Below are 48,309 nucleotides of genomic sequence, written 5' to 3'. Positions count from 1 at the left end.
CTACCGAAACAAACCCACCGCACCAGCCGCCCCGGCCCACGCCGGCATCAACTACAAAACCAACCAGCTGTCACAAACAGCTTGATTCATTCCGAACTTCCGGCGAACTCGCAGCTTTCCGGCGATTTCGGCAGGCTCAGCGCTCGAAGATGCCCGTGAGCGTCCCGCGGCCCAGGACGTGCGGCGCCAGCTTCTGCTCCAGCTTGGCCGGACTGAACCCGGCGTCCAGCCCGAGGTGCTCCACGTCCAGGGCGTAGACCGTGACGACGTAGCGGTGCGGACCGTGGCCGGGCGGCGGCGCGGCGCCCAGGTAGCCGTGGAAGCCGCCGTCGTTCTTCAGCTGTAGCGCACCGGCCGGAAGCAGCCGCCCGCCCTCGTCTCCGGCTCCGGCGGGAAGCGAGCTCACCCCGGCGGGGACGTCCAGCACGGCCCAGTGCCAGAAGCCGCCGCGGCCCGGGGCATCGGGATCGAACATCGTAACGGCGTAGCCCTTGGTGCCGTCCGGAGCGCCGCTCCAGCTCAGTTGCGGCGATTCGTCCTTGCCGCCGGCACGCATTTTGCCGCTGCGCTGGGCGGGCGGCAGGGTTTGGCCGTCGTGGAAGGACTCACTGCTGACGCGCAGGGATGGGGAGTGGGTGGACATCTGCTGCCTTTCAGTTGCTGGTGGAGTCGGCATTCCTGAGGTCGTCGTCGGCGAGAAGCGTTGCGTCTCTTTCCAGGGTCCCGAGTTCGAAGTGGTTCAGCTCGGCCCTGGTGGGCGGGTTCGCCCCGGGCCGGGACACCGTTACTGCCGCCGCCCAGGTGGCATGGGCCAACAGTTCACGGAGCGATTCGGCCGGGAATTCACGGAGCTCCTTCCGGTTCTGCGCCCCGTCCAGGCCCCGGTCCACCAGTCCGGAAATCAGCGCGGCCATGAAGGAATCCCCAGCACCGACGGTGTCCGCCACATCGACCTTGGGCGCAGGGAACTCGGCTTCACCGGCGGCTGTGATGCCCCAGGGACCGGCCGCGCCGCGGGTGACCACCACCAGGGCGGGCCCCTCGGATCCGCCCAGGGACAGCCACCGCCGGGCCGACTCGAGGACGTCCACGCCGGGGTACAGCCATTCGAGGTCCTCGTCGGAGGCCTTCACCACATCGGCGAATGCTACGAACTTTTCCGCCTGCCGGCGGGCATAGTCCACGTCGGTGATGATGCTGGGGCGGCAATTGGGGTCGAAGCTTATGGTGGCGGAGGGGTGGGCGTGCTCGACGGCGGCAAGAACCTCCGCGGCGCCCGGCGCCAGCATGGTGGCTATGGAACCGGTATGCACCAGGGTGGTGCCCTGCAGCATGAACGGCAGCCGGTTGCTGAGCCCGGGGAGCTCCCAGGCGAGGTCGAACGTGTAGGTGGCGGCGCCGTCGTCGTCGATCAATGCGGTGGCCACGCTGGTTGGCAGGGCATCCGGGCCCTGCGGGACCATCACCGAACTGGATTTCAGGTGCGCCGCCACGGACTCGCCGTAGGCATCGCGCCCAAACCTGCCAATGAACTGGACGGGATGGTCCAGCCGGGCCAGCCCCACCGCCACGTTGAGCGGGCTGCCGCCCACGTGGGCTTCGATTCCCGAGGAGCGTTGGACAACGTCGACCAGGCCTTCGCCAATAACTGTGAGCATGCTCATACTCTGCCAGAGAACGGGGCCTCGCGCGCTCCCGTTTCGGCCTTAATCCAAGGGGACACCGGCCGCCTCGGCGTCGCCGAACCTCGCATCCAGGTGGACCACATCCCTGCCCGCACGCCGCAGCAGGCTGGCTGCGACGCCGGCGCGGTAGCCGGAGCCGCAGTGGACCCACAGCTTTCCCGCGGGCACTTCGTCCATGCGGGCCAGGAGCTGGTGCACCGGGACGTTGACCGCTCCGGCCACATGGGACGCCGCGAACTCATCCGCGCGTCGCACATCCAGGACCGTGTCATCTTCGGCGCGGCCCGCCAGCAGGCCGTCCCAGCCCACGCGCGGGTAGGAGTCGATGGCGGCATCCGGGGCCAGTGCCTGCGGTTCGGTTCCGACGGCGGCATCCGGTGAATCGATGCCGATGCGGGAAAGGTCGCGGACGGCTTTTTCAACGTCGTCGTGCGAGCCCACCAGGGTCAGCTTCTCATCCCAGGGCAGGACCCAGCCAACGTAGGTGGTGAAGTTGGAGCCGCGCCCGTATTCGAAGCTGACGCTGCCTTTGAGGTGGTTGCCGGCGAAGGCCACGCGGCGGCGGAGGTCAACCACCCATTCGCCGTCGTGAAGGCGGCGGGTGAGCTCAGCAGGGTCCACGGACTCCGGAACGGCGAGGTCCGCCGGCCCGGGTCCGTTGGCGTTCCGGGCGCCCATGTGTGCGTAGTAGGACGGATAGGCGGAGAGATTGGCGATGAGCTCCTGGACGAAGTGGTCCTCGTCCGGGTCGGTCAGGGCGTGGTTGGCGTTGAGCTGCTCGCCCACCGTGGAGGAACCGGCTCCGGTGGCCGGTCCCACCGAGCAAAAGGAGCCGAAGCCGTGCGTGGGGAAGAGTGCGGCGTCCTCCCGGGCCTCGGCCACGAGGCGGCGCACGGAGGCGTACTGGTTATGGGCGAGGCCCACGGTGTCCGCGTCGGCCACGAGGTCGGTCCGGCCCACTGAGCCGTAGAGGAGGCTGCCGCCCGAAAAGACCGCCTGTTTTTCGCCGTCGTCCACGATGAACGACAGGTGCGTGTGGGTGTGCCCCGGCGTGGCGACGGCCTTCACGGTCAGGGATCCCACGCGGACAGCCTGGCCGTCGGTGATGGCTTCGCGCTCGAACTGCACCGCGTCTGCGGCGTTCACCAGGTACTTCGCACCGTGGGCTTTGGCGAGTTCCAGGCCGCCGGTGAGGTAGTCGTTGTGCAGGTGGGTTTCAGCGACATGGGTGATGGTGACGCCCGCTTCACGGGCGGCGGCTTCCACCCGGTCCGTGTCCCGCTGCGGATCGATTACAAGCCCGACTGTGCCGTCGTGCACCAGGTAGCTCCGGTCCCCCAGCTGCGGGGTATCGATGACAATGACATCCATGGCATCCTCCTCGGCGGGCGCGGCAGCTTCCCGACCGTACCGAAAAGCATACCCCTAGGGGTATGTCGTTTCAAGGGATCCCTGGAGCGTCAGCGGCTTCCGTGCTCATAGACGTCCGGGATGCCGTCCTGGTCCGAGTCAACTTTCTCCCGCTCCTCGGCCAGGCGGTACTGCCGGTTCCTGGTCCGCAGCACCACAGTGGCCAGGATTGCGGCGAGAAGCGACGCCGCCAGGATGCCCACCTTGGCGTGGTCGTCATGCAGGCTGCCGTGGCCGAAGCTGAGTTCCGCGACCAGCAGGGACACGGTGAAGCCGATTCCGGCCAGCAGCGAGACGCCGAAAACGTCGATCCATTTGAAGGACGCGTCCAGCCGCGCCCTGGTGGCCTTGGTAAGGATCCAGGTGGTGCCCATGATGCCGACAGGCTTGCCCAGGACAAGCGCCATGATGATGCCGATGGCCACGGGGTCGGCCAAGGCAGACCCCAGGCCTTCCCAGCCTCCCGTGGCAACGCCGGCGGAGAAGAAGGCGAAGATGGGAACGGCCACGCCGGCGGAGATGGGACGGAACCGGTGTTCGAAGATTTCCGCGAGGCCGGGGCCGGCTTCCGGACCACCGCCGGCCTTGGAACGGAGCACCGGGACGGCGAACCCGAGCAGCACGCCGGCCACCGTGGCATGAATGCCGGAGGCGTGCACCAGCGCCCACGTGGCAATGCCGAGCGGGAGAAGGATGGCCCAGGCAGCCATGAAGTGGGTGCCGAAAAAGCGGCGGTACTTCTGGGCAAGGAAGGCGTACAGCGCCAGCGGGATGAGGGCGAGCAGGAGCGGAGCCGCCTGGATGTCGCTGGAGTAGAAGAAAGCGATGATGCTGATGGCAATAAGATCATCCACTACTGCCAGGGTAAGCAGGAAGATGCGCAGGGCGCTTGGCAGGTGCGAGCCGATGATTGCCAGCACCGCGACGGCGAACGCGATGTCTGTTGCGGTGGGAATGGCCCACCCGCGCAGGGTTTCCGGGCTGTATATGTTCACCGCGGCATAGATCAGGGCCGGGACAAGCACGCCGCCGGCCGCTGCCGCCACGGGCACGATTGATTTGTTCAGCTGGCGGAGGTCGCCCGCCACAAATTCCCGCTTGAGTTCAAGGCCCACCAGGAAAAAGAAGATGGCCAGCAGACCATCGGCAGCCCAGGCGCCCAGGCTCAGTTCGAGGTGCCAGGGCTCATAGCCAATCCGGAAGTCCCGCAGCGCGAAGTAGCTGTCGGAGACCGGTGAGTTTGCCCAGATCAGCGCGATGACGGCCGCGGCCACCAGCAGGGCTCCACCCACCGTTTCCTTGCGCAGGATCTCGCCGATGCGCAGCGATTCCGCGTAGCTGCCGTAGCCGAGGACGGTGCGGGGCTTGGCGCCGGGCGTGGGCAGGGGTGCTTGGCTCATGGGGAGTCCTAAAAGTTGAGTCGACAAAACTACGCCGACCAGACTTCCCGGCTCACCTTCGTACAGTCTAGGCGAACCACCCTGCCCTGGACTAAACGGGATTCGTGGCTGGCCGCCCGGAACCTGGCCTGGCCGGGCCGGGCGCCGGCTCAGCCCAGGAGCTCCTGCACCAGGTCCCGGCACTTCCGGTACGCCGGCGCCTTCGGGTCAATCAGGGAGAAGTGGTCGCCCGGCACCTTAAGCAGCTGGACGGGTCCGCCCGCGGCCTTGGCCGCGCCCGCGTAGGACTCGGACTGGCTCGCGGGAACATCTTCGTCGTCGCTGCCGTGGACGGCGTAAACGGGGACCCGCAGCGGGACAGCGCTCATGGGGTCGGCGAATTTGTGCCGCTTCGGGTACTTCCCCGACGAGCCGCCCAGCAGGTTGCTGACGGCGCCGTTGCTGAGGTTGAGTTTCTCGGCGGCGGCCAGGTTCAGCAGGCCGGCCTGGCTGACCACACCGGTGAGCTGCACGGCGCCGTCGTCGTCGTTCTTCCGCTGCAGCTGGCGGTCCGCGTCAGGCGCGCCGAGCTGCCCGAGCCGGGTCCGGCCGGCCGCCCAGACGGCGAGGTGCCCGCCCGCCGAGTGGCCCAGGGCCACCACTTTGTCAAGGCCCAGCCCGTGGATCCCGGCGACGTCCCTGAGCTTGTCGATTCCCGCCAGCACGTCCTCGAAGGTGTGCGGCCAGCCGCCGCCGTTGCCGGCGCGGCGGTACTCCAGGTTCCAGGCCGGCATTCCGTGCATGGCAAGGTCCCGGGCCAGCGGCTCGCCCAGCTCGGCGCCGTACTGCGAGCGCCAGTACCCGCCGTGGATCACCACCACCACGCCTTTGGTTCCCACGGCCTCCGGCAGGAAGAGCTCACCCCACTGGCTGGGGTCACCGCCGTACTGATACTTGTGCCGCCTCACTGCGTCCTCCTTCGGGCCCGACGAACAGGAAGCGGACAGTGCCCCCAGTGTCACCGCTGCTGCGGCGGGCAGCCCCCGCCAAAGCAGGGTCCGACGCCGCAGATCAGCCATGTGCCGAGCCTACCTTGGGCGCCGGTCAGCCTGCGCCAGCAACCGTAGCGGGGACTCCTTGCACCAGTGAACGGCAGACCGTTCGACGGCGGTCCCCGGGGGTGTCTGCCCCCGGGCTGTCGTACGCCACCCGTAAGCTGGAAACATGGCTACCAACTGGGACCGCCTGGAGGCAGGCCTGCGCCAATCCGTGCAGGAAAACGTGGAGCTCTATGAGCGGGTCCGGCCTGCCCTGAAGCTGGTCACGCGGGAAGTCCTGCTCACGCTGCGCAGCATGCTCAAGGACACCGAGGTGACGCCCCTGTTCGTCACCGGCCGCACCAAAACAGTGGAGTCGTTCAAGGAAAAGATCTCCCGGACCGAGGAGCCGCTGGAGCCGGGCGGACCGCCAATGCTGAAGTTCCCGGATCCGTTCCGGACCCTCAACGACATGGTGGGCGTCCGCGTCATCACCAAGCTCCCGGCCGAGAACGCCGTGGTGGCCAACCTCATCAAGCGCCAGCGCCAGCTTTTTGACTGCCGCGGCGACCGCGAAAAGGACATCGGCTCCATCGAGTCCGGCACCTACGGCTACTCCAGCCGCCACCTGATCCTGCGGACCATCCAGAACGAGGCGGTCAAGGAGTACCAGCAGGTGTTCAACCCCGACCTCCAGCCCAACGGCAGCTACTTTTTCGAATGCCAGATCCGTACCGTTTTCGCCCACGCCTGGAGTGAGATCGAGCACGATATCCGCTTCAAGGCCGAGGACCCGCGCGCCTGGACGCCGCACTTTGACCGCCAGTTCACCGCCACGGCCGCCATGCTGGAAACGGTGGAAGGGGCCTTCGCGGACCTGCACGAACGCTACGAGGAAGTCCGTGGCTACTGGGACATGGAGGGCGAAGGCGCCGCGCAGCTCACGCCCAACCGGATCCGCGACGTCTGGCGCACGCTCTTGCCGCACGTTGACCGTAAAGTGGATGATGACTGGGGATGGGCAGCCGAACTCATGGCGGCCCACGGCCTCAACCAGACCGTACAGCTTGCAGGGCTGCTCAGCGCCAACCGGATCACCGAAGTCCGCAAGGCCCTGGACCACAGGTACTCCCCCGGCCCGGACCGGCTGCTGGATGACCTGCTGCTGTGGCAGTACGGCACCAAACACATTGACCTCACCGCGGAGGCGCCCGACGCCGTTCCGCACCCCCGGCGCGACAGCCTCCTGCGGCGGCTGAAGCAGATCGAGCGCTACCGCCAGACCAAGCCCTAGGAACAGATGAAGCCCGAACAACTCCAATCCGTCCGGGCTACGCTCCGTTCCCCGCGCCGCCTGAAGACTGAAGCCCTGGCCGGGCTGGTGGTGGCGCTGGCCCTGATCCCCGAGGCCATTGCGTTCTCCGTCATTGCCGGAGTGGATCCGCGGATCGGGCTGTTCGCGTCCTTCACCATGGCCGTCACCATCTCCTTCGTAGGCGGCCGGCCCGCCATGATCTCCGCAGCCACCGGTGCGGTGGCCCTGGTGATTGCCCCGCTGATGAGGAGCCACGGCCTGGACTACCTGATCGCCGCGGTGATCCTGGCGGGGGTCTTCCAGATCCTCCTGGCGCTCCTTGGCGTCACCAGGCTGATGCGCTTCATTCCGCGCTCCGTGATGGTGGGGTTCGTGAACGCACTGGCCATCCTGGTGTTCATGGCGCAGCTGCCGGAGCTGATCAACGTTCCGTGGCTGGTCTATCCGCTCGTGGCGGTTGGCCTGGTGATCGTGGTTGCGCTCCCGCGGCTGACCTCGGCCGTGCCGTCCCCGCTCGTGGCGATCGTCGCCCTGACGCTGTTCGCGGTGCTGGCCAACATCGACGTTCCGGCCGTGCAGGACAAGGGCCAACTTCCTGAAAGCCTGCCCACACTCTTCATTCCCAATGTGCCCCTGACGTTGGAAACGCTGCAGACCATCGCCCCGTTCGCGCTGTCCATGGCACTGGTGGGCCTGCTTGAATCGCTCATGACGGCCAAGCTCGTGGACGACATCACCGACACCCGTTCCAACAAGACCCGCGAATCCTGGGGCCAGGGCGTGGCGAACATTGTCACCGGCTTCCTGGGCGGCATGGGCGGCTGCGCGGTGATCGGCCAGACCATGATCAACGTCAAGGGATCCGGCGCCCGCAGCCGGGTCTCCACCTTCCTCGCCGGCGTCTTCCTGCTGGTCCTGGTAGTGGTTCTGGGCGATGTTGTGGGCCTGATCCCCATGGCCGCGCTCGTGGCTGTGATGATTTTCGTCTCCGCCATCACCTTCGACTGGCACTCCATCGCCCCGAAGACGCTCAAGCGGATGCCCAAGTCCGAGACCGCTGTCATGCTCATTACCGTTGGCACTGTGGTGGCCACGCACAACCTGGCGATCGGCGTGGGAGTCGGAGTCCTGGCGGCCATGGCCATGTTCGCCCGGCGGGTGGCCCACTTCGCCACCGTTGAACGCACCGAAATCGAGCTTAACGGCGAGACCGTTGCGACATACACGGTGGACGGGGAGCTGTTCTTCGCCTCCTCCAACGACCTCTATACCCAGTTCGAATACGCCCGCGATTCGGCCCCCACAGTGGACCGCGTCATCATCGACCTCCACGCCTCGCACCTGTGGGACGCCTCCACCATCGCCGTCCTGGACGCCGTCACCGAGAAGTACCGCAGGCACGGCAGGGAAGTGGAGCTGATCGGCCTGAACTCCGCCAGTGTCCAGATGCGAGAAAGGCTGGCAGGGAAGCTCAACGCCGGCCACTAACGCCGGCACGTCCCTCCGTGCCCCACACCCCCGATTAATCGCTGCTGCGGCAGCGAACCTGCAGTCCGCCACGCGACACAATTCGTTGTGTAACTCGTGTGACAAGAATTGTCATCTAAGATGGTTTCCGGGAGCAGTTCTGCGGTCCATATTGCGGGCGCACCACCCTGGGGGAGTGAAACAGCATGGCAGGAAAATTCGAATTTGTCGCCGCTGAACAAGGCGGCGTCCGCATCCGGCTCGTGAACGGCGCGGGCAACGTCCTGGCCGAATCGGGCATCTATCGTGACAGCGCAGCAGCCGCGTCCGGCGTCACGGAGATTCGCGAGCACGCGGCCACGGCGCATATTGCCGATAACAGCACGGCTCCGCCGGAATAATCGCAGTCGGAACAATCGCAGCAGGAATAACCGCCGCAGTAGCGGTGGTGATCCGACAGCCTGGTTCGACATAAATGTCAGACGTCTGTTCATGAATTGGTAGGACTAACTTGCCAAGTGTGAGCATTATTGGATGCTCGAGGCAACAAAAACACACGAAAATGCGCCAGCCGGCACTGAAGCTGATGCCGCGCCGATCAATCCTGCACTGGCGGCTGAGGCGAAGATCGCCCGCATCGCGGTGACGGTCTTCCCGATCCTGGTAGTGATTGCGGGCATTGCCGGCTTCCTGCTGCCCGGGGCCTTCCAGCCCATGGGCCCCAGCGTTCCCTACCTGCTGGGGATCATCATGTTCTGCATGGGCCTGACGCTTACTCCGCCTGACTTCGCGTCCGTGGTCAAGCGGCCTTGGGCCGTGGTGCTGGGCATCGTGGCCCACTACGTGATCATGCCGGGCGCCGGGTGGCTGATCGCCGTGGCGCTCAACCTCCCGCCGGAGCTGGCCGTAGGCCTCATCCTCGTTGGCTGCGCACCGTCCGGAACCGCCTCCAACGTGATGGCGTTCCTCGCCAAGGGAGACGTAGCACTCTCGGTGGCCGTGGCGTCCGTCTCCACCCTGATCGCTCCCATCGTCACGCCGCTGCTGGTCCTGTTCCTGGCCGGGTCCTTCCTGCAGATCGACGCCGGTGCCATGGTGCTGGACATCGTCAAGACCGTCCTCCTGCCGGTGGTTGCGGGTCTTGTTGCCCGCCTCTTCCTCAAGAAGCTCGTCGCGAAGGTGCTACCGGCACTCCCCTGGGCATCCGCCGTCGTCATTTCCCTGATCGTTGCGATCGTGGTGGCCGGCAGCGCCAGCAAGATTATGGCCGCTGGCGGCATCGTCTTCCTCGCCGTTGTCCTGCACAACGGATTTGGCCTAGGCCTCGGCTACCTGGCCGGGAAGCTGGGCCGCCTGGACGACAAAGCCCGCCGGGCGCTTGCGTTCGAAGTGGGCATGCAAAACTCCGGCCTAGCGGCCACGCTGGCTACCGCGCACTTCAGCCCGCTGGCTGCGCTGCCCTCGGCGGTGTTCTCGCTGTGGCACAACATCTCAGGGGCGATCGTCGCCGCCTGGCTGGCCCGGCGTCCGCTGCGCGAAAGCCCTGTTCGCAGTGCGGCCACCCAGGACGCCTAGCCACCCTGGACTGCAACACACTGAGGGGCACCGGGGCTTCCCGACGCCCCTCAGTTGCGGTGTTGGTCAACTGCTGAGTTGGTCAACTGCCGGGTTCGTCAGTTGCGGTGGTGCTCGATGAGCCAGCCGGCCATCTGTTGCGCCCGCTTTGAAGCGAGGAAGTCCCCCTCGGTTGCCGAGATGATGGAACCCTTCATCAGGATGTGCCAGGAGCGCGCAAATTCCTCGGTGCGGCTCAGTCCGGCCTCCTTCGCGAGCGCCTCGATGTGGCCGCGGATCCTGCTCAGGTAGCCGATGCTCGCCTTTCCCAGCGGATGTTCGGGGCCCATCTCGAGCAGTACGTTGATGAAGGTGCAGGCCTCGAAGTCGTCACGGTGGAACCAGTCGCCAAAAACATCGAAAACCGCCAACAGCCGTTCTTCGGGAGTGTTTCCACGACGTCGGGCCTCGGAGACGATGAGGTCCACGGTCCAGACCTGGTCCCGGAGCGCCAGGAAGGCCAGGACAAGCGCATCCTTGGACGGGAAGTGCCGGTAGAACGTTGCTTTTGCTACGCCGGAACGACTGATGAGTTCGTTGGTCCCTACATCGCGGATCCCGCGGCGGGAGAACAGCTCATAAGCGGTGGCAAGAATGCGGTCCACGGGGTCGTCGCGGCCCGCCATTGCCTCGGCGGGCAACAAGGTGGAACGGTTGGCATCTTCGGCAGTCATTGTAGAAGGAATTTTACATGCGGAGGGAGGGGCGCGTGGTGTTCGTGCGTTCCAAACGAGGCTCCTGTGCGCCGTGATGGCTGTCCGCAGGTCTACATGGAGCGCTGCGGGCGCCTCACGTGGTGGCGGTTCGCGCCGATAACCCTGGACCGGTGCCGTACAGGGCCGCGGTGCAGGGCCTGGATGAAACCGTCCAGCAAGGCGGGATCCTTGGCGCTGTTGGCCAGGTCCACAAGGTCGGCGGCCGTCCTGGCCAGCTTGATGTTGCTGTGCTGGCTGTGGCTGACGAGCAGCTTGAAGGCCTCCTCCGAACCGATGTGGAGGGCGCCCATCAGGATGCCTTTGGCCTGCTCTATGGTGCTGCGGCTCGCGTTCGCCGCCGCTACAGCCGCCCGGGCATACGCTTCTGTCTCCTTCTGCAGCGTCCTGGTGAGGTCAATGATGAAAGCGTCAATGTGGCTCAATCTGCCGCACTCATCGAGCACTGCTTCGCCTGTGGTCAGGATCCTGTGCTCCCGCAGGCGGGCGTCGATGAGCCGGTCGTAACTGAAAAAACTGCCACCGGTTTTGCGTGCCTGGTCGAAGATCTCGCGGCTGCGCGTCCGGTCGTCCGGATGCTTGTGCGAGAGGAACAGATCGAGGGTGGGCACAATTTCGCCGCGGCAATAGCCGTGAATGAGGTAAACCTCCTCCGACCAGTCCAACTTGCCGCTGGCCCCGTCGAAGCGGAAGGTCCCAACGATGCAATCCGCGGCTGCAAGGGCGGTGGGGTACGCCTGCGGGATTTTCGGCGCGGCCACGGAACTCAACACGTACGGAGATCGGCTACGACGGTTGCCGACCCTAGGGATTGCCGCCACCGGACCAGGATCTGCTGTTTCCGACTCGCCGCCCGCCCGCCCAGGGCGCGTGCTGCGGAGGAAACGCGGGGACGCGGGAGCCTTGCGGGATTGAACGATCCCGCCGGAATGACTTTACGCTTTTCCCCGGATTCCCCTCCTGCCGCCGGGTCGGCTGCCGATTCGGTGGTCGTCCCGTCCGCGATGACTTCCGTCGTGTCTTCCGTAGCCGGTGCCGGGATTTCGGTAACAAAGCCCATCCCGGCGTACTCGCGCACCTCTGCAATGCCGGCCACTGCGCTGCGCTTGTCCGGGAAGGGCTTGGAGAGCGCCATGACTGTTCCGTCCGGAGCTGTCAGTTGAAACCTAAAGGAAGAATCCGAGTCGGCGAAAATTTCGAACATGCCTGCCATTGAGCCCTCCTGGTGTTGGGATCATGCCGGCTTCCGGTGACGCCATCGTCAGCGGAAGCAGCGTGAATCCATCCATGGGTTGCCGGCCGCTGTGATCGGCCGGGGCGAATTGATGAATTCATGAAAGTCTGAACTACTCCACTCGTCCGCGCAAGGGGTGGCCACGGATTGAAAATACCGCGTGGCTGGGATGAGTCCGGGGGCTACGATGTACATGGAACTCGAGCTAATGGAGGCGGTTGCAAGACAGACCTTTCTGTCTGCCATAGTCTTTAATCGTTGAAGCACAGCTTGGTGCCGCACATTGGATGTAAGGAGGGAGGCCCGATGAAGGACGATCTGCCCGTAGCTCTGGTCCCGAGTAACGTGAAGGCCGAACTTTTCAAATCCATGGGGCATCCTGCACGGGTGCAGCTCCTGGAAATGCTTGCGGAAGGCCCTGTAGCTGTCAGTCGATTGCGCGACGATACCGGCCTTGAAGCCTCGAACCTGTCCCAGCACCTCGGCGTGCTCCGCCGGCAGCGCCTGATCACCCCCTCGCGCCAGGAAGGCAGGCTGTTTTACGAACTGTCCTGTCCCGAGGTGAGCGTGCTGCTCCTGGCGGCCCGCTCGCTGCTGGGTACCGTACTGCAGTCCACGCGGCTGACCCTGATGGCGCTGGATGAATCCGCAAGGGAAGCCGCCGTCCGCTAAGCCCGCGGGGTGGATCCCTCCGCGCTATGATGCGAGCAGGGACTTCCCGGATCGTCGCAGCAATACTGGGATGCAACGTTGTAAAATTGGAGCAGGCACAACCGTCGCCTCAGGAATTCAGTAAACGGGGGATGCGGCATGGCAGCCACGCTTCACGACGTCGCGCGCGTTGCGGGAGTGTCATTCAAGACCGTCTCAAACGTCATCAACAATCATCCGCACGTCCGGGACTCCACGCGTGCCCGCGTGGAGGAAGCCATCGCCGCGCTGGGTTACCGACCCAACCTCACGGCGCGCAGCCTGCGCTCCGGGCATACGGGCGCGATCACCCTGGCGCTCCCCCAGCTGAGCCTGCCGTACTTCGCAGAGCTGGCCGATTCGGTCATCGAGGCCGCAGCCAAGCACGGTCTGGTGGTACTCATCGAACAAACCGGGGCGGACCGCGGCCGCGAGCTCGAGGTGATGGCAAGCCCGCGCCTCAAAATGTCCGACGGACTCATTTTTAGTCCGCTTGAGCTGGGCCAGGAGGACGTTGACCTCATTAAGGCCGAGGTGCCAATCGTCCTGCTCGGCGAACGCATCTTCAACAGCCAGTCGGACCACGTGACCATGCAGAACGTTGCGGCCGCCCGGGCAGCCACGGAGCACCTGCTCAGCCTTGGACGGACGCGCATCGCCGTGGTGGGCGCGCACCAAGGAGAGGTGATCGGTTCCGCCGGCCTGCGCCTGCGGGGCTACCGTGAGGCGCTGGCAGCCCGGAACATCCCGTACGACGACGGTATCGTCGCCTACGTCCGCGACTGGCACCGGTCCAACGGTGCGGCCGCCATGCACGACCTCCTGGACCGCGGGGCCACGTTTGATGCCGTGTTCGGCCTCAATGACACGCTGGCGCAGGGTGCGGTGCGTGTTCTCCAGGAAGCAGGCTTCCGCGTTCCCGACGACGTTGCAGTGATCGGCTTCGACGACCTCGACGAGACCCGGTACTCCCTGCCGACGCTCAGCACCGTGGATCCGGGGCGGGGCGAAATTGCCGAGACGGCCATCAGGCTGCTGATGGAACGGATCAAGAACCCCGACGCCGGGCCGCCCCGGGAGGTCGAATCGGCGTTCCGCATTGTGCCGCGCGAGTCCACGGTAGGCGGGCAGGCACCGCCACGCGTTAGGGATTAGTTCCGGAAATCGCCGCGGCCGGCCACCATGGGGCGGCCGGCCGCGGAACGGTTGCTGCCGACGTGCGCAGGCGTTATCCGAGGGCGACGGCGGACCAGGACACGGGCGGAAGTGTCACCGTGAGCGTGCCCTCCTCCAGGACAGCGCCGGTAAGCGGCTTGAGGCCCACCCGGTTCTGGTCGTGGAGGGTGTTCTTCGCGTAGACGTCCTCATCGTGCAGGGTGACAGCCTCGCTGACCACCGTGGCGTTGAGGTCGGCCACGTTGATGGAAACATCGATCGGGTCCGTCTGGCTGCGGTTCACCAGGAACACAGCCGACTGGCCGGTGGCAGCGTCCGCCGTGGCAACTGCATCCACCAGCGGCGCCTCGCCGTATACCGCCGTCGTGTAGGTACCGGCCTCGATACGGGGACGCAGCACTTCGCCGCGGGCCAGCCGCGACGTCACCGAGAACGGGAAGAACGTGGTCTGCCGCCAGGCGTCTCCGCCCGGTTCGGTCATAATCGGCGCGATCACGTTGACCAGCTGGGCCAGCGAGGCGGACGCCACGCGGTCGTGGTTCTTCAGCAGCGTGATGAGCAGGTTGCCGAACACCACGGCGTCGGCCACGGAGTAGACATCCTCCAGCTGGCGCGGCGCGTGTACCCACTCCTCGTTGACCTCATCGGAGGCCTGGTGCTCGTCAAGGTACCAGATGTTCCATTCATCGAAGGAGAGCTGGATGGTCTTCTTGCTCTTGAGCTTGTGCTTGACGTGGTCGGCAGTGGCCACCACGGTTTCGATGAAGTACTGCATGTCCAGCGAAGAGGCAAGGAAGGATCCGAGGTCCCCGTTGCGCTCCTGGTAGTAGGCATGGCAGGAGATGTAGTCCACGTGCTCGTAGCTGTGCTCCAGGACCACGCGTTCCCATTCGCCGAAGGTGGGCATGGCGGAGCTGGACGAGCCACACACCACCAGCTCCAGGTTCTTATCCGCGGTTTTCATGGCCGATGCCGTGCGGGCGGCCAGCTTGCCGTAGCTGTCCGCAGACATGTGACCGATCTGCCAAGGGCCGTCCATTTCGTTGCCAAGGCACCACATCCGGATGTTGTAGGGATCCTTGGCGCCGTTGGCGATGCGCTGGTCGCTGAGGGTGGTGCCGGACGGATGGTTGGCGTACTCGAGCAGGTCCAGGGCGGCGTCGATTCCCCGGGTGCCAAGGTTCACGGCCATCATCAGTTCGGAGTCCGTGAGCGTGCACCAGCGCGCGAATTCATCGATGCCCACCTGGTTGGTTTCCAGGGAGTGCCAGGCGAGGTCGCGGCGGACGGGCCGCTGGTCGCGGGGGCCTACGCCGTCTTCCCAGCGGTAGCCGGACACGAAGTTTCCGCCGGGGTAGCGGATGGTGCTGGAGCCCAGCTCCTTGACGAGGTCCACGACGTCGAGCCGGAACCCGTCCTCATTGGCGGTGGGATGTCCGGGCTCGTAGATGCCGTCATAGACGCAGCGGCCGAGGTGTTCCACGAAGGAGCCGAATATGCGGCGGCTGACCGGCGCGACCACGGCCGAGCGGTCGATGGTGATGACGGTGGGCGCCTCAACGGCCATCTCGTCACTGGGAGCAGTTGTTGTGGGGGTAGTCAAGGGATACTTTCCTGTTCTGTCTGACGTTTTGGAGGAGTGGAAGTGTGGTCTAGGCAGCAGTTTGGAGGGTTCCGAGCCGCCTTCCGACGAGCCAGCCGGAGAGCAGCAGCGGGACGGACGCACCGATGAGCGGCACCAGCACGCTCATTCCTGCGAACACCACCGTGAGCGCAACCAGGCTGGCCAGCAGCGAGAGGCTCATGAGCGGCGAGACAAGCGGCAGCACAAAGGCGAGCCGCCAGGTCCGGAGAACCGTATCCCGGTACCGGCTGCAGATGGCCACGGCCGTCGCGGCTGCGGCCAGGGTGCCCGCTCCCGCGGCAACGGTTAGTACCAGCAGCACGGCCTCCATCGCGGGGGCGGAACCGCCGGAGGGCCGGCCGAGGACCGAAAGCGCGTTGAGGAAAAGGACGACGGCGGCGGGCCAGAAGATGCTGCCCACGCGGTTGACGTGCCAGAACTGGGCCCGGTACGCGGTGATGAAGTCACGCACCAGATGGTCACCGGCCGCTCCCGCCCGGAGCCGGGCCAGCAGTGCAGTGGCGGCCACAGCGGCCGGAAACAGCCCGAACAGGACGAGCCCAGCCAGTGTTCCGGCCACAAAGAGGATGTTGACCAGCACCAGGCGTGCGCCGAACTGCAGCCATTCCATGAGCCGGCCCGCCCAGCCGATGGGGTTCTCGTTCATGGTCACGCCCCCTTGGTGCCGCACCAGGCGACGCCGTGCCGGTCGATCCCGCTGAAGGACAGGGCCGCTTCGCCGCGGGACCAGTCCCACGAACCGAAAACCACTGCATCCAGGTCCAGGCCGTCTGCGCGGAGCCGGACGGCGGCCGGGCCGCCGTCGAACGGTTCATGGCTGTCACTTTCCAGCTCCAGCGGTACGGCATCGACAAGGTCCGTGGAGTCCGGGTCGAAACGGACAACCCGCCACCGGCCGGATAGCTGCTGAGCTGAGCCTAGGACCTCCCGCTCCCGCCCTGCGTACGGCTGGGGTGAAACCACCGGCCAGCCCGCGGCGTTGAAGAACAGCCGCCTGAGCTGGACGATGTGCTGCGACGGGTCGTCAGCAAAGCGGACGTGGTGGACCAGGAAATGCTCTTCGCCGCCGTCCGGACCGTCCTGGGTAAGGACGGAATTATGCCCCGGCGCAAGCCAGCCCGTGGCGCCGTCGAACCGGTGGCTTCCCAGCACTTTCGTGCCGATCGAGGCCGGCGGCGCCTCGAGGTCCGTCATGGACAGCCCGCGGACGTCCCGGTACGGTCCGGTGATGTGATCCGCCGCAGCCACCCGCAGGTTGTAGCTGTTGAACAGGGAATCGTAGGACGCAAAGAGCATGTACCGGTCCTGATCAGGACGGTACATGATGAACGCGCCCTCCAGCGCGCCTTCCACGGACGGGTGCCGACGGGCGATGAGCGATCCGAGGTCGCCCTCCTGCAGCGGACGTCCCGAGGCGGGGTCCAGCGGCAAGGTGTAAATGCCGGAGAAGAAGGAGCCGTAGGTCAGCCAGGGCGCGCCGTCCGCCCCGAAGGTGATGGCGGCGTCGATCGCGTTCTGCGTGTTCACTCCGGAACGCGTTGCCACCACGAGTCCGCGGTCCTGCCAAGGGCCGGACGGGTGCGGCGCCGTGGCCAGGCCGATGGCCGAAGTGTTGGAACCGAATGTGGAGGCCGAGTAGTACATATGCCAGCCGGCGCCGGGCCAGCGGACCACTTCCGGGGCCCACAGGCCGGTCGCTCCGGACCAATCCCGGGCCGGACGGGGGACGCCGTCGAACGCCGTGCCCGTAAAGTGCCAGATGACCAGGTCCCGGGAGGTGCGGATATGTACGCCGGCGGGAATATTCTCCGAGTTGGCCACGGCATCCGTGGAGAACATGTAGTACATGCCGTCGTCGTCGCGGACCACGGTGGGATCGTGGGCGTGCCGTGCTCCCCACGTTGAGGGTTCGCCGGCCGGCCGGAGGTCGTGGACAGACACGGGCTATCCCTTCGACCCTGAGAGCGCGATGGATTCGATGATCTGGCGCTGGAAGATGACGAAGACGATCAGGACCGGCAGGAGCGCCACGAACGACGCCGCCATGATGAGCGGGTAGTCCGTCTGGATCGCGTACTGGGCGTTGAAGTTGGCAATCACCAGCTGGAGCGTCTGCTTGCCCGGCGAGTTGAGGTAGATGATCGGGGCGAGGTAGTCGTTCCACATGGCCATGAACCAGAGGATGAACTGAGCCGCCAGGGCGGGCCGGATGGCCGGAAGGATCAGCGTCCAGAAGATCTGCAGGTATGAGGCGCCGTCAATCCTGGCTGCTTCCACGATGGAGTCCGGCACACTGTTCAGGAACTGGCGCAGGAAGAAGATCATGATGATGTTGCCGAACAACCCGGGTACGATCAGCGGCAGCAGGGTGTCCACCCAGCCGATGCTGGCGAAGATGGTGAACTGCGGAATCATCAGGGTGGGGAACGGAATCATCAGGCCGGAGAGCAGCCCCAGGAACAGCACGTTCTTGAAGGGCATCCGGAGCTTGGCGAAGGCAAAAGCCGCCAGCGCGGACGTGAGGGAGCCGATGATGGTGACGGAGCATGCGACGATCAGGCTGTTCTGGATGCCGCTCAGCAGAGGGCCGGCCGTCCAGATCCGGGCATAGTTTTCCCACACGAAAGGGTCCGGAATCCACTGCGGGGGCAGTTCGAACACGCCGTCGCGGGTTTTCAGGGAGGTGGAGAACGTCCAGGCGAGCGGGGCGACCATGAGGATTGCACCGGCTGTCAGGATCAGGGTGACGAGAACGTTGCCCAGCTGGAGGCGTCCCTTGACGGAGCGCTGTTTCCCGCCGGGGGCGGCCGCCGTCGGCCTGTTTCCCGGACCCGACGGAATCGTGTCTGAAGGTTCCAGCGGCGGAGTGGTGATGACGTGCTGTGCGGACATGGCTGCCTGCCTCAATCTATCGAAAACTGGTTGCGGCGGTTGAGCCGGAACTGGATGAAGGTGATGGTGAAAACCAGCAGCCCCAGGACCACGGACATGGCGGAGGCGTAGCCCATCTGCAGGTTGTCGAAGGCTTTTTGCCAGATGTACCAAACGATGGTTGCCGACTCGAACTCGGGACCGCCGGTGGGGGTCATGATGTTGATTTCCACGAAGATCTGCGAGCCGCCGATGATGCTGGTGACGATGAGGAAGAACGTGACAGGCCGGACCATGGGAACCGTGATGTGGCGGAACTGCTGCCAGGCGGTGGCGCCGTCCAGGGCCGCGGCTTCATAGAGGTAGCGCGGCACGGACTGCAGGGCGGCCAGGTAGAGCAGCATGGAATAGCCCAGGCCCTTCCAGACGGCCATGATGATCAGTGCGGGCTTCACCGTTGCCGTGTCCTGGAGCCAGTTGGGGCCGCCGATGCCGATCAGCGACAGGCCCTGGTTGATCAGGCCGAAGTCACCGTTGAAGGCCCACTGCCAGAGGATGGCCACCGCGGCGATGGAGGAAATGACCGGCAGGTAGTACACCGTGCGGAAGAACGTGGTGCCGCGCATTTTGCGGTTCATCGCAAGGGCGAGCGCCAGGGAGATGACCAGGCCCACCGGGATCCCGATCATCATGTAGAGGGTGTTCCACAGTGACTTCAGGAAGTAGCGGTCCCCGAACATCTTGGTGTAGTTGTCCAGGCCCTTGAAGACCGGGGCGGAGATGCCGTTCCAGTTGGTGAAGGACGCGTAAACGGAAAAGATCAGCGGGAAGAGCGTGAAGAGGAGGAACCCGATCACCGGTATGGCAACGAAAACAAGCGCGGCCTGGTGTTCCTTCCGGTGGAGCCGCGAGCGGCGCATTGTGGTGGTCATCGGGGGGATCCTCTGTGATTCGTGATGGGTGGAGAGGTGCCGCGGCTGCACTCCGGGCGCAGCCGCGGCACCAGTCTTGGGGATACGTCCGGGGACGTGGCGGTTGGGACCGGCAGGGGTTAGTTGCCGGCTTGCTGGTTGGCGGAGTCCAGGAATTCCTGCATCCTCGGCTGCGCTTCCTTCAGGTAGTCCTTGGCGGACTGTTTTCCGTCGAGGACAGGCTGGATGTTGGTGAACAGCTCGTCATACCACTCGGCGTTGAACGTGTTGCCGGCAGGCAGTTCCCGGCCGTAGTCCTTGACGATCTCGAGGAACTCCGCCTTGTTGGCCGGCTTGGTGGAAGTGTCCGCGGCCCAGGCCTCAGCCATGTCCTTCAGGTTGGGGATCTGGATTCCGGCGTCCACCAGGCTCTGCTGGGCTTCCTTGTTCGCGGTCAGGTACTCAACGAGCTTGGCGGCGTCCTCCGGGAATTTGGAGCTTTCCGCGACGGCGATGCCCAAGGTGCCGGTCCAAGTTGCCGACTTGCCGGTTTCACCGGCGGGGTAGGGAATGACGTCCCAGTCGAAGCCGAGCTTCTGGTAGGTGGAGAGGTCCCATGGAGCAATGGGGAAGAAGCCGATCTCGCCCTTCATCCAGCGCTGGTAGGTATCCAGGGTCTGGGCCTCGGCGACGGACGGTGTCACGCCGTGGACGTTCTGGAGGTCGGCGAACCACTGCAGGGATTCGGCAAACTCGGGGGTGTCCACGGTGACTTTGGTGCGGTCCTCATTGAGCCAGTCGCCACCGTTGGACCAGACAAACGGCTGCAGGTTCCACTGGACATTGAGGCCGGTCCCCCACTGGTCCAGCGTGCCGTCGCCGTTAGTGTCCGCAGTGAGTTTCTTGGCCGCAGCCACGAACTCGTCAAAGGTGTAGGGCTTGTCCTTGTCCGGCAGCGGGATGCCTGCCTTTTCCAGCATGGTCTTGTTGTAGCCGAAGGAGAACGGCCCCACGTCCTTGGGTAGGGCGTAGATGGCGCCTTCGCCGACACGCTTGCCGTCATAGCGGTAGCTGTCGACGCCGTACTCCCAGATGTTGTCCAGGTCGATGGTGTCCGAGTTTTCCACGTATTGCGTGATGTCCTTGACAATGCCGTTCTGGACGTACGCCTGCACGTCGCCGGGGCTGATGTAGAACACATCGGGGACCTCCTTGCCGGCTATGGCAGCCTTCAGCTTGGTGGCGTACTGGTCCGCGGTGGTGACGATGATGTCGACGTCGACGCTATTGTCCTTCTCGAACTGCTCCACCGCCTTCTCATAGGCCTTTTTCTCATCTTCACCGCCGCGGAACATGAAGGTGAGTTTCTTCTCGCCGCCGGCCTCTGCGCCGGCAGGGGCGGAGCATCCGCTGAGCAGGAGGCCGGCCGCGGCTACAAACGCCAGGGTCGCGGCAATGGGACGTGACTTCATCATCACGTTGTCCTTCCGGGTTGGTGTAAAGGGTGGGGCCACGGGAACCCGCTGTAGCGGATCGGCATCCAGGCCGGTTTGATTTGCAACGTTGTAAGAAATATCACACAGCCCGATCCGAAGCGTCAAGGCGGGAGCGAAAATACTTTCCCCGCCCCCTCATACGCCGCCCCCGCCGGAGGGGCTGCTCCGATGGCCGTCCCTTGACGCCACTTCCGGGGCGTGCCATATTCGTCGTTACAACGTTGCAATAGCTGCCGTGCCGGGTGCATCCCCCGCTGCTGCGGACCCCCAAGCCAAATATTTCCCTGCAAACGCACTTCGGAAGGAACACGTGATGATGAAGTCACGTCCATGGGTAGCACGGGCAGCGGGACTGGTAGCCGCGCTCGGCCTGGCCCTGACAGCCGCAGCCCTGCCGCCAGCTGCCAAGGACCAGCCGGGCGGGGATTCCGCCCCGCCGGCAGCCGCGGTGGCGGCCACGCAGAAATTGCCGGAAGACCTGCCCGGCGGAAAAACCGTGGTGGGCGAAACCTCGCCGGTCCACGACCCCGCACTCATCATTGACGACGACGGTACCTGGTACGTCTACTCCACCGGCCTGGTTAACCGCGAAAACGGCGGAACAATCCAGATCTGGTCATCGCAGGATGCCGGCACCACCTAGAACTACAGCGGCACAGTGTGGGACAGGATTCCCGCCTGGATCGATGAGCATTTTTCGGACGGCGAGCTGCCCGGCAACCTCTGGGCACCTGAGATTCACGAAAATGACGGCACCTACTACCTCTACTACTCGGCATCACGCTTCGGCGGCAACAATTCGCTGACCGCTGTGGCAACGAACACCACCCTGGACCCGGACGACCCGGACTACGATTGGGTGGACCAGGGGCTGGTGGTGTCTTCACCGGCAAGCGGCTTGGACCCGAGCAACCCCGGCAAGACCTTCAATGCGATCGATGCCGGCATCATCGAGGATGCCGACGGCACTCCGTACATGGCGATCGGATCGTTCTGGTACGGAATCTTCCTCGTGCCCATCGAATGGCCCAGCGGCAAGCCGGTGGCGGACTGGCAGTCCAAGACCGTGAACATCGCGGACCGGTTCATGCCCGGCAACCCCGTTGAGGCGCCTTACATCACCAAGAACGGCGACTATTACTACCTCTTCGTGTCCTTCGATTCCTGCTGCCGCGGAGGGGATTCAACGTACAAGGTCGCCGTGGGGCGGTCCAAGTCCGTCAAGGGGCCGTACCTGGACAAGGACGGCCGCGACATGTTCGGCGGCGGAGGATCCGTGGTGCTCGATGCCCATGGTGCGATTACCGGACCCGGAGGCCAGTCCGTCTTTGGCGACTATCTGGCATTCCACTACTACGACGGCTCCAACGAGGCCGCTCCTTACTTCCCCACCCTTGGCCTGCAGAAGATCGACTGGACTGACGGGTGGCCGGCGTTCAACCAGGCCGTGGAACTCCCAAAGGAAACAAAACAGCCCAAGGACACGGCAGTCGGAACCGGCAGGACGGCCAGCTTCAGCGCCACGGCCACCGGAACCCCCGGCCCCGTTGCGGTCTGGGAAACCTCAGCAGACGCCGGCGCCACGTGGCAGCGCGTCGCAGGGCAGCCTGTCAGCAAACGGACCGACGAAGGCACCTACAAGTCCACGCTGGAGTTCAGCGCGGTCGCCTCGGGGCAGGACGGACTGCTGGTCCGGGCTGTTTTCCAGAACGCCCACGGAAAGGTGACCACCGGAACTGCGCGGCTCAGCGTCAGGTAGTCCCGCATTAAAGAGCGAAGGGTGGGCAAGCGCCCGCCCTTCGCTCTTTGTTTACTTCGCCTGAGCCTTCTCAACCCACTGGGCGCGCCAGTCCGGAGCTTCGAACGCCTCACTCCAGTAGGCAGTTTCCTTGGCTATGCGCCCGTCCCGGAATTCAAAGATGAACACCGTTTCGTACTGCGGTCCGCCATAATCCAGCAGGGCCTCGGCAACCACCAGGTTCCCACCGCTGCTCAGCCGCCGCGGCGTGATGGTGGGCAGCTGCGGGAAGGCGTTGTAAATTCCCCTGCGGTTCTCTGCGCCGCGCACCAGCTCTCCGGATTGCGGCCAGTGCATCACCGCATCATCATGGAACAGCTCGTCCATGATTTCAACGCGCCGGTCATTGATGCAGGCGATCAGCCGGTTCACTACTTTTTCGTTGGCGCCGGTTTCATCCACAGCGTTGCTCCGATTTCTGGAGGATCCTAGGGAAGCTATTGCCTTGCATTGTCCTCCGGAAACCCGGACCGCACCACAGTGTTTGGCACTCCTTAATGCCCTACCCGATCAGCGCCAGCACCGCTCCCGCAGCAACCACGCCGCCGGCTTTGGTGCGGATGCCGGTCACCGTTCCGTCGCGGTGGGCCGCAACCTGCGTTTCCATCTTCATCGCTTCAAGTACGACGACGGCGTCCCCCGCCGACACCTCGGCGCCCGGCTCCACGAGCCACTTCACCACCGTTCCGGCCATGTCGGCGCGCAACTCCCCCGGATCAACAGCGGCAGCGCCGCCGTCGGAATCCACCGAGATCCCGGCGGGCAGGGCTCCGGACAGACCCCGGGTAGACAGTGCCCAGCCGTCGAGCAGGTCGGCAGGAAGGCCCACAGCCAAACGGCGGCCGTCCACATCAACGGTGATGGTGCGGCGTTCGCCGTCGGGCGCGTCGGTGCCGTAGCCGGGATCCGCCGGGATCCGGTCCGCGAAGTCGGTTTCGATCCATCGGGTGTGGATGCCCAGCCCGGTCTCGGAGGTGAAATCCGGGGACTCGAGCACGGCGCGGTGGAATGGCAGCACGGTGGCCACCCCGGTGATCTCGATTTCGGCGAGTGCGCGGCGTGCCCGGCGCAGTGCCTGCTGGCGGTCCGCGCCGGTGACGATCAGCTTGGCGAGGAGGGAGTCGAACTGCGGTGCCACGAAGGAGCCGGAGCGGACTCCGGTGTCCAGGCGGATGCCCGGGCCGGTGGGGCCGCGGAATTCTGTGATGGTTCCGGGTGAGGGCAGGAAACCGCGCCCCACATCCTCGGCGTTGAGCCGGAACTCGAAGGAGTGGCCGCGGGGCTCTGGGTCCTCGGTGATGCGCAGGCGTTCCCCGGCGGCGATCCGGAACTGCTCCTGGACCAGGTCGATCCCGGTAGTTTCCTCGGTGATGGGGTGCTCCACCTGCAGCCGGGTGTTCACCTCGAGGAACGCCACCGTGCCGTCGGCGGCGACCAGGAATTCCACGGTGCCGGCGCCGGAATATCCGGCTTCCCGGCAGACTGCCTTGGCGGCGTCGTAGATCTGCTGCCGCTGGTCGTCGCTGAGGAACGGTGCAGGTGCTTCCTCCACCAGCTTCTGGTGCCGGCGCTGGAGGGAGCAGTCGCGGGTTCCGACGACGACGACGTTGCCGTGTGTATCGGCCAGGACCTGGGCCTCGACGTGGCGCGGACGGTCCAGGTAGCGCTCCACGAAGCATTCGCCGCGTCCGAAGGCTGCCACGGCCTCACGGACCGCGGAGTCAAAGGCTTCCTCGATCTCGTCCATGTTCCGGACCACCTTCAGCCCGCGGCCGCCGCCGCCGAAGGCTGCCTTGATGGCGATCGGCAGGCCGTGCTGTTGGGCGAAGGCGCGGGCCTCCGCGGCGGAATCCACGGGCCCGTCACTGCCGGCCACGAGCGGGGCTCCGGCACGGACGGCGATCTCGCGGGCGGTGATCTTGTTGCCGAGCTGCCTGATGGCTTCCGGAGTGGGGCCGATCCAGGCGAGTCCGGCGTCCAGGACAGCCTGGGCGAAGTCGGCGTTCTCGGACAGGAAACCGTAACCGGGGTGGACGGCGTCGGCGCCGGCCCTTGCCGCGACGTCCAGCAGTTTGGGGATGTTCAGGTAGGTGTCAGCCGGCGAGTTCCCGTCCAGGCTGAAGGCTTCGCTGGCGGCACCGACGTGCATGGCATCGGCGTCGATGTCCGCATAGACGGCGACGGATTCCAGCTGGGCGTCCTCGCAGGCTCGGGCAATCCGGACGGCGATTTCACCACGGTTGGCGATCAGGACCTTGCGCATCAGTTACTCACTTTTCTTGGGAAGTCTGTTCAGGGGAAGTCTGTTCAGGGGCGGTCTGTTCGGGGGAAGTCTGTTCGGGAAGACGGCGGAAGCGGATGCTGCCGCCGATCGGCACCTGGGCGGCCAAGTCAAGCTGGTGGTCCACCACCACGCCGATCACCGGGTAGCCGCCGGTGATCGGATGGTCGGCCAGGAAGAGCACAGGCAGGCCCTCAGGCGGAACCTGGATGGCCCCGGCCACGGTGCCTTCGCTGGGCAGTTCACCCTGCCGGCTTCGCTGCAGGGGCGTGCCGTCCAGCCGCATGCCCACACGGTTGGACTGCGGCTTCACCACCCAGTCCTGTCCGCACAGGGACTCGAGGGCGGCCTCATCGAACCAGTCGGCGCGCGGGCCCATCACGATGTCCAGCACCGTGACGCCGTCCCCGGGATAGTCCGGCTGGAGCTCGGGATTGCCCACAACGCCGGATTCGGTGACGTCGCCGGATGCCAGCACCTGGCCCGCAGCAAGCGGCGCCGGACCGATGCCGGACATGGTGTCCGTGGACCGGCTGCCCAGCACCGGCGCTATGTCTACGCCGCCGCGCACCGCGAGGTAGCTGCGGAAGCCGGCCTCCGGGGCGCCCAGGGTCAGGATTTCGCCGTCGAGCAGGGCAAACGGGGTAGCCATGGGCACGGTGCGCTGGCGCGGCTGGTCGGTGTCGGAGCCGGATTCAGCGTCCGACGGCGAGTCGACAGTCAGCGCCGATTCGATAGTCAGTGCAGATGGCGCCCCTGCAACGGCCAGGACTTGGTCACCGACGGCCTGGACCCTGAGACCGCCGGCCACGCTTTCGATGGCTGCGGCTGAGGGGGCGTTGCCCACCAGGCGGTTGGCCCGGCGAAGCGAGGCCCGGTCCAGTGCACCGGCGGCGGAGACGCCCAGGGCGGAGTGGCCGTGCCGGCCGAGATCCTGGATGAGGCTCTGCAGTCCGGGTGAAACAATCCGCAGTCCGGAAGCAGGATCCTGGGCGGGCATCCCGCTGGCGGGTGCCGCCTCGGGAGCTGCGTTCTCCGGCGCCACGGTCACAACCTCGCGGACGGCTCGGAACTGGACCCGGTGGCCCGGGCTGGCCAGCGCCGGCTCGGCCCGGTCGAGGTCCCACATGCGGGCCCCGGTCCGGCCGATCAGCTGCCAGCCGCCCGGGGACTTGCGCGGGTACACCGCCGAATAGTTGCCTGCCAGTGCCACCGATCCGGCGGGAACTGCCGTGCGCGGAGAGCTCCGGCGAGGCACTTCCAGCACCTGGTTCTCGCCCACCATGTAGCCGAACCCCGGCGCGAACCCGGCGAAAGCCACTGTCCACACCTGGCCGGTGTGGGCTTTAATGACCCCGTCCGTTCCCAGGCCGGTGAGCCGCCCCACTTCGGCGAGGTCCTCGCCGTCGTACACGGTATCGATGAACACCAGGCCGCCTTCCTGCCGGACCGGAGCCGTGAGGTCCAGCTGTAGCAGCAGTGCGCCCATGCGGCGGGCAGCCGCCGGCGAATCCGCACGGACCATCACGGTCTGTGCGGCCGCCAGCACGTCCAACTGCCCCGGCAGCGGCGATTCGAGGAGCAGGGTCTGCAGGGCGAGGACGTCCTGCGTTCCGGAAAGCTCCGCGAGCACCGCCCGCGTTCCCACGGGCCGCACCGAGAGGACCTTGTGCTCGGTCAGGGTTTCCATTGCTACCGCTTCCATCGTTGCCAATGCTTGTACAGGTTTTCGCGCTGTGCAGGATTCTGCGCCGGCCAGGTTCCGCGCCGCTTAGGCGGGGGCGTGGGCGTCTGCCAGGAGTCGCTCTTCTTCGGCGGTCTGTGGGTTCCGGCCGAGGGCCAGGCCCACAACCGTCACCGCGGAAGCCACCAGGAGGTACGCCGCAATCAGGAACCAGTCACCGGACGCAGCGTAGAGCGCGGTGAAGATGAGCGGTGCCACGGCGCCGCCGATCACACCGGCCAGGGTGTAGGCCAGCGAGCTGCCGGCGTAGCGCAGCCGGGCCGGGAACTGCTCGGTGATGTAGGCGGCCTGCGGGCCGTACATGAAGGCGTGGAAGGCCAGGCCGATCACAACGCCGATGGTCAGCATCAGCACCGACTTGCCCTCGATCATGAGGAAGAACAGCGGGATGTAGAGGGCAGTGCCCACAGCCGCGATGCCGTAGACCATACGGCGGTTGAAGCGGTCCGTGAGGGCGCCGGCCAGCGGGATGAGGAACAGCTGGAACGCCGAGCCGATCAGGATGGCCGTGAGGACGTTGCCCGTGGTCATGCCGAGTTCCTTGGTGGCGTAGACGGCCACGAAGACGGTGAACAGTGCGTAGAGGATGTCGGGGCAGACGCGGGAGAGGGCGGCGGCCACAAGGGCGCGGGGTTCCTTGGTGAATACCTCTGTGATGGGGGCCTTGGGCTGTTCGCCGTGGGCCTGGATCGCCTTGAACACCGGGGTCTCCTCAAGCTTGAGGCGGATGACCAGGCCGAAGACAACCAGCAGGGCGGAGGCGAGGAAGGCCACGCGCCATCCCCAGGAAAGGAACGCTTCGGTACTGAGGGTTGCGGCCAGGAGGGCCAGGACGCCGTTGGCCATCAGGTTGCCGGCGGGCGGGCCGATCTGGGCGGCGGAGGACCAGAAGCCACGTTTGTTGGCGTCACCGAATTCGCTGGAAAGCAGGACGGCCCCGCCCCATTCGCCGCCGACGCCGATGCCCTGGGCCAGGCGCAGGAGCACCAGGATGGTGGGGGCGGCGACGCCGATCACCGAGTAGTCGGGAAGCAGGCCGATGAGCACGGTGGCGACACCGATCAGCATAAGGGTGACCACCAGGACGTGCTTGCGGCCGATCTTGTCGCCCAGGCGGCCGAAGATCACGCCGCCGATGGGACGTGCCAGGTAACCCACCGCGAAGGCGGAGAAGGAGAGCAGGAGGCCGACGAATTCGTCATTCCCCGGGAAGAAGATCTTGGGGAAGACCAGCGCCGAAGCCACGGAGTAGATCGCGAAGTCGTAGTACTCCAGCGAGGTGCCGGTGAGGCTGGCGATGTACGCCTTCAGGGCTCCGGGTGGGATTTTCCGGCCGGTGCGGGCGGCCGTGTGGTGTGTAGTCATGGTCTTCCTTCAGGTGTGCGGTGGTGCTGCCTGCGTGCTGATTGGGGATGCCGTTGCTGGAGCGCGGTTGCCTGGCGGAGCTGTCCACTCCGCGGAGCGCTGACAGGTTGAGCGAACGCGGTTTAGGCGAACGACTTGATACTGATTCCGGCGTCGGAAAGCGCAGCCTTGACTGCAACAGCCATGGCAACGGCCCCGGGGGAATCGCCGTGGACGCAGATACTGTCTGCATTGACTTTCAGGATGGAGCCGTCCACGGCGCGGATGGCGGAGTCGGTGGCCATGCGCAGGACGTGTTCGGCCACCTCGGCCGGGTCATGCAGGACGGCTCCGGGGAGCGAGCGGGAGACGAGGGTGCCGTCCGGGTTGTAGGCGCGGTCCGCGAAGGCTTCGGAAACTCCGCGGAGCCCTGCGGCCTCTGCGAGGCGCAGCACCTCCGAGCCGGGCAGGCCAAGGATGGGCAGACCGGGATCGACCGACTTGACGGCGTCGACGACGGCGCGCGCCTGGGCGGTGTGGGAAACAATCGCGTTGTACAGGCCGCCGTGCGGCTTGACGTAGCGGACTCGGCCGCCTTCGGTGGCGGCCAGCGCCTGCAGCGCGCCGATCTGGTAGACCACCTCGTCCGCAAGTTCGTTCGGATCCACGTCCATGAAGCGGCGGCCGAAGCCGGCGAGGTCGCGGTAGCCCACGTGGGCACCGATCGTGACTCCGGCTCCCACAGCTTCGCGGCAGGTGCGGCGGATAACTGTGGGATCACCCGCGTGGAATCCGCAGGCCACGTTGGCGCTGGACACGGACTGAAACATCGCCGTGTCATCGCCCAGGCTCCAGCGGCCGAAGGATTCGCCTACGTCGCTGTTCAGGTCCATGCTAACCATTGTGATCCTCGTCTCATTGATTTACTCCTACTAGGATGCACCAAATTTAGCGATTGTTCAACAATCCTTCGATTCAGCGATGTGACGATCGTGTAAATTCTGGAGTATGGCCACTTCAGAAGCAGCGAACCGAGGCACCTCCCCCGCAGCCGCGAGGCTTCGCGTTGCCGTGCCCTCAGTAGCCGACCGGGTGGCTGACGAGCTGCGCTTGCAGCTGGCTGAAGGGGTCCTGCTCCCGGGCGCACGCCTGACCGAATCCACGATTGCCGAGGATCTTGGCGTCTCGCGCAACACGGTCCGCGAGGCGTTTGCCGAGCTCGCCAGCGAACGGCTGGTGGTCCGGCACCCCAACCGCGGGGTTTTTGTGGCGAGCCTGGAAGCCGGCGATATCCACGATGTCTACACCGTTCGCCGTGTCATCGAAGTCAGCGCCATCCGCGGCGGGGGCACCCCCGAGGCTGTGGCCGCTGTCCGGGAAGCGGTGGAGGAAGGCAAGGTCGCGGCCGCCGCAAACGACGACGAGGGGCTGGGCACCGCGAACCAGCACTTCCACAAGGCGATCGTTGCCTTGGCGGGGAGCCGCCGGCTGAACACCATCATGGCCCAGGTCCTGGCCGAGATGCGACTGTTCTTCCACAAGGCCACGATGGATGCGCACTTCTACAGCGGGTACCTCAAAGGCAACGAGGAGATCTGCGTGGCCCTGGAAGCCGGTGAGCCGGACCGCGCCGCCGAGCTCCTGCTTGCCTATCTGGACCGGTCCGAGGAGAAGCAGGCCGAAGTCCACGGGGAGTAGGGCGCCGGCGCAGGCGCCGCCGAGCTGTCCGGTGATGCATTGAGGGCGCGCCGCGTCACACAGCCTTGAGCGGTTGACACTTTGTAAGTCCGGTCACATACTTGGTGGAAACGATTCCATGGAAACGATTCCACCAAGTATGTGATGCGAGAGGCGGGGAAGTGACTGGACCATCCATCACCATCAAGGACGTGGCCGCATTGGCCGGCGTTTCCCCCGCCACTGCGTCCAGGGTGTTGTCCGGAAACCCGGCCACTTCCGCGGAATCCAGGCAGAGGGTCGCGGCCGCCGTGGCCCAGCTGGACTTTCATCCCAACGCCCAGGCCCGCGCACTCCGGTCCACAAAGACCAACGTCATCGGGCTCCTTCTTTCAGACGTCCGCAACCCATTCTTCGCGGATCTGGCGCACGCCGCCGAGCAGGCTGCCCTGGCGGAAGGTCTTGTCACGCTGCTGGGAAATGCCAACGAAAGCATCCCGCAGCAGGACCGGTACCTGGAAACCTTCATTTCGCAGCGCGTGGACGGCGTGATCGCCGCTCCGCAGGGCGAAGGGAGTTCCAGCCTTCACGCCTTGCTTGAGCGGGGTATCCCCACGGTCTTCGTCGACCGGACGGTAAACGGCATTGACGTCCCGAGCGTGACGACAGACAGTGACTCCGGCATCCGCCAGGCCGTTGAGCATCTCGCCCGGCTGGGTCACGAACGCGTCGGCTACATCGCCGGACCCCAGACCACGTCCACAGGACGGGACCGGCTCAAGTCCTTCTCGCGGGCAGCACGCGACTTTGGCCTCAGCAGTGACCCCGCCCTAACGTATTTCGGGGACTTCCAGTCCGCCAGCGGCTCGGCCGGCGCGCATCACCTGCTGGGCCTCGCGCAGCCGCCCACCGCGCTGCTGGCAGCGGACAGCCCGATGGCTGTCGGGGCGTTGGCAACGCTGAACCGCAAGGGGCTGCGCATCGGCCGGGACATCGCCCTCATTGCGTTCGACGACATCGAGTGGTTTTCCCTGCTGGATCCGCCCCTTACCGTCATCTCACACGATGTGGAGGCGATGGGCCGCGCAGCGGTTGGCCTGCTCCTCGAGGTCATTGACGGTCGAAAGCCGGAATCAGTCGTTCTGCCGAGCGAACTGATTGTCCGCGCCTCCTCGGGCACGCCAGATCCCAGCCTTGGGCAGCCGTGATAGCGGCGCCCCTCCAATCCGTCCCCCCGATTTGCGGCTTGGGGCACCGTTCCATACCACCGAAGGAGCAGGTCCAATGAGCACGGTTTTTGTGGTCGGAAGCCTCAATATCGACCAGAACATCCGCGTCCACTCCCTGCCCCGCGCAGGCGAGACAGTCCGGGGCTCGGATGCAACATTCAGCCCCGGCGGCAAGGGCGGCAACCAGGCCGTCGCGGCGGCCCGGGCCGGCACCGATGTCAGATTCACCGGCGCTGTCGGCGACGACGCCCACGGAAGGCGGATTCTTGAGGTCCTGACCGGGGCCCGCATTGACGCCAGCCACGTCCGGATCATCGGCACCGCCGCGACGGGAACGGCGGTCATCGCGGTCGACGATCAAGGCGAAAACCAGATCATCGTCAGTCCGGGGGCGAACTCCGCCCTCACTGCCGGCGACGTCGACGCGGGACTCGCCGCCGTGCAGGCCGGTGATGTCCTGGTCCTGCAGTTGGAGATTCCGGCCGCACTGGTCCGGCAGGCCGCACGAATCGCGAAGAGCCGCGGGGCGTTCGTCATCCTCAACGCTGCACCGGCCCCAGAGCAGATCGACGGCCTGCTCGACGACGTCGACCTCCTCGTGGTGAACGAACAGGAAATCCAAGTCCTGGCCGGTCTCGCGGGGGTGCCCGGGAGCCACCGGGAACTGGTCCGGACACTCGCCCCGGTTTTCGGGACCGACATTGTCTGCACCGCCGGGGCGGAAGGATCCTTTACGGTCGTCGACGGCAACTTTGTGCACGTTCCGGCGACGAAAGTGGCCGCCAAGGACACCACCGGAGCCGGCGACACATTTGTTGGATACCTCGCCTCATGTCTGGCCGGCAGCCCGCGGGAGCTGCGTGCCGCAATGATCTACGCTACTCGCGCTTCTGCTCTCGCAGTCATGCGCATTGGCGCCATGGAATCGATTCCATGGCAGCGGGAGCTACCGGCGTCCGCGCCCTCCCCCGCAATGCCCAGCCTCGTTGTTCCGAACTAAGGAGACCCATGAAAATCGCACTCGGAAACGATCACGCCGGATTCCCCCTGAAGGCGTTTGTCCAGTCCGTCCTGGAAGACCTCGGCCATGAGGTCATGGACTGCGGCGCGCCCAGCGAGGCACCGGTCGACTTCCCGGACATCACCCGCGCCACCTGCGATCTCGTCAGGTCCGGCGAGGCGGAGCGGGCCGTGCTGGTCTGCGGGACCGGCGTCGGCGCCGTCATGGCTGCCAACAAGATCCCGGGCATCCGCTGCGCCCTGGGCCATGACGTCTACTCCGCCCACCAGAGCGTGGAACACGACGACGCGAACACCATAGCCATGGGTGCCTGGCTGATCGGCAGGGCCACGGCGAAGGAAGTCCTCGAATCATTCCTTAGCGCCAAATTCGACAACGACGAGGACACCATCCGGCGGGTCCGGAAGCTGCGCGAAATGGAGCTCGAAGGGGCCAGGGAACTGGCCGCCGAAGTCTGACACGGCCTGTGTTGCACACAAGACATTCAACCTGCCTTCGGCTCACCGACCAAGGCTATTCAGCAATATCAAAGGAGATATAGACCATGACGGCAGAAATCACGGATCGGCCGCGCCAGGCGGCCCACGGTTCACCTGGAAAGATCAAGACAGCCATGGCTTCGGCCGCCGGCACATGCGTGGAAAACTACGACTTTGTGGCATACGGTACGGCCGCGGCCCTGTACTTCGGCAAGGTCTTCTTCCCCAACACGGACCCCGTCGTCGGAACGCTCCTGGCCTTCGCCACCCTGGCGGTAGGCTTCCTGATGCGACCCATCGGCGGCGCTGTCGGCGGGTACCTCGGCGACAAGTACGGCCGCAAGCCCGTGCTCGTCGGAGCACTTCTGACCATGGGAATCGCAACCGTCCTGATCGGCTGCCTCCCCACCTATGCCCAGGTCGGCATCCTCGCGCCCATCCTGCTGGTCATCATCCGGATGATCCAGGGCCTCGCCTTCGGTGCTGAATGGGGCGGTGCCGTCATGATGACGTTCGAGCACGCACCGTGGAAGAAGCGCGGCCGCTTTGCCGCCATCCCGCAGGCGGGCAACCCGCTGGGCATCACCCTGGCCAACGCCGCGTTCCTCCTCTCCGCCTCCCTGCAGACCGACTGGGCCTGGCGGCTGCCGTTCCTTGCAAGCGCCATCCTGATCGTCGTCGGCCTGGTTGTCCGGATGAAGCTTGAGGAATCCCCCGAGTTCGAACACACCAAGGCCATGGGCGCGATCGTCAAGAACCCGCTGACCACTGTGATCAAGAACGACTGGCGGAACATCCTGCGGGTGATTTCACTGCGGATCGTGGAGAGCTGCGCGTACTACGTCACGGCCACGTACCTGCTGTCCTACATCACCAAGAACAACCCCGACGACCGGGCCATCGGCCTTACCGGCATCGTGATCGCCAGCCTTCTGGCCATCCCGGTCACGCTGATCGCCGGCGCGCTCACCGACCGCATCGGCCGCCGCAAGCTCTACCTCGGCGGAACCATCGCCGTCATTGCCTTCGGCTTCCCGATGTTCCTGCTCAGCAACACCGGCAACCCGTTCCTGATCGTCCTGGCGTTCGTGATCGGCATCGGCGTCATCCACGCGACGTTCACGGGCACGCAGGGCGCCTGGTTCGCGGAACTGTTCCGGACCAACACCCGGACATCCGGTGCCTCCATCGGGTACCAGGTCGCCGCCTCCATTTCCGGATTCGCGCCCTTCCTGGCCGTACTCCTTGCCTCCGTCTTCGGCTGGGCCGGCGGTGCCTCGCTGTACGTCCTGGTGGGTGTCATCGGCCTCATCGGCGTGCTGAACACCCGCGAAACCTGGGGCGCCAAGGAAAAGGCTGAAGTGGACGCCATCATCGCCGGCGAATCGGCCGCTGGCACCGCGGGCGAGCCGGCACGTTCAGCCGCCCACTAGCGGTCCAGCGAATACCCCCGCAGTAAGGAGCGACCCGGGTTGCCTATTGGGGGCAACCCGGGTCGCTTCCGTCCGCCTAGCGCCCGTTCCGGCCCGCCCGGTCCCGCTGCCGCCGGTATGCCCTGACCGACAACCACGCAATGGTGGCAGCAACCGCGGCATAGACGGCGAAATTGAGGTACCTGGAGTATTCCTCAATAAGCCGGTACTGGGCTCCGAGAAGAACGCCGAGGCCGATCAGCAGGCCGTTCCACAGCCCGCTGCCCGCGATCGTGAAAATACTGAACGTGGCCAGATTCATCTTCCCTGCACCGGCAGGGACGGAGATCAGGCTGCGCACTCCCGGGAAGAACCTGCCGAAGAACACCGCGGACCTGCCGTGACGGTGGAACCAGTCCGCCGCCTTTTCAAAGTCCTCCCGGTCCATCAGGGGAAGCCTGGACAGTCCCCTGATGGCGCGTTCAAGCCCGAGCTTGGCGCCCAGCCAGTACAGCAGCAACGCGCCAACGTAGGCGCCGAGCGTGCTGGTGGCAAACACGAGGGCCAGGCTCATGGTTCCCTGCCTGGTGAGGAACCCAGCGAGCGGCAGGATGACCTCGCTCGGGATGGGCGGAATGATTGTTTCAGCAAGCGTGAAGAGTCCCACGCCCCATTCGCCCATTGCGTCGATGCCTCGCGCAGCGAAGCCGGCTATCCCAGTGAGCTCGTCCACGGCAGTTGCGGACATCATGACCGGGCCTGGGCACCGGGGCGGATCCTCATGAAACCGAAGCCTGAGGAGAGCAGCAGCATCCCGCCACCGGACGCGATTAGGTAGCCCGCCACGGCAGCGGTCCCCGTCCCGGCCGGGGCGGAGTCCGGCGGTGCCGCTGTCAGTGCCCGGGCTGATCGGGACGGGGGCGATGCCGAACGTACCGGAGGGCCGGCAAAGGCCGCGGCCGACGCCGGACCGGGGGAAGTTGCTGGGGCCGATGATCCCTGGCCGGCCACGGCTTCCCCGGCAGGCACGCTTCCCGGGTCGGAACCGGTGTCAATGGGTTGCATTTCCGCGGGTCCTGCGCCACCCGGCACTGGTCCGGGGCTGGCAGGGTTAGCCGGAGAAGGTGCCGACGACGTGGGCGCCGGGGAAGGCGGGCCGCCTTTCACGCAGAACCCGCCGGCGGCAGCCGGAACCTGCTTGTCCGGGCACAGCGCGGCGCTTGCGGGCACCGCCAAAGCCAGCAGACCGGCGGCTACGACGGACAGCACCGCGAGGACGCAGAGAACCAGTCGACCATTGCACATGCCATCCAACGCTACCCTCTGGAGCGGATTCCGGCCTGCTGACAGACAGCCAGGCCCTAGCGCCGGGCGGTGAAACGGGCCGGCGCGGCGCCGCCGTCGGCCAGGTCCGCAAGCAACCGGCCCACCGACGGAGTGAACTTGAAACCGTGCCCGGAGAAGCCGGCGCCGACCACAACCGGACCAAAGCGGTCCAGCACGAAGTCCTCGTTGGCTGTGCTGGTATACGTGCAGCTGATCGGAACAGCCGACGCCGGATCAACGCCCGGAAGCCACTCACGGACGTACCGCGCCAGCGCGTCCAGCTGGACAGGTTCAGGCGTGAAGCTGCGGGCGTCGGGGTCTGTCACCGGCCCCACGCCGTGCCAGCCGGCCTTGATCCCCTCGCCCGGAGTGAGCATTCCATAGACCGGGCTGTACCAGTAGGCGTCCCGCGGATCGTCCGGGTCAGGGTTGTGGTTGAAGCTGGGCCAGACCAGCGCGTCATCCAGCGGAGTGAAGTGCGCGGGCTGCTCCTGGGTCACCACGAGGCCCGGAAGCCGGACCAGGTTCCCGACAAGCTTGCTGGTCCACGCGCCGGCGGTGACCACCACGCGGCGCGCGGCAATCTCGGTGGAGTCCGTCACGACGACGGCACGGTCGTCGCCGGCGACGCGGATGTCGCGGACCGGCGTCGAATACTCGAAGCGTGCGCCGTGCGCCTCTGCAGCCTGGCGCAGCGCCACCAGGGCGTCGGCGGCCCGGACACGCCCCGAGCCGGGGACCACCAGGACGTCGCCCCGGAAGTTCATTCCCTGCCAGCGGTCCGCTGCCTCCGACGCCGTGATGAAGTGGCTTTCGATGCCGCGCTCCGCGTGCGCCGAGCGGACGGCCCGCAGCCGGCGAGCGTCGCCGTGGTTCACCAGTCCCACGAGGTCCAGGAGCTGCCTGCCCGATTCGCCGGCGAGTTCGTCCCAGAGGTGCCTGGCCTCGGTGACCAGGTCGAGGTAGTCAGCCTCCGCGTATGCCATGTTGAAATTGCGGGTCGCACCGTGGGAAGCGCCGATGTGATGCCCCTGCTCGAACTGCTCCAGCAGGACAACAGACCGGCCGCGCCTGGCAAGCTGCCATGCGGCAGCAGATCCCATCGCCCCTCCGCCGACCACCACGACGTCAACTTCCACCACAGCTCCACCCAACTCAGTTCCGAAGCCTCCTGTTGAGGCCTTTTGCCGGCTCCTATTCTGCCAATCTGAACGGTGGCCCGGGTCCGTGGGGCCGGATTGACCCCGTTCAGCCCGCGAAAGTCACATCCTTCGTGGCCTCAACCGCGGCAGTCCGCCCCGGAGCAGTGTGATACTTCCAGTAGAGGTTCGTGTGCGCGATGACCTTGTCCGGCGGCGGAGCGCCCCACTCGCTTTGGTCCTCCGTTGTGTGCGCGTCACCAACGAGTGTCACGTCGTAGCCGCGGACAAATGCCCCGTGGATCGTGGACCGGATGCATTCATCCGTCTGTGCGCCGGCCACAATCAGGCGTCCGATCCCCGCCGTTCTGGACGTCGATCACCATCAAGGCGGTGTTGGGTCGATCTGACAGTTTGGTCATGACGAGCTCCTCTGCGCATGACACGGATCCCGGTATGGCATTCCGTCGCATGCATTTTACTTGGGCTTAACTTGATCAGTCTTGTGAGGGTACAAGGAACCCCGACAGACTTTAAGCACTTGATGAACCGATCAACTCTGATCGTTCGACCAGACCAGCGGAAGATGTTCGCAGAGATGCGCTCGGCCTGTTTGCTGCGCAGCCGCCGGCGGACAGGTTCCGCCGACCGGAAGGATTAGTTATGGCCGGCAAGTTTGAAGTTTTCGTTGACACAGAGGCCCAGTACCGGTTCCGGCTCACCGCTCCGGATGGATCAGAACTGGCCGTATCGGGTGCGTTCAGCAACAAAGCGGCGGCAGTGGCAGGCATCGAGGCGGTCCGCGAATGCGCGGGAATGGGGCTGATTAGCGACCTCTGCCCGGACGGCACCCCTGTTCCGGCACCGGCTGCTGCTGTCCCGGCCCCGGTCCCGGCGGCCTGCGAAGCGCGACGGACGCCGGTTGACGGCTACCGCAAGCACGCCACGACACGCCGGGCCGCGGCTGCGCCGCACTGGTCGGGCGCCGCCTAGGAAGCGCGGCCCGGGAGGCGCGGCCTAGGAAGCTCCGGGGCGCTGCCGCAGTATTCCGACGCCCGATGACGTCAGGAGCATGATTCCGGCGAACGCCAGCAGGTATCCGGCCACCGTCATTGTCGTCCCGGGTGGCCCGTGCTGCCGTGCGGCCATCCCGGCGGCCGGGCGGGCGGAGGAGCCGTCGCCTGATGGTGCGGGGACCTGCTGCGCGGGCAGGGCAGGGGACGCGGACGACGGCGTGACCGCCGTGGTGCCGGCGGCTCCCGGATCGTTTGGACTATTTTCCGGCGCCTGGATTCCGGACGCCGATGGCATGACCTCCACCGACGTGGCGTCTGGGTCGGGCTGGCCCGGAACAGAGCCGCCCGGGGCGGGAGCCGGCGTCGCCGTTTCCGTGGGCGAGGGAGCCGGCGACACCGTAGGCGACGGCACCGGCGTCGTCGGTCGAGGGATCAGAGGGGTCAGCGGGACGCAAACCCCGCCTCCGCCGACCGGGACCTGGCCGGCGGGGCACGGCTCCGCCGCTGCCGTCGCCGCGATCGTCAACCCACTGACGACGACGACGGACCACAGCCCCAGAATGCCCAAAACTTTCCGTCCGGTGCCCACGCCGTACAACGCCACCCAACAGTAGGCGGAATTCCGCGCACCCTCAGCCGTGGCTTCCTAAAGGCAGGGCCCATCCGGGCGCACCTGACCGGAAGACGGAAACGTGGTAGGCAAGAGGGGGCAGCACCGGCAAACACGCCGTGCACGGAAGGACTACCTTGGCAGAAGATTCGAACAGCGGCGAGCCGGACGCGAGGAACCGGTTCACGTCACGGATCCTGCGAGGCGGCACCGAGCCCGATCCGCGGTTCACCCTGGCGAACGAGCGCACCTTCCTTGCCTGGATCCGGACGTCGCTGGCCCTGCTTGCCGGCGGCGTCGCTGTCGAGGCGTTTATGGCCGATCTCCTGGGGCCAGAACTGCGCAAGACCATAGCGGTGCTGCTGCTCGTCCTGGCGCTTGTGATTGGCGGCGGCTCCTTCTTCCGTTGGTTGAACGTGGAACGTGCCATGCGGTCAAAAACCCCGCTGCCGCTCCCCCTCATCGCCCCGGTCCTGGCCATCGGCGGAGCGCTCGTAGCCGCCATCATGGTGGTGTTCGTCATCGCCCGGCCGGCCTAAGCGTGTCGGCCCCCCGCGATGCCGCCCGGCACGGCGATTCCGGCCTGCAGCCGGAACGCACCGACCTGGCCTGGAGCCGCACCACCATGGCAATGGTGGTCGCGGCAGCGGTCTTTCTGCGCTGGCTGCCCCATCACGGCTGGTTCGTCGGTACGCTCGTCGGGGGCGCCGTCATCGCTGCCCTGGCCATCAACCTCACGCAAAAACGCCGGTTCCACAAGGCCGTCCGGGGAATCAACCAGGAAGCCATGCCCCCGAACACCAGGGCGACGGCGGCAGTCGCCGCCAGCGTGGTCATCCTCGCCGTTCTGGGGATCTACACGGTCCTGTTCCTGCCGCTACAGCCATGACAGCTGTGATGCCGTGCAATCAGAAAAGAGGCAGCTGGCCATCCGCTGACCCGTCAGCGTCGGGCAGACCCCACTCCGGCAGGGTCGTTCCCAGCAGGTTTTTGAGGTCCGGAAGCAGCTCGCCAATGCACGTCTGACCCTCCAGGACGGGGATCACCACCGTGTTTGCACTGCCGCCGGTGCTTGAATCTGCCACTGGGTGAGTTTACGGCAGTGCACCGACGGCGGCGCGGTTCGACACTCTGCCGGCGGGCCGGGCGCACGGCTTCTGCGCGACGATTCTGGTGCTCCTAGGACGTCCGCCGTGGCGTGAATGCCCGGGTGAGTGCATCCCTGACAGCGCGAACGCTTTCCTTTTCGAGCGCCGCGGCACGCGCGATCGCGACAATGCTTCGATAGGAGTTGCCGGGAAGTGTGGCAGTGGGGCTGTCCGTGGGTCGCAGCCCCATCATGAGAGGAGTTGCGAGAGTAATGCCCACTCCGGATTCTGCGATGGAAATTGAGACGGCCGTGTCTGTGACTGTGTGTTGGACTTTTGGTTCGATTCCTGCCCGGGCGCAAGCAAAACGGCATGCCGTCCCGTAGTACGTCTCAAGGGGCGGAAGGACCGACGGATCTCCGCCGGTTTCCCTCGGAACGCTAGCAGCTCGGCCCTGGCCTCACTTGGGAACAGTGGTGAAAGGAGTGGGCCCCGCGTTTGGACCATGGCCCTGAAGCGGACCATGCGGCCATTATTTCCCGGGAGGAGCAGCCGGACAACGGTGCTCCACCGAGGCATGCTACCCAGGGCGGACAAGTGCTACGGGTTTACCCGAGGTGTGCCGCGTTCCGGTTTTCCGGCAGATCCGGCAGATCCGGCAGATCCGGCTGTCCGGCAGCCCGACGAAGCGCCAGGATGCGGTGGATCCCTGTGTGGTCGAGAGCGCCATCGCCTTGGGCCACCATCTCGCCAAACAGCTCGGTTACGGTACTGCTCAGCGGTAGTTCGAGGCCTTCTGCTGTTGCCGCGTCGAGCACGAAGCGGAGGTCTTTGAGCTGGTTCCGGGCGCTTCCGCCGCCGGTGAAGTCGTTGCTCAGCCACCTTTGCCCTTTCTGCCTGAGGACGGCGGAATCGGCCAGCCCGCCCTGCAGCAGCTCAAGCATCACGGCAACGTCCAGGCCCCCGCTGCGCGCCAGGAGCATCGCCTCGGAAACGGCGGTCACGGTGGCGGCAACCACGATCTGGTTGCAGGCCTTGGCGAGTTCTCCTGATCCGCTGGGGCCCATGTACCGCACTGTGGTGCCCATGCTCCGGAATGCGGGTTCCGCGGACTGCGCCGCCTGCTCGTCTCCGCCAACCATGATGCTGAGCGATCCCGCTTCTGCGCCGGCGCTGCCGCCGCTGACCGGCGCGTCAAGGACCCTGACCCCGTACTCGTGAAGCATCCGCTCTGCAAAGGCCGCGACGGCGATCGGCGAGACTGTCCCGTGCACAACCAGGGTCGGCCCGGCAATGGCCTTGGCTGCCCACCCGGCCAGCAAACCGTCCGGTCCCGGCAGCAGCGACTCAACCTGGTCCAGGTCCGGCAGGACCGTGAGGACCATGCCGGCCGCGGCATCGGCCGGTGATGCGGCGGCCCGCGCACCCAGCGCAACGAGGGGTTCCGCCTTCGCGGACGTCCGGTTCCAGACGATGAGATTGCCGTCGAAGGCCAGAAGCCGGCGCGCCATGGGCCCGCCCATGGGTCCGAGTCCCAGAAGGGCGAGCGAGGGTCGGTTGGTTTCCGTCATTTTCAGGTCCTTTAGTTGGAGGCCGCCGCTGGCTGCGCGGCAGGGCCGGCGGGGCCGGCCACCGGCATCCCAGGAGCGAAACAAGGGGTGGAACCGGTACACTTTTTGTACCACATGAGCTGACGCGGTGTAAATCGCCTGCCATCACACGCGCACATGCGCAGGAACCACCAGCAGGCCCGCGGCCGCTTAGGAGCGGGAACAGCCGAACTGCCTACGTGCGCCGCTTCGGCCGCGCCACACTGGAGCGTTCGACCAGTTCGGCGTCGACTCTGATGACCGTGGACTTCCCGGAGGTCTTCCCACTTGCATTGGCCAGGGCAAGCTGCACAGAGTGCCGGGCCAGCAGGTCGATGGGCTGCCGGACAATCGTCAGCGGTGGAGTGACGAGCTCTGTCCAGGGCGAATCCTCGAACACAATCACCGACAGCTCGTCGGGAATCGACACCCCAGCATGGGAAAGGCGGCGGAGCACCGCCGTCACTTGGGCGGTATTGGCCACCACAAGAGCTGTGGGCGGATCCTCGAGGTTGAGCAGCGCCGTCGTAGCGTCTCCGCCGGCGGCTCCCCGGAAGGCTGCGGAGCGGATGAGCAGATCGTCCTGCTCCAATCCGGCCGCTTCCAGGGCTTCACGGTAGCCGGCGATCCTGTCCCGGCCCGTTGTCGATGAGGCCGGGCCCGAGATGATCGCAATGCGGCGGTGCCCGTGCGCAGCCAGCAGGGCGGTGGCCGAGCGCGCAGACTCGGTGTTGTTGATGGTCACGACGTCGACCGCCGGCAGCGCCGGGATTGAACGGTCAACGAACACCACATCGGTCCCCAGGTCCTGCAGCTTCTTCCAGATGTCCAGGTTGTTTCCCGTGGGAGTGGCGATGATGCCGCTGACCCTGCGCTCAATAAGCGTGGAGAGGCGCTCCGATTCCAGCTGGTCATCCTCCTGTGTCGTCATGAGCAACACCTGGATTCCGCGCGAATGCGCTTCCTGAACCACCTGGTCTGCCAGCCGGGCAAAGAAGGGATTGGAGACGTCCGCCAGGAGCAGACCGAGCGTGGTGGGCGGGCCGTGCTTCAGCTCCCTGGCCGCAGTGCGGGGGTGGTAACCGAGCGTTGTCATCACGTCGTTTACCCGGCCCCGGGTTGCCGCCGCTACGGGGCCGGAGCCCGGATTGAGGACCCGGGAGACGACGGCGACAGACACCCCCGCAGCCGCGGCAACATCGCGTATGGTCGGCTGCTTCTGCACGTGTACTCCTTAATCGGCTACTGCGGCTCTCCGGAACATCCGGGGGAACTTTTTCAGACTAGGGTATTGACCTCGCCGAGCAGGTATGACATAAAAGTGTAACCGGTTCCATTATGTTTACTTCGGAGCCGGTTGTCTACCGCAGCACCGCCCGGGTTTGAGGCAACACACCTCAGCCAGCCACCTGAGCGTCCCTTCACGGCAACGTTGCGGCGGACCCCATGCTTTCCGACGGCCGTCCACGATGGACGAAGCCGCACCCATTGAAAGGTAGTTATGAACCTCCACAAACTCCTGACCGAACGCGAGGCCCAAGGCAAGCCGATCCGTGTGGGCCTGATCGGCGCCGGCCGCTTTGGCACGATGTACCTGGCCCAGGCGCGCAACATCCCCGGCATCCACGTCGTGGCCATCGCAGACATCAACACCGACCGGGCCAAGGGCGCCCTGAAACTGGTTGATTGGCCCGAGGAAGCCTTCGCGGCAGACATCGAGTCGGCCATCTCCACGCGTTCAACGGCGATCGTGGCAGATGCTTCCGGGCTCTTCGACGCCGAGCTGGACGTCATCGTGGAAGCCACCGGAAACCCCATCGTCGGGATCAACCATGCTTTGCGCGCCATCCAAACCGGAAAGCACATCATCATGGTGACGGTCGAGGCGGACGCCCTGGCGGGCCCCGCGCTGGCCAAGCGCGCAAAGGAGGCCGGCGTTGTCTATTCACTGGCCTACGGCGACCAGCCCGCGCTCATCTGGGAACTCGTGGACTGGGCCAGGACGTCCGGCTTCGACGTCGTCTGCGCAGGCAAGGGCGCAAAGTACCTCTCGCACTACCACCAGATGAACCCGGACAACGTCTGGGAAAACTGGGAATTCTCCAAGGAACTGACCGACTCCGGCCAGCTCAACCCCTACATGCACACCTCATTCCGCGACGGAACCAAAGCCGCCATCGAAATGGCCGCCGTGGCCAACGCGGCGGGCCTGCGCCCCTCCGATGAGGGACTGACGTTCACTCCCGGCGACGTGGAAGAGATCGCCACGATTTGCCGTCCCGCGGCTGACGACGGCGTGCTCAGCAACGCCGGCAGCGTCGATGTCATGTCCAGCGTCACCCGTGAGGGCGACTGGATCCCCCACAACACCCAGGAAGGCGTGTTCGTGGTCGTGAAGGCGACCAACAATTACGTATCGGGCTGCTTCCAGGAATACCCCTGGCACCCGGACCCCACAGGCCAGTACGCCGCCCTCTACCGTCCCTACCACTACGTGGGCCTGGAGCTCAACGTCTCTATCGCCAACGCCGTACTTCGCGGTGTTGCCACCGGAGCGCCGGAAGGCTTCCACGCGGACGTCGTCGCCTGTGCCAAGAAGGACCTGCATGCCGGCGAGATCCTCGACGGCGAGGGCGGCTTCACTGTCTGGGGCAAGCTGATTTCAGCCGAGAAGTCGGTCCGGGACCGCGCCCTTCCCGTCGCCATGGCCCACCACGTCAAGCTCGTCAACGACGTGCCTGAGGGCGGCATCGTCGGCTGGGACGACGTCGAAATCGACACCTCCCTCGAAGAAGCCCTGAAGCTGCGGCGCGAGACGGAAGCACTTGCGCTCGACTCGGTTCCGTCGGCATGATCGACCGGCGCACCTTCCTGGGGGCTGCGGCCGCAAGCATGGTGCTGGCCGGATGCGGTGCCAGCCCGGGCGTTGATCCCAACCGTGCAGCCTCCGCCGGCGGAACGCTGAAATTCGGCAGCTGGCAGTGGCTCGAGCCGGGCCGCGGCGAGGCCATGTGGAAGGCCATCCAGGCCTACCAGAAGGTCAACCCATCCGCTGTCCTGGCCCAGAGCACCACCCCGTTCCTGTCCTTCGCCGACAAGCTGAACACCGAGCTCGGCGGCAAGGGCGGTCCGGACATCTTCGTTGTGCAGGACGTCAACTTCTATCCGTTGGCCGACGCAGGCATCCTCGCTCCGCTCACCTCGGTGATCTCCTCGCACAAGGGCAGGCCGTTCAACCACACGAACGAGTCCGGGCTGGTCAACGGGGTGCAGTACGGCATCACGTGGGAACGGCTGAACTGGAACTTCTTCTGGAACCGCAACATCCTCGCGAAGGCCAACGTGACCCCGCCGACGAACGTCGGGGAACTGATCTCCGCCGCTGGCCAGATCCGTTCCGCGACAGGCCTGGACGGTTTCGGTGTCCGGCACCAGATGACTGAATTCGATTCCTGGTTCATGGACTTCGACGTCTGGACCTATGGGTTCGGCGGTTCCTGGTCGGACGGTTCACGGCCCACAATCGACACTCCGGAGAACATCGCCGGCGTCGAAGCGTTCGGTGAAATCTACCGCTCCGGCGCCATGCCGATCGGCGACGACGCGTCGACCATGCGCACGAAATTCCGTGAGGGCAGGCTTGGCATGATGATCGACGTCTCCTCCACGGTGGCCGGCATCCTGAGGTCTTCCAAGACTCTCACCTCGGCCGACATCGGGTTTGCCGAACGGATTCCGCTCCCCCGGCCCTCGGCCCACCAGGAGATCGTGCTGGCAGTCAACGGGTACGGCAAGAACAAGAACCTTGCCGTCGACTTCGTCGGCTGGGTGGGCTCGGATGAGGGCCAAACGGCGCTCCGTGCGGCCATGGGCCCGTCCACCCTCGCCACCGATGTCCCGCTGGCAGCCGATTACGCCGCGGCCAACCCCTGGGCCAAAGCGTTCATCGATCTCGCATCGGAGTCACGCAGCCCGCTCATCCGGGGCTACGAGGCCCAGACCAAGGCCATCATGCGGGAAGTCATGACGCAGGTGGAACGCTACCTCGTGGACGGCGGCGACGCTGCCAAGGCACTCGCTACCGCACAGACACAAGTAACTCAGCTGCTTGGCTGAGTAGACCAAGGCAAAGGATCCGGGCAATGTCGCTCAGAACGTCGATCTCCCCGCCCGCTGTGGCACAGAACCAGATACAGGACGCTCCCTCCAGGCACCACATGTGGCAGAGGATCTCCCCCTATGTCTACATCGGCCCCGCGGTCATATATCTGATCATTTTCATGATCATCCCGGTGGTGCAGGGCGTGCAGCTCAGTTTCACCAAGACCCCGCTCGTCAGGCCCGACGGCGGTACCGGCGTGGGGCTGGAGAATTACTCCCGCCTGCTCAGCAGCCCCCAGTTCTACAATTCCCTCGGGGCCACCATCCTCTACACGGCGGCAACGGTCATCTTCGCCGTGGCCATCGGCGGCGGCGCGGCCCTGCTGCTGAACCAGGCGTTCAAGGGACGCACCATCGTGCGGGCAATCATCACCCTGCCTTGGGCCGTCCCCACGGTTGCGACAGCGCTCATCTTTAGCTGGATCTTCAACCGCTCCGACGGAGTACTCAATGAAGTCGTCGGAGTGCTTGGTGTCGGCCAGCAGGGCTGGCTGGTGGACCCGAAGTTCGGCATGGCCGCCGTCGTCCTGACGTCTGTCTGGAAGGTCATGCCCCTGGTCATGCTGGTGGTGCTGGCTTCCCTCCAGTCGATCCCGAGCGAACTGTATGAAGCCACCCGGATGGACGGGGCCGGCGCCCTGGAAACCTTCAAGGCCGTTACCTGGCCCCACATCGCCCCCACTGTCCGCGTGGTCACCCTCCTCATGACGATCTGGTCGATCCGCCGCTTCGAGATCATCTACCTCCTGACCGGAGGCGGACCCGTGGACAGCACCAACACACTGGTGGTCAACGTTTACCGGCAGGCCTTCAGCAACCAGGAACTGGGCCGTGCGGCAGCGATTGGCGCGCTTGGCCTGGTCCTGTCCCTGCTGGTCACGGTTGTCTACTTCATGCTCGAGCGGCGCAACGCCGCAAAGGAGGCCTAGAAATGAGCACGATCGAAGCTCAGCACACCGAACCGCAGGAAGCCCCGCGCAGGCGGCGGCTCAAAGCGCCAGGGTCGCGGAATTTCAGCAAACCCGTCCGCTACCTCATGCTGGCCGCACTCGTGGTCTTCTCGGGATTCCCGCTCTACTGGATGCTGAACACAGCACTGAGCCAGGACTCCGAGCTCTATGGCCAGGCCCAAGGCTGGTGGCCGCATTGGGAACGGCTCGCCGACCTCGGTGACGTCATTGGCACCGTCCCCATCTTCAAATGGCTCACCAACTCCATGGTGATTGCCGGCGGGACGACACTGCTCTCCCTCGTCTTCGCGGTTTTGGCCGGCTACGCACTGTCGCGATTCAAGTTCTACGGCAAAGGCGCCGCCGGGTTCCTGCTCTTCGCCACCCAGATGCTGCCCGAGGCCCTGCTGGTGGTCCCCATCTATGCACTGTTCGCCTCACTGGGACTCCTCAACGGAATGGGCGGCCTGATACTCGCCAACGTCGCCTTCACCATGCCCGTGAGCGTCTGGATCATCAAGGGGGCCATCGATTCCATCCCCTTTGAGATCGAGGAGGCCGCCGCCGTCGACGGTTGCCCGCGTGTCACCATCCTGTCGCTGGTCCTGACCCCGCTGATCCTTCCCAGCGTCGCCGCAGCAGCCGTCATCAACTTCTTCGACGGGTGGAACGAGTTCCTGCTCGCCAAGACATTCATCGCCGAACGCGACCTCTGGCCCGCATCCGTAGGCCTGGCATCCTTCATCGGACAGTACCTGACGTCGTTGAACTCCGTCATGGCGGCCGCCCTGCTCTTCACCCTTCCGGCGTTGGTCTTCTTCCTCCTGGTTCAACGCCGCATCGTCTCGGGCCTCACGGCCGGCTCAGTCAAAGGTTGATCATGACAAAGCTCTCACTACGCAACATCAGCAAGCGCTTCGGGGACACCCGGGTCATCGACGACTTCAGCGCCGAGGTCGACAGCGGGGAATTCCTCGTCCTGCTCGGTGCCTCCGGGTCGGGAAAGTCGACTCTCCTCCGCATCATTGCCGGCCTGACCGATGCCAGCTCCGGGGACGTCATCTTCGACAACCTCCGGGTGAACCGGCAAAGCCCCCGCGAACGCGACGTTGCCTTCGTCTTCCAGTCCTATGCGCTGTACCCGCACCTGACGGTACGGGACAACATCGCATTTCCCCTGGCCCTGGACAAGTTCAAGGGCTGGCACCACATCCCCGGGATCAGCATGGTGGCCCGACGCGTTTTTGGCGCCGGGAAGGACATCAGCGAACGGGTGGCGAAGGTCTCGGCGATGCTCGACCTGGATGAGTACGCAGCACGCAAGCCCGGCGGACTGTCCGGCGGGCAACGTCAGAGAGTCGCGCTGGCCCGGGCCCTGATCCGCAACCCGTCCATGTTCCTGCTGGATGAACCGCTCTCCAACCTTGACGCCAAGCTGCGCGCCGAACTCCGGGGCGAAATCGTCCGGCTGCACCGCCTCACCGGCAAAACCTTCATCTACGTGACCCATGACCAGGTGGAGGCCATGACCATGGCCACCCAGATCGTCATCCTTCATAACGGCGAGGTCCAGCAGCACGCCACCCCGCAGGAGATCTACGCCAAGCCCGCCAACACCTACGTCGCCCGGTTCATCGGCAGCCCGCCCATGAACCTCATGAACGCGACTGTGGAGGACGGATTCCCGACTCTAGGCAACCTGCGGCTCCCTGCACCGGACGGAATCCGGCTTCAGGGCGGAACGGTGACAGCGGGGCTGCGCCCGGAACACCTCACCGTCTCCGCGGATACCGGCGGCCGCGGCCTGCCGGGGACCGTCCGGAGAATCGAAGACCTTGGTGCCGACACCCTGATCGGCGTCCAGCCCGACCCGGCGCTGAACCTGAACATGTGGGAGCTCAACCAGGATGAACTGATCTGGATCCGTCAGGAGGGGCAGACCCGCCTGTTCGCGGGCGATGCCTGCACGATCGAACTCGAAGCCCAGTTCGCCAGCTACTTCAACAGCCGCACCGGCATGAACCTGGCATCATCGGAACAGACCTCGGGCGCCGGAGTGCTGCCTCTGCGCGGCTGACCCGCAACACCGCACCGCATCTTCCCTCACAGACAAGGAACCAGACACCGATGACCATCATCGTCACCGCTGCATTCACGCCCAAAGACGGCGCCTTCGATCAGGTCGCCGCGGCACTCTCCCCCGCTATCGCCGAAGTACACCAGGAGCCGGGCTGCCTGCTCTATGCCATCCATGAATCACCGAACGGCCAGATCCTCATGATTGAAAAATGGGCGTCGGCCGAACTGCTCGATGCCCACGGCGAAGGGGAGGCCGTGAAACGGCTCAACGCGTCCCTCGACGGGCTTCTGGCGAGCCCGGTCGAAGTTACCAGGCTCGTACCGATGCCCGCAGGGACCGCGCTCCAGGGCACGCTGTAATCAAAAGGGGCCGAACGTTAGGACCGGACCCAGTGCGCCTCGGATAGCCCGGCCCCAAAGGGGCCGGGCTAACCGTTACCAAGGTCAGGCAGAAACGCGGTCCGCCAGCCTGGCGGGGGCTGCCTCTGCGGCCGGCACGCCGTCGCCGTCCTGGCCGTACAGCCAGTCGTTGTACTGGAAGTTGTTGTCCTTCCGACTCTTGAAGAGCAGGTTGCGCAGGGTCCGGGCCAGTCCGGAGACGTGCCAGGATTCGCCCCAGATGCGTGCCGTGCGCTGGACCCGGGCGGTGCGGCCGGCACGGAGGTAGTTGAATTCCCGGATGGCGTCGTCCCAGCCTTCGGGGTTGACGCCGTCCGGGGTGAA

The 48,309-nt window shown here is 65.7% G+C and carries 51 protein-coding genes and 1 pseudogene (1 of these 52 cut by a window edge); 23 read left to right on the top strand and 29 right to left on the bottom strand.

Translation table 11 applies throughout. The features are described 5' to 3' along the window. Positions 1 to 136: 136 nt before the first annotated feature. From J2S97_RS14490 to J2S97_RS14470, 5 genes are all read right to left on the bottom strand, one after another. Complete coding sequence (locus tag J2S97_RS14490; protein WP_307050596.1) at positions 137 to 643, bottom strand: YbhB/YbcL family Raf kinase inhibitor-like protein; 507 nt, start codon at positions 641 to 643, stop codon at positions 137 to 139. Between the two features lie 10 nt (positions 644 to 653). Further along, entirely contained in the window at positions 654 to 1,658 is a 1,005-nt protein-coding gene (locus J2S97_RS14485) for a carbohydrate kinase family protein (RefSeq protein WP_307050595.1), read from the bottom strand. 48 nt (positions 1,659 to 1,706) lie between these two features. Next, complete coding sequence (locus J2S97_RS14480) at positions 1,707 to 3,056, bottom strand: MBL fold metallo-hydrolase (RefSeq protein WP_307050594.1); 1,350 nt, start codon at positions 3,054 to 3,056, stop codon at positions 1,707 to 1,709. Between the two features lie 89 nt (positions 3,057 to 3,145). Beyond that, positions 3,146 to 4,495, bottom strand: a complete 1,350-nt coding sequence (gene nhaA, locus J2S97_RS14475; protein WP_307050593.1) for a Na+/H+ antiporter NhaA — start codon at positions 4,493 to 4,495, stop codon at positions 3,146 to 3,148. Positions 4,496 to 4,644: 149 nt separating this feature from the next. Then, positions 4,645 to 5,442: an alpha/beta hydrolase gene (locus J2S97_RS14470; protein ID WP_307050609.1), complete on the bottom strand. Its 798-nt coding sequence runs from the start codon at positions 5,440 to 5,442 to the stop codon at positions 4,645 to 4,647. Positions 5,443 to 5,698: 256 nt separating this feature from the next. On the opposite strand from J2S97_RS14470, the gene J2S97_RS14465 reads away from it, so the two are divergent. The 4 genes from J2S97_RS14465 to J2S97_RS14450 all read left to right on the top strand — a co-directional run bounded on the left by J2S97_RS14465 (position 5,699) and on the right by J2S97_RS14450 (position 9,868). Continuing rightward, positions 5,699 to 6,805 (top strand): GTP pyrophosphokinase, encoded by a 1,107-nt coding sequence (locus tag J2S97_RS14465; protein ID WP_307050592.1) that lies wholly within the window; start codon positions 5,699 to 5,701, stop codon positions 6,803 to 6,805. Between the two features lie 6 nt (positions 6,806 to 6,811). Next, positions 6,812 to 8,314 (top strand): SulP family inorganic anion transporter, encoded by a 1,503-nt coding sequence (locus tag J2S97_RS14460; protein ID WP_307050591.1) that lies wholly within the window; start codon positions 6,812 to 6,814, stop codon positions 8,312 to 8,314. A 185-nt stretch (positions 8,315 to 8,499) separates the two neighbouring features. Further along, positions 8,500 to 8,694: a YegP family protein gene (locus tag J2S97_RS14455; RefSeq protein ID WP_307050590.1), complete on the top strand. Its 195-nt coding sequence runs from the start codon at positions 8,500 to 8,502 to the stop codon at positions 8,692 to 8,694. A gap of 133 nt (positions 8,695 to 8,827) precedes the next feature. Next, positions 8,828 to 9,868: a bile acid:sodium symporter family protein gene (locus J2S97_RS14450; protein ID WP_307050589.1), complete on the top strand. Its 1,041-nt coding sequence runs from the start codon at positions 8,828 to 8,830 to the stop codon at positions 9,866 to 9,868. 98 nt (positions 9,869 to 9,966) lie between these two features. On the opposite strand, the gene J2S97_RS14445 is transcribed toward J2S97_RS14450, so the two are convergent. The 3 genes from J2S97_RS14445 to J2S97_RS14435 form a co-directional block, all read right to left on the bottom strand. Beyond that, positions 9,967 to 10,581 (bottom strand): TetR/AcrR family transcriptional regulator, encoded by a 615-nt coding sequence (locus tag J2S97_RS14445; protein WP_373460561.1) that lies wholly within the window; start codon positions 10,579 to 10,581, stop codon positions 9,967 to 9,969. A 92-nt stretch (positions 10,582 to 10,673) separates the two neighbouring features. Beyond that, positions 10,674 to 11,381 (bottom strand): PAS and ANTAR domain-containing protein, encoded by a 708-nt coding sequence (locus tag J2S97_RS14440; RefSeq protein ID WP_307050587.1) that lies wholly within the window; start codon positions 11,379 to 11,381, stop codon positions 10,674 to 10,676. A 5-nt stretch (positions 11,382 to 11,386) separates the two neighbouring features. Then, on the bottom strand, positions 11,387 to 11,833 hold the full coding sequence (locus J2S97_RS14435) for a YegP family protein (RefSeq protein WP_307050585.1): 447 nt from the start codon (positions 11,831 to 11,833) through the stop codon (positions 11,387 to 11,389). A 327-nt stretch (positions 11,834 to 12,160) separates the two neighbouring features. Between J2S97_RS14435 and J2S97_RS14430 the strand changes: the two genes are divergently transcribed. Further along, positions 12,161 to 12,526 (top strand): ArsR/SmtB family transcription factor, encoded by a 366-nt coding sequence (locus J2S97_RS14430; RefSeq protein ID WP_307050583.1) that lies wholly within the window; start codon positions 12,161 to 12,163, stop codon positions 12,524 to 12,526. 138 nt (positions 12,527 to 12,664) lie between these two features. Beyond that, entirely contained in the window at positions 12,665 to 13,699 is a 1,035-nt protein-coding gene (locus J2S97_RS14425) for a LacI family DNA-binding transcriptional regulator (protein WP_307050581.1), read from the top strand. A 73-nt stretch (positions 13,700 to 13,772) separates the two neighbouring features. Here the strand turns inward: J2S97_RS14425 and arfA are convergent, their stop codons facing one another. The 6 genes from arfA to J2S97_RS14395 all read right to left on the bottom strand — a co-directional run bounded on the left by arfA (position 13,773) and on the right by J2S97_RS14395 (position 20,622). After that, a complete protein-coding gene (gene arfA, locus J2S97_RS14420; RefSeq protein WP_307050607.1) occupies positions 13,773 to 15,287 on the bottom strand; it encodes an arabinosylfuranosidase ArfA in 1,515 nt (504 codons plus the stop codon). Positions 15,288 to 15,372: 85 nt separating this feature from the next. Next, positions 15,373 to 16,011 carry a YesL family protein gene (locus J2S97_RS14415; RefSeq protein WP_307050578.1) on the bottom strand — a complete coding sequence of 213 codons (639 nt, stop codon included), beginning with the start codon at positions 16,009 to 16,011 and terminating at the stop codon, positions 15,373 to 15,375. A 2-nt stretch (positions 16,012 to 16,013) separates the two neighbouring features. Further along, on the bottom strand, positions 16,014 to 17,306 hold the full coding sequence (locus tag J2S97_RS14410; RefSeq protein ID WP_307050576.1) for an arabinan endo-1,5-alpha-L-arabinosidase: 1,293 nt from the start codon (positions 17,304 to 17,306) through the stop codon (positions 16,014 to 16,016). Between the two features lie 3 nt (positions 17,307 to 17,309). Beyond that, on the bottom strand, positions 17,310 to 18,257 hold the full coding sequence (locus J2S97_RS14405; RefSeq protein ID WP_307050574.1) for a carbohydrate ABC transporter permease: 948 nt from the start codon (positions 18,255 to 18,257) through the stop codon (positions 17,310 to 17,312). A gap of 11 nt (positions 18,258 to 18,268) precedes the next feature. After that, a complete protein-coding gene (locus tag J2S97_RS14400; RefSeq protein WP_307050572.1) occupies positions 18,269 to 19,168 on the bottom strand; it encodes a carbohydrate ABC transporter permease in 900 nt (299 codons plus the stop codon). Between the two features lie 119 nt (positions 19,169 to 19,287). Further along, positions 19,288 to 20,622, bottom strand: a complete 1,335-nt coding sequence (locus J2S97_RS14395; RefSeq protein WP_307050570.1) for an ABC transporter substrate-binding protein — start codon at positions 20,620 to 20,622, stop codon at positions 19,288 to 19,290. Between the two features lie 334 nt (positions 20,623 to 20,956). Between J2S97_RS14395 and J2S97_RS14390 the strand changes: the two genes are divergently transcribed. Both J2S97_RS14390 and J2S97_RS14385 read left to right on the top strand, forming a co-directional pair. Further along, on the top strand, positions 20,957 to 21,286 hold the full coding sequence (locus tag J2S97_RS14390) for a hypothetical protein (RefSeq protein ID WP_307050568.1): 330 nt from the start codon (positions 20,957 to 20,959) through the stop codon (positions 21,284 to 21,286). 15 nt (positions 21,287 to 21,301) lie between these two features. Continuing rightward, the gene (locus tag J2S97_RS14385; protein WP_307050566.1) at positions 21,302 to 22,402 is read left to right on the top strand and encodes a glycoside hydrolase family 43 protein; all 1,101 of its coding nucleotides are present in this window, start codon (positions 21,302 to 21,304) and stop codon (positions 22,400 to 22,402) included. A 51-nt stretch (positions 22,403 to 22,453) separates the two neighbouring features. On the opposite strand, the gene J2S97_RS14380 is transcribed toward J2S97_RS14385, so the two are convergent. From J2S97_RS14380 to J2S97_RS14360, 5 genes are all read right to left on the bottom strand, one after another. After that, positions 22,454 to 22,843, bottom strand: a complete 390-nt coding sequence (locus J2S97_RS14380) for a nuclear transport factor 2 family protein (protein WP_307050563.1) — start codon at positions 22,841 to 22,843, stop codon at positions 22,454 to 22,456. Positions 22,844 to 22,943: 100 nt separating this feature from the next. Beyond that, the gene (locus J2S97_RS14375; protein ID WP_307050561.1) at positions 22,944 to 24,704 is read right to left on the bottom strand and encodes an acetyl/propionyl/methylcrotonyl-CoA carboxylase subunit alpha; all 1,761 of its coding nucleotides are present in this window, start codon (positions 24,702 to 24,704) and stop codon (positions 22,944 to 22,946) included. Between the two features lie 7 nt (positions 24,705 to 24,711). Next, entirely contained in the window at positions 24,712 to 26,427 is a 1,716-nt protein-coding gene (locus J2S97_RS14370) for a 5-oxoprolinase subunit B/C family protein (protein WP_307050560.1), read from the bottom strand. A 66-nt stretch (positions 26,428 to 26,493) separates the two neighbouring features. After that, positions 26,494 to 27,831 (bottom strand): MFS transporter, encoded by a 1,338-nt coding sequence (locus J2S97_RS14365; RefSeq protein ID WP_307050558.1) that lies wholly within the window; start codon positions 27,829 to 27,831, stop codon positions 26,494 to 26,496. A 122-nt stretch (positions 27,832 to 27,953) separates the two neighbouring features. Then, positions 27,954 to 28,712 carry a LamB/YcsF family protein gene (locus J2S97_RS14360; protein ID WP_307050556.1) on the bottom strand — a complete coding sequence of 253 codons (759 nt, stop codon included), beginning with the start codon at positions 28,710 to 28,712 and terminating at the stop codon, positions 27,954 to 27,956. A gap of 106 nt (positions 28,713 to 28,818) precedes the next feature. Between J2S97_RS14360 and J2S97_RS14355 the strand changes: the two genes are divergently transcribed. The 5 genes from J2S97_RS14355 to J2S97_RS14335 all read left to right on the top strand — a co-directional run bounded on the left by J2S97_RS14355 (position 28,819) and on the right by J2S97_RS14335 (position 33,649). Next, the gene (locus tag J2S97_RS14355) at positions 28,819 to 29,508 is read left to right on the top strand and encodes a GntR family transcriptional regulator (RefSeq protein WP_307050554.1); all 690 of its coding nucleotides are present in this window, start codon (positions 28,819 to 28,821) and stop codon (positions 29,506 to 29,508) included. A gap of 161 nt (positions 29,509 to 29,669) precedes the next feature. Next, positions 29,670 to 30,695, top strand: a complete 1,026-nt coding sequence (locus J2S97_RS14350; protein ID WP_307050552.1) for a LacI family DNA-binding transcriptional regulator — start codon at positions 29,670 to 29,672, stop codon at positions 30,693 to 30,695. A 76-nt stretch (positions 30,696 to 30,771) separates the two neighbouring features. Beyond that, on the top strand, positions 30,772 to 31,716 hold the full coding sequence (locus J2S97_RS14345) for a ribokinase (RefSeq protein ID WP_307050550.1): 945 nt from the start codon (positions 30,772 to 30,774) through the stop codon (positions 31,714 to 31,716). A gap of 8 nt (positions 31,717 to 31,724) precedes the next feature. After that, a complete protein-coding gene (locus tag J2S97_RS14340; protein ID WP_307050548.1) occupies positions 31,725 to 32,195 on the top strand; it encodes an RpiB/LacA/LacB family sugar-phosphate isomerase in 471 nt (156 codons plus the stop codon). An 86-nt stretch (positions 32,196 to 32,281) separates the two neighbouring features. After that, complete coding sequence (locus J2S97_RS14335; protein ID WP_307050546.1) at positions 32,282 to 33,649, top strand: MFS transporter; 1,368 nt, start codon at positions 32,282 to 32,284, stop codon at positions 33,647 to 33,649. 76 nt (positions 33,650 to 33,725) lie between these two features. Here J2S97_RS14335 and J2S97_RS14330 read toward each other — a convergent pair whose 3' ends face one another. The 4 genes from J2S97_RS14330 to J2S97_RS14315 form a co-directional block, all read right to left on the bottom strand. Further along, positions 33,726 to 34,379, bottom strand: a complete 654-nt coding sequence (locus tag J2S97_RS14330) for a DedA family protein (RefSeq protein ID WP_307050544.1) — start codon at positions 34,377 to 34,379, stop codon at positions 33,726 to 33,728. After that, a complete protein-coding gene (locus J2S97_RS14325) occupies positions 34,376 to 34,693 on the bottom strand; it encodes a hypothetical protein (RefSeq protein WP_307050542.1) in 318 nt (105 codons plus the stop codon). The genes J2S97_RS14330 and J2S97_RS14325 overlap by 4 nt, the downstream gene beginning before the upstream one ends. A gap of 296 nt (positions 34,694 to 34,989) precedes the next feature. After that, the gene (locus tag J2S97_RS14320; protein WP_307050540.1) at positions 34,990 to 36,093 is read right to left on the bottom strand and encodes an FAD-dependent oxidoreductase; all 1,104 of its coding nucleotides are present in this window, start codon (positions 36,091 to 36,093) and stop codon (positions 34,990 to 34,992) included. 109 nt (positions 36,094 to 36,202) lie between these two features. Continuing rightward, positions 36,203 to 36,451 carry an isochorismatase family protein gene (locus tag J2S97_RS14315; protein WP_444875934.1) on the bottom strand — a complete coding sequence of 83 codons (249 nt, stop codon included), beginning with the start codon at positions 36,449 to 36,451 and terminating at the stop codon, positions 36,203 to 36,205. Between the two features lie 305 nt (positions 36,452 to 36,756). On the opposite strand from J2S97_RS14315, the gene J2S97_RS14310 reads away from it, so the two are divergent. Next, positions 36,757 to 37,086, top strand: a complete 330-nt coding sequence (locus tag J2S97_RS14310) for a YegP family protein (RefSeq protein ID WP_307050538.1) — start codon at positions 36,757 to 36,759, stop codon at positions 37,084 to 37,086. A 24-nt stretch (positions 37,087 to 37,110) separates the two neighbouring features. Here the strand turns inward: J2S97_RS14310 and J2S97_RS14305 are convergent, their stop codons facing one another. Then, positions 37,111 to 37,404, bottom strand: coding sequence for a hypothetical protein (locus J2S97_RS14305; protein WP_307050536.1), 294 nt, complete (start codon positions 37,402 to 37,404; stop codon positions 37,111 to 37,113). On the opposite strand from J2S97_RS14305, the gene J2S97_RS14300 reads away from it, so the two are divergent. From J2S97_RS14300 to J2S97_RS14290, 3 genes are all read left to right on the top strand, one after another. Beyond that, positions 37,403 to 37,723, top strand: a complete 321-nt coding sequence (locus tag J2S97_RS14300; RefSeq protein WP_307050534.1) for a hypothetical protein — start codon at positions 37,403 to 37,405, stop codon at positions 37,721 to 37,723. The genes J2S97_RS14305 and J2S97_RS14300 overlap by 2 nt on opposite strands. Before the next feature lie 133 nt (positions 37,724 to 37,856). Next, the gene (locus J2S97_RS14295; RefSeq protein ID WP_307050532.1) at positions 37,857 to 38,258 is read left to right on the top strand and encodes a YidH family protein; all 402 of its coding nucleotides are present in this window, start codon (positions 37,857 to 37,859) and stop codon (positions 38,256 to 38,258) included. Between the two features lie 2 nt (positions 38,259 to 38,260). Beyond that, a complete protein-coding gene (locus J2S97_RS14290) occupies positions 38,261 to 38,608 on the top strand; it encodes a DUF202 domain-containing protein (protein WP_307050530.1) in 348 nt (115 codons plus the stop codon). Between the two features lie 19 nt (positions 38,609 to 38,627). Here the strand turns inward: J2S97_RS14290 and J2S97_RS14285 are convergent, their stop codons facing one another. From J2S97_RS14285 to J2S97_RS14275, 4 genes and pseudogenes are all read right to left on the bottom strand, one after another. Next, positions 38,628 to 38,804, bottom strand: coding sequence for a hypothetical protein (locus J2S97_RS14285; RefSeq protein ID WP_307050528.1), 177 nt, complete (start codon positions 38,802 to 38,804; stop codon positions 38,628 to 38,630). 94 nt (positions 38,805 to 38,898) lie between these two features. Then, positions 38,899 to 39,231 (bottom strand): annotated as a pseudogene (locus J2S97_RS24000) (LysR substrate-binding domain-containing protein); the annotation flags it as partial. A gap of 184 nt (positions 39,232 to 39,415) precedes the next feature. Beyond that, complete coding sequence (locus J2S97_RS14280) at positions 39,416 to 40,378, bottom strand: NAD(P)-dependent oxidoreductase (protein ID WP_307050526.1); 963 nt, start codon at positions 40,376 to 40,378, stop codon at positions 39,416 to 39,418. Between the two features lie 214 nt (positions 40,379 to 40,592). Continuing rightward, a complete protein-coding gene (locus tag J2S97_RS14275; protein WP_307050524.1) occupies positions 40,593 to 41,621 on the bottom strand; it encodes a substrate-binding domain-containing protein in 1,029 nt (342 codons plus the stop codon). 276 nt (positions 41,622 to 41,897) lie between these two features. On the opposite strand from J2S97_RS14275, the gene J2S97_RS14270 reads away from it, so the two are divergent. From J2S97_RS14270 to J2S97_RS14245, 6 genes are read left to right on the top strand one after another with little or no spacing between them, the layout of a single operon-like run. After that, complete coding sequence (locus J2S97_RS14270; RefSeq protein ID WP_307050521.1) at positions 41,898 to 43,250, top strand: NAD(P)H-dependent oxidoreductase; 1,353 nt, start codon at positions 41,898 to 41,900, stop codon at positions 43,248 to 43,250. Further along, positions 43,247 to 44,512, top strand: coding sequence for an ABC transporter substrate-binding protein (locus J2S97_RS14265; protein WP_307050519.1), 1,266 nt, complete (start codon positions 43,247 to 43,249; stop codon positions 44,510 to 44,512). The genes J2S97_RS14270 and J2S97_RS14265 overlap by 4 nt, the downstream gene beginning before the upstream one ends. A gap of 26 nt (positions 44,513 to 44,538) precedes the next feature. Continuing rightward, positions 44,539 to 45,486 carry a carbohydrate ABC transporter permease gene (locus J2S97_RS14260; RefSeq protein ID WP_307050518.1) on the top strand — a complete coding sequence of 316 codons (948 nt, stop codon included), beginning with the start codon at positions 44,539 to 44,541 and terminating at the stop codon, positions 45,484 to 45,486. A 2-nt stretch (positions 45,487 to 45,488) separates the two neighbouring features. Beyond that, entirely contained in the window at positions 45,489 to 46,385 is an 897-nt protein-coding gene (locus J2S97_RS14255; RefSeq protein WP_307050517.1) for a carbohydrate ABC transporter permease, read from the top strand. A gap of 2 nt (positions 46,386 to 46,387) precedes the next feature. Next, the gene (locus J2S97_RS14250) at positions 46,388 to 47,584 is read left to right on the top strand and encodes an ABC transporter ATP-binding protein (protein WP_307050515.1); all 1,197 of its coding nucleotides are present in this window, start codon (positions 46,388 to 46,390) and stop codon (positions 47,582 to 47,584) included. Positions 47,585 to 47,634: 50 nt separating this feature from the next. Next, a complete protein-coding gene (locus J2S97_RS14245; protein WP_307050512.1) occupies positions 47,635 to 47,946 on the top strand; it encodes a putative quinol monooxygenase in 312 nt (103 codons plus the stop codon). Between the two features lie 84 nt (positions 47,947 to 48,030). Here the strand turns inward: J2S97_RS14245 and J2S97_RS14240 are convergent, their stop codons facing one another. After that, positions 48,031 to 48,309, bottom strand: partial view of an FAD-dependent oxidoreductase gene (locus J2S97_RS14240; protein ID WP_307050510.1) — the final stretch only. The gene runs 978 nt beyond the window's last position; only the last 279 of its 1,257 coding nucleotides appear in the window; the start codon falls outside the window, past its right edge — the gene reads right to left on this strand; the stop codon is at positions 48,031 to 48,033.

This window comes from Arthrobacter oryzae, assembly GCF_030812315.1.
In the GTDB taxonomy this organism is placed as follows: Bacteria; Actinomycetota; Actinomycetes; order Actinomycetales; family Micrococcaceae; genus Arthrobacter; species Arthrobacter oryzae_B.
The sequence above is the reverse complement of the archived record's forward strand: the minus strand, read 5'-3'. Positions and strand labels throughout refer to the sequence as shown.

Excerpts from the sequence above, each read along its gene's own strand:
- J2S97_RS14405 (WP_307050574.1), bottom strand. The coding sequence starts at position 18,257 with ATGTCCGCACAGCACGTCATCACCACTCCGCCGCTGGAACCTTCAGAC.
- J2S97_RS14265 (WP_307050519.1), top strand. The coding sequence starts at position 43,247 with ATGATCGACCGGCGCACCTTCCTGGGGGCTGCGGCCGCAAGCATGGTG.
- J2S97_RS14480 (WP_307050594.1), bottom strand. The coding sequence starts at position 3,056 with ATGGATGTCATTGTCATCGATACCCCGCAGCTGGGGGACCGGAGCTAC.
- J2S97_RS14445 (WP_373460561.1), bottom strand. The coding sequence starts at position 10,581 with ATGACTGCCGAAGATGCCAACCGTTCCACCTTGTTGCCCGCCGAGGCA.
- J2S97_RS14490 (WP_307050596.1), bottom strand. The coding sequence starts at position 643 with ATGTCCACCCACTCCCCATCCCTGCGCGTCAGCAGTGAGTCCTTCCAC.
- J2S97_RS14310 (WP_307050538.1), top strand. The coding sequence starts at position 36,757 with ATGGCCGGCAAGTTTGAAGTTTTCGTTGACACAGAGGCCCAGTACCGG.
- J2S97_RS14395 (WP_307050570.1), bottom strand. The coding sequence starts at position 20,622 with ATGATGAAGTCACGTCCCATTGCCGCGACCCTGGCGTTTGTAGCCGCG.
- J2S97_RS14270 (WP_307050521.1), top strand. The coding sequence starts at position 41,898 with ATGAACCTCCACAAACTCCTGACCGAACGCGAGGCCCAAGGCAAGCCG.
- J2S97_RS14485 (WP_307050595.1), bottom strand. The coding sequence starts at position 1,658 with ATGCTCACAGTTATTGGCGAAGGCCTGGTCGACGTTGTCCAACGCTCC.
- J2S97_RS14325 (WP_307050542.1), bottom strand. The coding sequence starts at position 34,693 with ATGCAACCCATTGACACCGGTTCCGACCCGGGAAGCGTGCCTGCCGGG.
- J2S97_RS14430 (WP_307050583.1), top strand. The coding sequence starts at position 12,161 with ATGAAGGACGATCTGCCCGTAGCTCTGGTCCCGAGTAACGTGAAGGCC.
- J2S97_RS14355 (WP_307050554.1), top strand. The coding sequence starts at position 28,819 with ATGGCCACTTCAGAAGCAGCGAACCGAGGCACCTCCCCCGCAGCCGCG.
- J2S97_RS14360 (WP_307050556.1), bottom strand. The coding sequence starts at position 28,712 with ATGGTTAGCATGGACCTGAACAGCGACGTAGGCGAATCCTTCGGCCGC.
- nhaA (WP_307050593.1), bottom strand. The coding sequence starts at position 4,495 with ATGAGCCAAGCACCCCTGCCCACGCCCGGCGCCAAGCCCCGCACCGTC.
- J2S97_RS14280 (WP_307050526.1), bottom strand. The coding sequence starts at position 40,378 with ATGACGGAAACCAACCGACCCTCGCTCGCCCTTCTGGGACTCGGACCC.
- J2S97_RS14425 (WP_307050581.1), top strand. The coding sequence starts at position 12,665 with ATGGCAGCCACGCTTCACGACGTCGCGCGCGTTGCGGGAGTGTCATTC.
- J2S97_RS14400 (WP_307050572.1), bottom strand. The coding sequence starts at position 19,168 with ATGACCACCACAATGCGCCGCTCGCGGCTCCACCGGAAGGAACACCAG.
- J2S97_RS14455 (WP_307050590.1), top strand. The coding sequence starts at position 8,500 with ATGGCAGGAAAATTCGAATTTGTCGCCGCTGAACAAGGCGGCGTCCGC.
- J2S97_RS14390 (WP_307050568.1), top strand. The coding sequence starts at position 20,957 with ATGATGAAGTCACGTCCATGGGTAGCACGGGCAGCGGGACTGGTAGCC.
- J2S97_RS14245 (WP_307050512.1), top strand. The coding sequence starts at position 47,635 with ATGACCATCATCGTCACCGCTGCATTCACGCCCAAAGACGGCGCCTTC.
- J2S97_RS14465 (WP_307050592.1), top strand. The coding sequence starts at position 5,699 with ATGGCTACCAACTGGGACCGCCTGGAGGCAGGCCTGCGCCAATCCGTG.
- J2S97_RS14460 (WP_307050591.1), top strand. The coding sequence starts at position 6,812 with ATGAAGCCCGAACAACTCCAATCCGTCCGGGCTACGCTCCGTTCCCCG.
- J2S97_RS14375 (WP_307050561.1), bottom strand. The coding sequence starts at position 24,704 with ATGCGCAAGGTCCTGATCGCCAACCGTGGTGAAATCGCCGTCCGGATT.
- J2S97_RS14255 (WP_307050517.1), top strand. The coding sequence starts at position 45,489 with ATGAGCACGATCGAAGCTCAGCACACCGAACCGCAGGAAGCCCCGCGC.
- J2S97_RS14435 (WP_307050585.1), bottom strand. The coding sequence starts at position 11,833 with ATGGCAGGCATGTTCGAAATTTTCGCCGACTCGGATTCTTCCTTTAGG.
- J2S97_RS14345 (WP_307050550.1), top strand. The coding sequence starts at position 30,772 with ATGAGCACGGTTTTTGTGGTCGGAAGCCTCAATATCGACCAGAACATC.
- J2S97_RS14300 (WP_307050534.1), top strand. The coding sequence starts at position 37,403 with ATGACCTCCACCGACGTGGCGTCTGGGTCGGGCTGGCCCGGAACAGAG.
- J2S97_RS14335 (WP_307050546.1), top strand. The coding sequence starts at position 32,282 with ATGACGGCAGAAATCACGGATCGGCCGCGCCAGGCGGCCCACGGTTCA.
- J2S97_RS14250 (WP_307050515.1), top strand. The coding sequence starts at position 46,388 with ATGACAAAGCTCTCACTACGCAACATCAGCAAGCGCTTCGGGGACACC.
- J2S97_RS14415 (WP_307050578.1), bottom strand. The coding sequence starts at position 16,011 with ATGAACGAGAACCCCATCGGCTGGGCGGGCCGGCTCATGGAATGGCTG.
- J2S97_RS14260 (WP_307050518.1), top strand. The coding sequence starts at position 44,539 with ATGTCGCTCAGAACGTCGATCTCCCCGCCCGCTGTGGCACAGAACCAG.
- J2S97_RS14370 (WP_307050560.1), bottom strand. The coding sequence starts at position 26,427 with ATGGAAGCGGTAGCAATGGAAACCCTGACCGAGCACAAGGTCCTCTCG.
- J2S97_RS14365 (WP_307050558.1), bottom strand. The coding sequence starts at position 27,831 with ATGACTACACACCACACGGCCGCCCGCACCGGCCGGAAAATCCCACCC.
- J2S97_RS14330 (WP_307050544.1), bottom strand. The coding sequence starts at position 34,379 with ATGATGTCCGCAACTGCCGTGGACGAGCTCACTGGGATAGCCGGCTTC.
- arfA (WP_307050607.1), bottom strand. The coding sequence starts at position 15,287 with ATGGCCGTTGAGGCGCCCACCGTCATCACCATCGACCGCTCGGCCGTG.
- J2S97_RS14305 (WP_307050536.1), bottom strand. The coding sequence starts at position 37,404 with ATGCCATCGGCGTCCGGAATCCAGGCGCCGGAAAATAGTCCAAACGAT.
- J2S97_RS14450 (WP_307050589.1), top strand. The coding sequence starts at position 8,828 with ATGCTCGAGGCAACAAAAACACACGAAAATGCGCCAGCCGGCACTGAA.
- J2S97_RS14340 (WP_307050548.1), top strand. The coding sequence starts at position 31,725 with ATGAAAATCGCACTCGGAAACGATCACGCCGGATTCCCCCTGAAGGCG.